Source organism: Bacteroides sp. GM023 (assembly GCF_014750685.1).
GTDB lineage: Bacteria > Bacteroidota > Bacteroidia > Bacteroidales > Bacteroidaceae > Bacteroides.
On the sequence record NZ_JAAXGE010000005.1, the window covers coordinates 346030 to 403700 of the forward strand.

Below are 57671 nucleotides of genomic sequence, written 5' to 3' on the forward strand. Positions count from 1 at the left end.
CATGTAGTCATGTTTGTCACCGCTGGATGCTACCATGCTCTTGTCCATTACGGAAGGTGGAGTCAGGTTCATTGCCTTGTCAGCGTCTTTCATTAAAGTTTTGATAGCCGGGGCATATGTAGGGGTATCGGCTTTTGCCTTCACTTTAGCCAGCTTTTCTGCCGGGTAGATGCGGGTGTTGACGGTCTGTGCATTCATCGGAAGCAGGCAAACCAGTGCGAAAGCACTCAATAATAAGTTTCTCATAATGATTCTATTTTAAGCGAATTAGTTTAACCATAATAAAGGGTGACGGATAGGAAGATTACGTATCACTTCCTCGTTGGTGGGGAAATGTTCCAGCTTCTTCCACGTCTGAAAATAATCTTTCCGGTAGTGGTGCATACTGCCGAATAGCAGGAACGGGTGTGCCACAGGCCATTCTTCCCAAAACATGATATCCGGTTGGCGTTTCCACGCGCTTTTGTCTTTTACAAAGGGGAACAGCCAGGCAATTCCTTTTTCGATATTCCGCCCGTCGGTTGTTGTGTACTCCCACAGGTTTTCTTCGGGAGTGGTCAACAGGTGGCAAAGGGTGGTCATCGCGTCCAGATTGAAAAGAGAATAACCGTAAGGCTTGGTGCGTTCCAGTTCCAGAGGGAAACTGCCGTCGACGGCCATCTGATTGGGTAACAATACCGTCCGGTAACGTTCACGGCAGAAACGAATCATTTCTTCATTCTGTGTAAACAAGGCGAAAGCGGCGGCTTGCATAGCCCAACAAGTGCCATGATTATTCTTGGCTTCCATCTCGTTGATGCCGTAACGATGGGTAGACATCCAGGTCAGATAGTCGGAGAACCACAGACGGATGGTTTTCAGTTCCTTTTCTTCGATGATTCCCCGGGCCTCCATCAGCCGGAGTGACTGTATGACTTCAATCAGATGAATAGTGTCGATGATTCCGATTCCGCGTCCGGTAGCTATTCCTTTGATGGCTTGCGCATACAGCAGGTTCGGATTCATCATCGTTTTCTGGTCGACAAACCAGGCACGGATATGGCGCATGGCAGCATCGGCATATTTCTTGTCGCCTGTCAGTATCCAGGCAGAAGTCAGGTCACCGACCAACTGGCTGAATCGTATCATGGCGTGACGGTGGGCGGTGAAGTTGTCCGGGTTCGTTTCTCCGTCGCGGCGGATGAACGGGCCGTTCGGGTCTTGCGGGTTTGCCCACCAGTAATCGCCTTCGGAATAAAAGTCGTGCATACCCCCTGCGCTTCTTTCGGCACGGGTAGCGGTGACGGTCACAGGCACGGACTCCAGTGCAGCATCCGCCCTTTGCAGGGTTTCTGCTTGCAGGAGTTGACGTACCTGGTCGGTCACGTCTTCTTTAGCCGTCACCGTGGTGAGGCTGAAGAGTACTATTAATAATCCTAAATAATTGTTCATAATTAGTTTTTATAAATGGGAATTTGATTTAGACATAAGAACAAAAGAACATAAAGGCTGCGCTTGAAAAATTATTTCTGCTGGTCATTAAACTACTACTGTTTCATCTTTTGTTCTTATGTTCTTCTGTCTAAAAAGAAATTTATTAGTCTGTCTGCTAAAAAAATATCATTTAATTGAGTATAAAACGGTCTTTATTCCATCCGATTGAACGGATACGTAGCAAGCGTCGGTTACTTGGGCGCGTATTATCGCTTTTCCGTTGTAGGCTTGTACCTTGCGCGAGCCGGTCGAAGTTCCCAGGTTTTGAAGAAGCTTTCCGTCTCCGGCAATTTCAAATGAGATGAGGTTGGCTGCATCCAGGCAGGGAACTCCTTTTTCATCTGTCAATTGTGCTTCCACACGAATAATATTGTTTCCTTCGGGGTAACTTGCTATTTTCAACTGTTTCGGTTCTCCCCATTGTGCGGTTTGATAAGTAAAGGTGATTTCATCGGAAACGGCTTCCTTGCTCTTTACGGCTACCGCTTTCAAGTGATTCTCTCCTTCACGCAATACGCTTTTCCAGTGAAGTCCGGCTGCCGGGAAATCCTGGCTGTTGCGTTGTTTAACGCCCTGGCTCACACCGTTGACAAACAGTTCCACTGCCGGGCAGTTGGAGTAAACCAGTATTTCTTTGGGTTCGTTTTCTGCCCCCCAGCGTGTCGGCCATGTGTGACCGTAGATATGTATCATCGGTTTCTCTGTCCAATAAGACTGGAAGACATAGAATACTTCTTTCTTGGTGAAATCCCGTTCGATTACTCCCTTTTGGTTTACATAAGGAACGGGGTTCTCCGGGCGAAGGGGAGTGGAGAAGTCTTTGAAAGGCCAGTATGCAGTGCCTGTCAGCCAAGTCATGGTTTCCTGTTCTTTCAGGTGCCAGTCTACCAGTTTCACGATGTAGGATTCCGACCAGTCTCCGTCTCTTGATGCACGGGCGTCACCACCGACGAGAGAGAAATCTCCCGCACGTTCATCGGCACCGGCTCCGATAGGAATACCACCTAAGGATTTGAACGGATCTTCAGCATGGCGTCTTGCGTGGGAGTCGCCGCCCCATTCCACGTGAAGGAAGTGTTTTACACGCTTCATCTCTTTTTCAGAGGTGGATTTATAATCGGTGAATTGTCCGCGATACCAACCCGCCCAAATGGAAGGGGAATATACATCGACAATATCTTTGCAGAAGTCGCACCGGCGGATGGAAGTGACGCGTGACGGGTCGAGGCGGTGTGCCAGGTCGTTCAGCTCTTTCATAAAGGCACGTATCTGTGATTGCTCGAAAGTCGGGAAATCATTCGGCCAGTCATTCTCATTACCCAGTCCCCAAAGAATCACGGAAGGGTGGTTGTGGTGCTGGTTAATCATGTTGGTAAGCATCCGGCGGGCTTGTGCCTTGTAGGTTTCGCCACCCAAGCCACCGCGGCACCAGGGGATTTCTTCCCAAACGAGAATACCCAGTTCGTCACACAGACGGAGAATGATATCCGATTGTTGGTAATGTCCCAGGCGGATGAAGTTGATGCCCATTTCTTTCATCATCTTTATTTCTGTCACCATCTGTTCTTCGGTCATGGCAGCAGCTACGCCGGCATGGTCTTCGTGGCGGTGAGTGCCTTTCAGTAACAGGCGTTTGCCGTTCAGCTTGAAAGGTCCGTAGTCTACAAACTCAAAATGACGGAAGCCGATTTGTTCTGTTACGGTCTGTTCGCCTTCAGCAGTTTTGAGGGTGAACTCGCAGGTATAAAGTTGAGGCTGTTCAGGGCTCCAAAGCATCGGGTTCTTGATAGCGATGTCGAATAGTTGCACTTCTCCCAGGGGAAGAATATCCGTGGCTGTCTGTTCGGCTATTTTCTTGCCGTTCGGGTCTTTCAGTGTGAAGTGCACTGTAGCCTTGCGGGCATCGTTCGGGTTGTAGAAGTTGGCCTGTACTTTCAGGGCTGCGTTCTTCAGGTCTTTCTGTACCGGAGTCTCCAGTTTGAAGCTGCTGAAAGAAAGGGCAGGCTGATAAATCAGGTTGACATATCGGTAGAGTCCGCCGTAAACGTTGAAGTCCGATAAGTCTGAGGGAATCATTTCCGTATCTCTCGAATTGTCGCAACGGATGGACAAAGGAACTTTACCGTTGAAACGTTTCCGGCAGTCGGGGTTGGACAATGCTTGTTGGATGGCGTCTGTAATGTCAACGCTCCATTCGTCGTAACCACCTACGTGGCTACCGACTTTCTGTGTATAGATATATACTTCCGTTTTCTGTCCGGCTCCTTCAAATTCGAGAAGGATGCGGCCGTTGGCTGTCGGATTCTGAATATCGAGCAGGGTGCGATACCATCCGGGACCCTGGTAATAGTTGACATCCGGGTCTACGGCATCTTCCGCATTGAAGCAGTGGGGAAGGGTGACGGGTTGCCAAATGGGTACAGCTTCCGAAGAGCCGGGCGCTGCTGCGCGTACAGCTTCCCATATGCTTCCGAGGTCACCTTTGAGGTATTCCCATTGGTCGGTCAGGCGGATTCTTTGGCTGGCGGGAATCCTGGCACTTGCCGGAAGGGCGAGTGTTATAAGGGCTGTCAGTATATAGATAATTGGTCTTTTCATGGTCTGTATGAGTTGTGATGATTAAAGTTTTTCTCCTTTTTCCAGTTTGTTTTTACGAAGCAGGGCTTCGAGGAAGTAATAGTCGGCGTATACGATGGGCACATCTATCTCGCTGTCGTGAGGTTTGGAACCGGTGCTGTGGAGAAGCAGGAATCCGTTGTCGCCGTTCTGCTGAGCACGGTAGTTGGCGGTGAGATTCTCTAATATCCGGTCGGCTTCCTGCTTGTAGAGGTCTTTCTGTTCCGGCACGTAAGTGCTTAGTTCATAGAGTGCGGAAGCGATGCAGGTGGCGGCGGATGCGTCACGTGGCTCGTTGGGTATTTCGGGAGCGTTGAAGTCCCAGTAGGGAATCAGGTCTTCCGGAAGGTTGGGATGGGTGAAGATATATCTTTCGATATGCTTCGCTTGTTCCAGAAATTCAGGGAGTCCGGTTTCACGGTAACACATAGTATATCCGTAGAGCGCCCATGCTTGTCCGCGTGCCCATGCGGAATCGTCGGAATATCCCTGGTGGGTGACTTTGCAAATCGGGCTGCCGGTGATGGTGTCGTAGTTAACAACGTGGTACGTGCTGAAGTCGTCACGGAAATGATTCTTCATTGTCGTACGTGCGTGGCTGACTGCTATATTATAAAAGGTGGAGTCGTTCGTTTCGCGTGAAGCCCAAAACAATAATTCCAGGTTCAGCATATTGTCGATGATAACGGGACATTCCCATTGGTCGGCGTGGTGGTCCCAGGAACGGATACAACCAACGTTCGGTTTGAAACGGGTAATCAGTGTGCGGGCGGATTCGATAAGTATATCTTTATAGGTAGGATTACCGGTCAGACGGTAACCGTTACCATAGCTGCAATACATTTTGAATCCCATGTCGTGTGTGGTGCCATTCTTCTTTTCACGTTCCAGCATTTCGGTGTGCTTTTCGGCTTTCTCTTTCCAAAAAGGTTCGTGCGTGTATTCATATACATACCAAAGTTCTCCGGGGAAGAATCCGCTCGTCCAGTCTTTGGAAGGTACAAGGCGTAAAGAACCGTCCGGTTCCGTGTTGCGTGGGTTGGTGAGCTCGCCCCACTGCCTGGCGATTCTTTTGTCTCTGCTTTCTTGTGACTCGTTTGCGCGTGCTTCATCTATTTTAGGGAACGCGTACTTGAGCTGTTGTTCAGCAAAAGTGAAATTAGAAGCAACCAGGTTTTGCTCTTTGGGAGATTGGCAGCCGATTAAAGTTGCTGCTCCGATACTAAGGGCTAAAAGATAATGTTTCATATTTGTTTCCATATTATTAATTCTAAGTCGGATGTTGCAAATGTATGGAAACTGAATGAAATTGGTTTGTCTGGTAGTGCCGTAAGTTTGCAAAATCATCCCAATTTGATTGGGATAATCGTTGCTGTATCGTTTCTGAAACGATATTTATAACTTGGGATGATTTTGCAAACTTATCTCATTCCCGGGAAGGGGCGGTTGTCTCTTCCTCGTTTTCTTCCCGTTCTTCCGGTTGCCCTTTGATATATTCGGTGGGCGAAACTCCATAGTCAGACTTGAAACATTTGGTGAAATAGGCAAGCGTACTGAACCCGGTGGCGATTGAAACTTCCGTTACGTTCATGTCCGCTTCTTTCAGTAACTGCGCGGCTACTTCAAGACGTTTGTGGCGAATGAGGTCGTTCAGGGATAAGTCTGTCACTGCCTTGAGTTTGCGATAGAAGTTACTCCGGCTGAATCCCATCTCATCGCATATCATGTCAACTTTCAAGTCCGGATTGGCAAGATGGTTCTGTATTATCTCGAATAGCTTCTGCATGAATTTATCATCGGCGGAACTGGCCTCAATACCCATCGACTGGAGCGAGAAGTTCTTTCCGTACATTGATTTCAGTTTCTCCCGTTGAACCAGCAGGTTGTAGATTCGTACCAGCAACACATCTACATTGAATGGTTTCACTACATAATCATCGGCGCCCGAAAGGAAACCTTCTTTGACGTGCATCACCATCGTGCGGGCTGTGAGCAGAATCACCGGAATATGTCCCGTCTGCAAATCATTCTTTATCATAGAGCAGAGTTCCAACCCGTCTACTCCCGGCATCATAATATCCGTTACGACTAAATCGGGAAATTCTTTCAGTACGATATTGAAGGCTTCAGCGCCATTATCTGCTTCGAGTACGCGGTAATGACGTTCAAGATGTTCTTTCACATAACTGCGTATGTCTTCGTTATCTTCCACTAGCAGAATGGTTTTACCTTCCAGGAAAGGAAGTTCTTCTTCGGATTCAAGAACTTGTCCGACAACTGCCTGTTCTTCCCGTTCATCCTCGGATAGATTGTTCTTCACACTTTCCTCTGCCGGTTGAGCCTGCTCGTTATTCGGCAGTACGATAGTGAATATACTTCCTTTCGGCTGATTAGAGCCCACACTGATAGCTCCGTGATGCAGGTGGACGATAGACTGTGTCAGGCTTAGCCCAATACCCGTTCCGTTGACATTGTCATTAGCCGCCTGCGGAGTACTGACCTGATAGAACGGGTCGAAAATATGGGTGCGGGCAGCTTCGGGAATTCCTTTCCCGGTATCTGCCACCTGGATGATAAAGTAATTGTCCGAATCAGTACGGATGGCGAAAGTCGGGTCGGCTGACAGTATCTTGCCGAACTCCCGCTGAAGTTTCTCATTATCGGGAACGGCTGTCAGCCTTAAAGAAATCGTTTCTCCCGGAGAAGTGAACTTGAAAGCATTTGATAGCAGATTGAATACGGCTTTTTCCAACAGACTTTGGTCGAAATAAGCCGGGATTTCCCCTTCGGGAGCTTCGTATTGGAACGTTATCTGTTTGCTTTCCGCTATCTGCTTGAAGGTATAATAGATTTCAAGAAGGAAAGCATTCAAGTCCGAATGGGTTAACCTCAATGTGAGACTGCCGCTTTGGTTCTTTTGCAAATCCATTAATTGATTGACAAGTAACAGCAGACGGCGGGCATTCTTCAAAACTAAGTCTAGTTTTGTTTTGATAAACAGGGGAACTTCTGCCTGACGCACCAGTTCATCAATAGGACTGATAATAAGCGTCAACGGCGTGCGCAGTTCGTGCGAGAAGTTGGTGAAAAGCCGGATTTTGGTTTGATGAAATTCTTCCATCCGTTGCTTTTCCATTTGTCGCATCCGAAGGTTTAGTTCCAGCTTGTGCTTGCTGTACATATAATACCCGATGGTGTAGGTGATTCCTATAAACAACAATGCGTAGATAATATAAGCCCACGTTGTTTTCCACCAGGGAGAAAGGATAACTATTTCCAGTGTTTTCCCTTGGGAATTCCACACGCCGTCATTGTTGGAAGCAATCACGTGGAATGTATATTTGCCGGGCGCAATATTGGTATAGAAGGCTTCTTTACGGGTTCCTACATAGTTCCAGTCTTCATCATGACCTATTAATTTATAAGCATATTGGTTCTGCTCGTGCAGGATATAGTTCAGGGCACAGTATGCAATAGAGAAATTATTCTGATTGTAAGCGAGGGTAACTGTTGCCGCATCATCGGGATTAGCTTCCAATAAGCGGCTCTTGTCGCCCGGTTGTATCACTTTGTTGTTGACAGTCAACTGGGTAAGTACTACTGGCGGCATCATATTGTTCTTTATCAATGAGCGGGGAGTGAAGGACAGAAATCCGTTGCTTCCGCTGAAATAGACTTCTCCATTGGGCAGGCAGATACCGCCCTGTGGTGTAAACTCCAGTGTTTCGAGTCCGGCAAAGCAATCATAGGCATATACCTGCCCCGTTTTTGTATTTATTTCGGCAATGCCATTATCTATACTCGCCCATATATTCTGATTATATTCTACCAGGGTATATACTTCTTCATTAGTTAATCCTTCTTCCGTACCGATATGGCGGACGATTCCCTTGCCTTCCTGATACTGGTAAATCCCTGCACCAAAAGTGCCTACCCATATCTCACCGTTCTTTTTTCTCAGAATACTGGTGATGTAATTGTTTTCCAGTTTACGGGACGGTTCTTTCTCTTCTGTTGAATACTGTATCAGAGTTCTTTTTTCTACATCGTATTCGTAAAGTCCGAACGAGCGTGTCCCAATCAGATATACATTCTCACGAAGCGGCAGAAATGCCCGGATGCTGGAGAAGCTAAATTTTTCTTCTTTTTCTCCGACAGGGAATTTGCGGGTTACTTTCTTATCTTTGGTGATTCTAACGAGTCCCTGGCGGGAAGTAGTTCCTAACCAAATATCTCCCTTGGCATCACGATAAATTGTATAAATACCTAAGTTTTTCTCATTGAACTGGTGGATAAGCGAGAAACGTTTTGTAGGAATGTGGAAGCAATACAGTCCGCCGTTATTGGTACCACACCATATGTTTTCTCCTTCCATCATCAGGGATTTGATAATGTTCTTGTTGTGCATCCCGACAGGACGTTCTTCCAACAAATAATTGGCGTATTCTTTGCTCACCGGATTGAATTGCAATAACCCGCCGCCTTCTGTCGCTATCCAAAGGGAGTTTGCGCTATATACCATCGGGCCGAAAATGTTGTATAGCTTTTGTTCGCTGTTTCCTAAAGGATGATAGAATACAAAACGGTTATTGAGCGGATTGTAATAATTGACTCCGCCGGAATAAGTTCCTACCCATAAGGTTCCGGCACGGTCTACACACAGGCTGCGAACGGAGAAGTGACTAAGATTATTACGGTTGGCTTCGAACGTATTGTATTTGGTGATGGCATCATCCGTCAGGTCGAGAACACTCAAACCGTCGAATGTTCCGATAATCAGTCGTTGGTTTTGTTCCTGTATACAACGGATGTAATTGTCGGTCAGTCCGCTGTTGTGTTCCAGGAAGGTGGAGATTGTCTGTTGGTTCGGGTTCCACTTATTCAGCCCTTTCATATCCGTACCTATCCATATCTGTTGATGTGAATCTTCAAAAATACAACTGATGGCATTGTCGGAAAGGGAAGGGGTACTCTCTTTATTCAGTTTTTGCAGGATGTTCAAGTTCTTGTCGCATATCAACAGACCTTTGTTATGTGTACCTATGTAGAGCCGTTCCTCTTTGTCCATATATAAAGAGGTTATTGATTCCCGCTCCAATTGTCCGTCAAAGGTTATTGTTTTGAATGTATTGCTCTCCGGCATCCAGCGGCAGAGTCCCAGGCGGGTTCCTATCCATAGATTTCCCGATTTGTCCAGGCAGAGTGAAAGTATGCTATTGCTGGGAAGTGACGGATAGTCCGCTATCTGATAGTTGGTGATAAGATTTGTCTTTTGATTCAGATAATTCAGTCCGTTGTTGGTACCAATCCAAAGTCCGCCATGAATATCGTCCGGCAGTAATTTGGTGATATGATTGTCCGTTAGGGAATTGGCGTCCTGGTTACTGTGTTTATAGACGGTGAAGGTGGCTCCGTCATATTTATTCAATCCGTTACGAGTAGCAAACCATATATATCCTTTGGCATCCTGACAGATGTCAAGTACCGATAACTGGGATAATCCGTTATTCAGATTAATTGTTGAAAAGTTGAATGCCCGGTTTTCTTCCGCGTATGAATGGGAGTTACCAAAAGACAATAGAGAGATAAAGATAAATAGGTAAATGGTATATTGTTGTTTTCTTTTAGTAAATAGGGCGATAAGGTTATTTTTTATCATAGTATTTCTTGTAAATCTTTTGATATTCCTCTTCCTTTTGGAATGCATCCAGCCATGTATTCAAACTATCGAGTAAGGCGGGTGATTGTTTGCTGACTGCCCATGAGTAGAACTGCGTAAAGCTGATTGCCGTATTAATATCAATTTGCGGCAAAGAATCTGCAACCGCCTGTGCGATGCTTTCGTCACAAACGGCGTAGTCGATGTCTCCATGAGCTACCATCGAAATCAATTGCTCGGGGCCGTATTTCTCTATCTCCTTTATATAGATAGTGTCTCCGATTTCATTTCCCAGGTTTTGGATGCGCAGAATGGAAGGAGAGCCTTTCACTACATGAAGGGTTCGTTGCGCTAAATCCAACTGGCTATGAATATAAAGTGAATCGTCTTCTCCGACTTCTTTCCGTTGTACCAACACTTGTTTGTTGAGTACGATGGGAGAGGTGAGGAGCAGGGAGTCTTTTAATGCACTGGTGGCTAATATACCGAAAGCGATGACATCATAACGTCCTTCGCTTAGTCCTTTCAGCCGTTCATCGAAACTCATAATGGGAGTTATCCTGGCTTCCAGTCCCTTGTCACGGGCAAATGCTTCAATCAGTTCATAATGAAAACCGGAAACGGTGTCACCATCTACATAGAAACTGATGGAGTTGTATTCGGTTGCTACACGCAATATCCCTTCTTTGGCAATGGCGGCGTAGTCACGCGGGTGTCCCGATGGTTTTTCCTCTTTACCGCATTGGCGGACAGAAAAAAGGATTGCCAGTACAATGATTACAGGTATTAAATATCTGAACAGTCTCAATTTGGGGCGTGTCTCCATAAGCCATAAAGGTTTAGTTAATCATAGAAATTCCATGAAAGACCGAATTTAAGTACACTGGGGTTGATGGGGTAGTGAGGAGACAGGAAGTAATTCGGTCTGCCCATACCCTGGTTCACGTGATACATCATCACATAGAAACGTGTACGCTTTAAATGCAGGTTTGCGTAAACATTCACAATCGGATAACCGCCAATCTCTACTTGGTCATCTGTCGGTTGCAGATGGAAGTTCTGAATGGCAGGCATATACGCAGGGGCATTATATTTGCTAAAGTATCGTACATCGGCACCCAACTGTACACTAAGTACTTTTTTCGCCAGCTTGAACTGCATATAGAAATTGTGATACAAAGAAAGATCGGGCAAAGGAAGCACCGTTTGGTCACTGGACTTTTGCCAGGTTACTTCATTGTCCAAATGGAATATTCCTACCTTGAAGTCTTGCGTTAAACTGGCGGATAATACTTGCAGGCTTCCGCTTTTCTGTTCGGGTGTTGCCTGTTGGTTAAAGTAAGTGTAGTTCTTTATGTTCTCTACTCCTGCTTTCAAGCGTGTTCTCCAACGGGCGATACTTAATTCACCCTCGATACGGGTACGGAACTCTTTATCCATATCATTGTCCCACAAGAAATGTTTGGAGTGATAATGGCGCATATAGAAAGGCGCAAGTTTATTGCTGACCTCACCACGGGCTATAAAACTGACCGTATCTTTCCACAAAGGGAAGTTGAAGTCAATATCTCCTTTCACGTTGAACTGTCCGATAGCTTTTCCTGCCAGTCCCACTTCACCGATGGCATGATAATGTAGGAAGTTTCCTTCACGTTTGGATAATTCACCGCCCACGAATATTTCGTTCTCGTTATATTTGTCGGGAGAGGGACTACCATTCATATTCATAAGTGTGTACTTACTGGCTTTGTAGGAAGCAAATGCGGTCAGTCCGGCTTTGGCATATTTGTTGAATCCTTCCAATAAAGCGATACCTATGGTATTCTTGATTCCTATATACGTGGTACTGTCTCTGACAGCCGGATTCTCCAGGTCTAAATATGTATTCTGATAATAGTCTTTATCTACTTGGTCATTCGAATTGAAACCGTGCCGCGCACGCTCTACCTGAATGGTATGTATGAAACTGGTAACTGGTACGAATTCCTGTTTGGCGGGAGTGGTATCATTTTCAGCCTGCACAATATCGCGTTTGAATCCTAAATTGTAGCGTTGGGTCAGGAATACATAAAAATCGTGATTACGATTGGTCGTTGCGTTTAGTTTGGTCGGGATATTGGTTGATTCATATTCCCTTTGCCCCTCTGCCATTTCTTCAGGAGCTGTGATATATCTGTCATCAGTAATACCACCGTTTTCGTTTGTCTTCAGGTAGTTGTTACTGTATATGGCTTGCATCTGATATTTGTCGCCAATGTAACTACCGAAAAAAGCAGCATTGAAGTATGAAGTATTCTGATTATTGTAATATCCCCGTCCGTACAGATAGTCTATATTAAAACCGAAAGCCAGTTTCTTATTGACATTGACAGAGAAGTATGATTTGAAACGTTCTTCACCGTTCACCTTATTACCCGCTTTGTGATAAGTCAGATTAGTGAAAGGTACATTACTGTTTGTAAAATTGAATTCCGTAGGACGGATAAAGAAACTGGAGAAAGGCTCCATAAAAATAGTCGGTTCCGGGTCGCGGCGGTCAAAGAAGATACGCGACATACGGGGAGAACCCATATTACCCAAATAATTATAATGTCCGGTCAGTCCGTCTGTAAGGTTCGTGTTTTGAAAATGATGGTAGGCAGTATCTGCCGGAATGATAGTCCGGTCGCCCAACTGATTTTTGATACGCCACATATATAATGTAGGCGGCAACCCCTGTACTTCGACATTTGCACTATCCAGTCTGTCCGGAATCATGGCAGGGTCTACCTGATTACCATATTGGTCGTATCCGTTCTCGTCCACTCTTTGTCGACCATTATCGAACTGTGCATGGACAGTTGTCAAACCTATAACGGAAAGCAGTATATATAATAGTAAGATTCGTCTCATAATTGGGGACAAAGATACTTACTTTAATTGAGAATTGAGAATTGAGAATTGAAAAATATGTTGCATCCTTTACTTACGGAGCAATTATTTCTTAATTCTCAATTCTCAATTTTTAATTTATCAAACCTCACGGATTAACTCCATACCTTTCTTGATAGCTTCCTCATTCATAGGTATCAAGTGGTGGTGGCGTTCAGGGAGGGTTTTCTTCAATCCTTTGATGACACTTTCCAACGTTACAATCGAACGGAGTTTCAATAAACCGCCAAGCACAATCATGTTGAATGCCTTTGCATTATTCATTTCGTTGGCTGCGTCCATTGCGTCGATGCGATATACTTTGATGTCCTTGCGGGTAGGCGGGTTGATAATTCCGTAACCGTCATAGATAAGGATACCACCGGGCTTCACTTTGCTTTCAAACTTCTCGAGTGAAGGCTGGTTCAGAATGATGGCACTGTCATACTTACTAAGAATCGGTGAGGATATTTTGTCATCGCTTACAATGACCGTAACGTTGGCTGTTCCACCACGTTGCTCGGGACCGTAAGCCGGCATCCAGCTAACTTCCTTGCCTTCCATCAAACCGGAATAAGCCAGAATCTTACCCATAGACAATACGCCTTGTCCACCGAATCCTGCTATAATTATTTCTTCTTTCATTGTTCTGTTGACTTTTAGCGTTATTCTTTATCTTTTAAATCACCCAGCGGATAGAACGGGAACATATGTTCTTCCATCCATTTGTTCGATTTCTCAGGAGTCATTTTCCAACCTGAACTACAAGTTGAAACGATTTCTACCAAATTGGAACCTTTACCGCTCATGGAGTTCTCAAAAGCCTTGCGGATTGCTTTCTTTGCCTTGCGGATAGCCGGTACGGATTGTACGGACTGACGGGTTACGTAAGCCGTTCCTTCCAGTTGGGCAGCGATTTCAGTCATCTTCAACGGATAACCGTGAAGTTCTACGTCACGTCCGTAAGGACAAGTGGAACTCTTCATGCCTACCAAGGTAGTCGGAGCCATCTGACCGCCGGTCATACCATAGATAGCATTATTGATAAAGATTATCGTGATATTTTCGCCACGGTTCAAAGCGTGAATCGTTTCGGCTGTACCGATACAAGCCAAGTCACCATCACCCTGGTAAGTAAATACAAGGCGGTCCGGCCACAGGCGTTTCACGGCAGTTGCCACAGCGGGAGCACGTCCGTGTGCTGCTTCCTGCCAGTCAATATCCAAATAATTGTAGGCGAAAACTGCGCATCCTACCGGAGAGATTCCCACCGTCTTATCTTCCATGCCCATCTCCTCTATTACTTCGGCAATGAGCTTGTGTACCACGCCGTGACTGCAACCCGGGCAGTAGTGCATGGCGTTATCGTTCATCAGAGTCGGTTTTTTGTAAACCAGGTTCTCGGGTTTGATTATTTCTTCTTTAGTCATAACTTCATCTCCTTATCTGTTGGTGAACCGTATAAAAAACTCCATCAGCTTGACAAAGATTGCCGCGCCGCATACGTAGATAAACATTTTGAAATCATCTCTCGCTACGAAGTAGGTGATGATGGCTGCCACAGCCAATATTATAAAGAGTATGTTCAGTACGTTTCTTATTTTATCGGGATTCATCGTTTCGTTATTTGATTATTTTTTCTTCCAAAGCAGTTACAATCTCATCCGGGTCGGGGACAATACCGCCGAGACGTCCGAAATGTTCTACCTTAATTTTACCGTTCACAGCCAGGCGGACATCTTCAATCATCTGTCCCGCGTTCAGCTCTGTGACAAGCATACCTTTCACCTTTTCAGCGTAAGCGGCAATCGCTTTTGTTGGGAACGGCCACAGTGTAATCGGACGAAGGATACCTACTTTGATACCTTTCTCACGAGCGAGTTCCATTGCTTTCTGACCGATACGCGCCATTGAACCAAAGGCAATAATCAGATATTCTGCGTCTTCGCAGTTTATTTCTTCGAAGCGTACTTCTTTTTCTTCAATTTCGCGATACTTGGCCTGGAAACGCAGATTGTTGATTTCCATCGCTTCCGGTTTCAATTCAAGAGAAGTGATAATATTCGGTTTGCAACCTTTCGCTTTTCCGGTAGCAGCCCACGGGCATTGCTCGATAACTTCCTCTTCTGTGCGACGTGGCTTTTGAGCAGGAAGAACGACTTTTTCCATCATCTGTCCGATGACACCATCGGAAAGGATGATAGCCGGGTTACGGTATTTGAAAGCCAGTTCGAATCCGAGTGCTACGAAATCCGCCATTTCCTGTACGGATGCCGGAGCGAGGGCAATCAGTCGGTAGTCACCGTGACCGCCACCTTTCACTGTCTGGAAGTAGTCGGCCTGGCTCGGTTGGATAGTTCCCAGTCCGGGACCGCCACGCATCACGTTCACAATCAGACAAGGAAGTTCGGCACCGGCGATGTAAGAGATACCTTCCTGTTTCAGGCTTACACCGGGGCTTGAAGATGATGTCAGTACCATCTTTCCGCTACCTGCACCACCATATACCATATTGATAGCTGCCACTTCACTTTCTGCCTGTAATACTACCATGCCGGTTGTTTCCCAGGGTTTCAGTTCGGCAAGCGTTTCCAACACTTCCGATTGGGGAGTAATAGGATAACCGAAGTATCCGTCCGCACCGCAACGGATAGCTGCGTGGGCGATGGCTTCGTTTCCTTTCATTAATACAACTTCTTCTGCCATATTCTTTTCTTTTATTCTACTTTTACTTTATACACTGAGATACATCCGTCGGGACAAACCGTTGCGCACGAGCTGCATCCGTTGCAGGTATCTTCTTTTACTTGCCAGGCATAGTTATAGCCTTTCATATTTACCTCTTTATTGAGGGCGATTACATCGAGCGGACACGCCACTACACACAGGTTGCATCCTTTGCAACGCTCCGTGTCGACTACGATTGCTCCTTTGATTTTTGCCATAATCTTTATTTTATTACGTTATCTTTGAGTACGGTTATTGATTATACATCTCTTTTATTGGTTGAACATATCCTTGTTGTAGAAGTTAAGGATATCTATCACCATCTTCCTGGCCTGAACGGCAGGACTGTCGGGATTGATTTCGATAGCGTACTGGTAGTTGTCCAGCGCCCGTTTCCAATCTCCTTTTTTTCGGTAGGCATTTCCCCGTAAATAGTAAAGAGCATCTTTCTCTTTCTCGACAGAATTGTCTTGGAGAAGCTGGTCCAATTGCTTAATCGCTGTGTCCACATCCCCCTGATTGATAAGCTCTTTTAGGTTGTCTATTTGCTCCATTTCTTTCGTCTTTCGGGATTCTGAAACGCAAAGATAGTTTTTATTTATGTAAACAGGGCAAACGTGGACGGAAATTTGCAACGTTTTGTTTTTATTGCATATTGGGTGAATATTAATCAATAGTCCCTTTTTCTATTTCCTGTTTTAAAAAGCTATAAACATATATTGCTCCTTGATAATATAGACCGGTACGCTCGTCTTCTAGTTTGGCGAATGTTTCGGAGGAATATAATACATCCATGGATTTTTGCAAATCCCATCCATACTCATTCATGAGCATTTCTATAAGTTCTTTTCCTAAAGATTCAACTAAAAATTGTTTGTCCTTATTCATAGCCTTTTTAGTAAGTTAATTGCATCGGGAGTTCCAAAGAAATATTGTATGGTAGGGCGGATATATGATAATTCATTAACCAATTGTGATATGTCTATATATCCTTGAATAAACCGCCTTAGTTGAAGTCCGACAGTATCGTCGGCAATGGGACCTATGACTATATCATAATTATGAGCTTGATTGTTGGTATTGTTATTTCTATTTAGTAGAATAAATTCAGCCCATTCTATAGTATATCCATCAAATTGCTTGATTTTAATATCGCTATTACCGTTTAAAACAGATTTGTCAAACATAAACTCCGAAACAATAGGGTTTCCTTTTCCTTGCCTGAAAGTTGTTAAACTTGCCATTTTTTGAGCTTGTTCAATGTCTGCACTCAAATAAAACCCTTTTCCGAAGTCTTTGCCTTTTCTTCCTTTATCAATATCTATTTGGGATATTTCTATATTTGAACCGTGGTAAAGAATCATGCTAAAGCTCCTCCATTCCGTTGACAGATTTTCGTTAAATCATCTATAGCTTCCTCTATAGAGAAAGTATGTTCGATATCATAGAATTTATCTAAGAAATCCAGGCCGGCAAAACGTTTAAGATATTTGTATGCCTGACAGTTACTTAAGGAATGTTTTTCTGCGAAAGCTCCTATACATCCCACAAAGTATTCAATTCGGTTGGATAGTTCTTTGTTATTCATAATTTTTCTATTACTTGTGACGAATAAACTTGTTGGCTTTTCGATATGACTATTTATTCAATCTCTAAAGCAAAGAAACAAATTAATAGGAGAATTTGCAAGTGTATGGATAGATTTTAACTATAAGAGTTTATTCAGCTTTACTTTTTCTCTTCATATTCCTCATAAAGAGCTACCGGACCATAATGCCATAACTTGGTTTTCTCCTGTTCCAATTCTTTATAGGTATTCGACCGATAAAAGTGACGGAGTGCTTCCAACGGAGTGCTCCGTTGTTTTTCTGCATAAATCTTGGTAAAAAGACTGACCTTTCCGGGTATCAGTAAATGCAGATTTTTATTAGTTATTTCTCTATTCATAAGCAATTTCCTTTGATTCAATATATTTTAGATGCTGCAATGACTTATCGGTATGAAATAACATTTGGTCTACTAGCTTGTAAGTTTTCAATTCCTTGATAAGCCCTTCTTTGTCTAAAAGGTCACTTTCGTATAGTGCGAATGCCGCATAAACTCTGTCATTGGCTACCGGACCATATACAAGATCATGATTATGTGTAAAATCTATTAGAGTACGGTTAGACATGACAAAATCTACCCATTCTTCTGTTGGATCATCGAACCATAGTACATTTATTTCAGATATAGAATTTTCGTTCAGTTCGTAAATGTTGATATACCCTGTTTTTACCTGAGAGGATAGTATACGTCTTTTTACCCACAATTCAGCCTGTTCATACGAAGTGGTTGTATAGAATCCTGCTCCATAATCGAGTGTTCTTGTTGGCTTGATGATTCTTGGATTTTCTATAACTTCTAAACTTCCGTGATACAATTTCATTGTTCGTTCTCCTTTCTTCTTTGGCGGATAAACTCATCAATTTCTTCTATCAACCACTGATGACTTTCCGTATGCAGTACCTCAAAATTCTCAAATAAGTATTCCGTTACTCCATACTTGTCGAATAAGTCCATAACCTCGGCACCTGAAGCAGAGATATGTACTTTATATTGTTCTATGCAGAATGAAATAAAATAGACAATATCCAATTCTTTCTTTGTTATTTCCTTATTCATCGTTTTACAAATATATACTATTTATTGAAATTATCAGCTAAATATCTTTATGAAGATACACCCTTCACCTCTTCAACATCTTCTAGATCGCTTTGTTCATCGGTGATAGCGGGTGAAGGACTAAGCTTCACCTGTCTCTTCAACGGGACTTCTTTTGCTTTCAACTAGTTCCATTCTTTGTTTCATATATTGAAACTAATAGTTTCCCGGTGTGAAACACTTTGTTTCTCGGTGTGAAACGATTCGTTTCAAAGCGTGAAACTTTTAGTTTCTAGTGCTTGAAACAAAAAGTTTCAGCACGCTAGAAACTGGTTAGAACGCAGCTTTACCAATTATACTCATCTGTGTAGCTGTCAAAGACCGGTTCTTCGGTGATACCCTTCCGGCGAAAAAGCTGGCGGATATAGTTTTGGTCCGCAGGACTGAGGAAACGTTCTTCACGATAAAAGCGATAGTAGAGCGTTTTTCCGAAATGTCCAATCAGTTGTTGTTTCATGTTGGTTCCATCCTTATAAGGTACTTTGTCCAGCAGATGGCTGATACCCCATGCAACATGTATCTTCTCTGCGGGTTGGAAATAGGTACAGTCAGTGACGGTTGTCGGGATACACATTGGGTTTACAATGCTGATGTAGGAGGTGTCAGCGGTAGTAAGAAGCGCAGCCACCCGACGCAGACAGTTACAGGCTTTCGGACATTGCTCGTTGTAGCAACGGGCGTAGTTGAAAGGTACTGGTTTGTTTTTTAATTTGTTGTCGTTCATTTTATATTGTATGTTATATACATAATAGACAAAGGTAACTGTTTTTAGATTAGAAAGGTACGGTTTGGAAAAGAAAAAACGGTGAAGGGATGAGTGAAGGGGAGAGCCTTCACCATAAACTGTTTAGAGACAGGATGATATATGAAAAGTGAAAGGTGAAGGGGTGGAAATAATTCTTGATGTTAGCTTGTATTTACTGAAAGATACTGTATTTTTGTGCAGAAATTAAAATGTATAGACTATGCTGGACATTATTTTGATTGTAATAAGTGCCCTTTGTTTGATAGTCGGGTTGGCCGGTTGTGTGCTTCCTATGGTGCCCGGCCCGCCTGTTGCTTATTTAGGATTATTCATTCTCCATTTCACGGATAAGGTGGAATATACTACGACGCAATTAATTGTGTGGTTATTGATTGTGGCTGTTTTGCAAGTCTTGGATTATTTTACGCCGATGCTGGGCAGTAAGTATAGTGGTGGCAGCAAATGGGGAAATTGGGGATGCATCATCGGAACTTTGGTCGGACTTCTTTTCTTGCCTTGGGGAATTATTCTCGGACCTTTCCTCGGAGCTGTGATTGGTGAGTTACTGGGGAATAAGGAGTTTTCCCAGGCACTCAAATCCGGATTCGGCTCATTGATTGGGTTCATATTGGGAACTTTGCTTAAGTTCGTTGTCTGCGGTTATTTCTGTTATCAGTTTATTATAGGTTTTATCCGATAATAAAAAGAACGCTCCCGGTCAGTAATGAGTAGGAGCGTTGTCTTTATTGTCTTTTGAGATTATCACTTAAATAGCTAATTCATTTTCCAACTCTTTTGATACGGCTCTATTGATAAATTCATTGATGGTCGTACCTGCATTGGCTGCTGCCATTGCCACCATTCCATGAAGGTCGGAAGGCATACGGACAATGAGTTTTCCGCTATAAGGTTTAGCAGGTTCCACTCCACGATCCTTGCAACTTGCCAAATAATCATCAATAGCACCTTCAAAGTCACTTTTTAATTCACTAATGGTTTCACCCTCGTAGGTGATGCAATCCTTTCTAAGACCAAGAACCTTGCCGAATAAGCAATTATCTTCTTCGCTATATTCCACGCTACCTGAGTAGCCTTTGTACTTCAACTGTCCCATAACTACTTTGTTTTTTGTTCTTTACTCAGTTCATATTTCTCAATCAACTTATTATCACGAATATAGGTAAGTAGTTGTTTCATTACATACCCTTTTATTACATTTGATGGATGAGGCTTGTGCATAATGTATGAAGCTGTCCCATCTGAACTAATAAACTCAACACGTGAACCGGACGTACTGCCTTTGCTACCTTCGCTATAATTAAATAAACTGAACAGGCGTTTTACTTCATCATAAGTAAAGTCCTTTGGTAACGTAAGGAAACGTTCTACCAGCTTTTCTTTTGTACCCATATTCTATATTGGTTTATGCAAAGATACTAAATATAGTATCAGGTGCTAACTGTTATCATGCTTTTTATTCATCAATATCGATATTTAACAATCACACTAAATCTGCACAGACTCTTTTTAATCATTGTATCCTTTCTCTCTTCAGATATAGTTTGTCCCAATAATATTTCAATCCGGGCAGAGTACTAAATTGAAGTGTGTTCGTCCTAATTAAAAGCACATTGAGACAGTACCATGAAAAAGACCTTTGCAGTTCTTCTATTTATGGCTTCTTTTGGGACATTATCTTTACTTTCTGCCGGAGAAATATATGTTTCTCCGTATGGCAATGATAGGAATATAGGTACAAGAGAGGCTCCGTTTTATACATTGAGTCAGGCTCTAAAACAGGCTCGTGAATGGCGAAGATTGAATCGACCGGAAGTGACCGGTGGAATTTATATTTGTTTGGAAGATGGCGTTTATATCCAACGCAGTTCCTTGTTTATTCGTCCGGAAGATAGTGGCACACCTGATTCTCCGACAGTTATCTGTGCGGCTGAGAATGCGCATCCTGTAATTAGTGGCGGAATTGCTGTCACAGGTTGGAAGCGTGGCTGTGAGAATCCTGAAATACCTGAAGGATTGAGGCAAAAGATATGGTCGGCTAAAGCTCCGGTAATAGGAAACAGGAGAGTGGAAACCCGTCAAATGTGGGTAAACGGTGATAAAGTGCAAAGAGCGTCACAATTTCCCGACGGAGTGATGGAACGCATGATTGATTTTAACCCGGAGAAACAGATCATTACTATTCCTACTCCTCAAATCACCGGACTGCAAAATGCCGGGCAACTGGAAATGATTATTCATCAGCGGTGGGCGATTGCTATCTTACGGGTGAAAAGTATAGATACGGAAGGCGGACAATCCGTCATTCGTTTTCATGAGCCCGAAAGTCAGTTGGAATTTGCACACCCATGGCCGCAACCGATTATCGGCGGCGAAAAAGGAAACTCTTCATTCTGCCTTACCAATGCGCTCGAGTTACTGGATGAACCCGGTGAATGGTTTCAGGAATATCCTTCCGGTACGATTTACTATTATCCACGGACGGAAGATAATATGAAAACGGCAGAAGTCATTATCCCTGCTCTCGAAACTTTAATGATAGTTGATGGTACATTGGAGCGTCCTGTGAAGCATATACGCTTTGATGGAATCACTTTTGCACATACTTCCTGGATGCGTCCCTCTTATCAGGGGCATGTTACTTTGCAGGGTGGCTTCCCTTTGCTGGATGCTTACAAACTACATGAACCGGGACTGCCGGAAAAGGCGGAACTGGAGAATCAGGCATGGATTGCCCGTCCCGAAACAGCCATACGTGTAAGAAGAGCCGGGCAGATTGATTTCCATCATTGTACGTTTCGGAATTTAGCTTCTACCGGACTGGATTATGAATGGGCGGTAACAGCTTCTGTTGTTGAAGATTGTCTATTTACAGATATTGGTGGTACAGCTCTGCTGATTGGCGCCTTTCCTGATGGTGCGTTTGAGACGCATGTTCCCTTTATGCCTTCGGATGAACGGGTATTGTGCGCAAATATCTCCGTTAGAAATAATCTCATAAGTAATGTGACGAATGAAGATTGGGGATGTGTTGGCATTGGTGCCGGATATGTCAGGGATATTGATATTTCCCATAATGAAGTCTGTCACTTGAATTATTCAGGAATCTGTGTCGGCTGGGGATGGACATCTTTGGAAAGCGGAATGCGGAATAACCGGATAGAAGCGAACTATGTACATCATTTTGCCCGTCGGCTTTATGATGCGGGCGGGCTTTATACGCTTTCCAACCAACCGGGTTCCGTCATGCAGAATAATCGGATAGAACATTTGATTGAAGCACCTTATGCTACCAATGACAGGGCTTTTTATATCTATTTGGATGAGGCGACAGACGGATATACGATGGAAAATAATTGGTGTCCGGAGGAACGCTTCGACTCCAATCGTCCCGGAAAAAATAATGTGTGGAAGAATAACGGGCCACAAGTGGCAGACAGCATTAAGTACAAAGCGGGAAGAATAAAGCAATAGTAGAAATAGAGCAATAAAACTAATATAGTAATCAATAAAGCTAATGCAGTAATCAATAAACGAACTATAATCAATAAAAGATATGAAACCCACGAATTACCACTTATTTGATTTCCTTGATTTCGATACCGAACTATCGAGGGATGAGTCACTTTGGAAAGCGTACAGCCCGACGGTTGTTTACGAAAAGGATGGAGATGTATATGTAACAGTTCCTTTTCAGAAACAGCAGTTGGCTAATGATATGATGGCGGATACCGCTGTTCCCCAGGAAGAATATACATTAATCATACGGCAGTATAATATAGGTATTACCCGTTTGTTTATAGGATTTGGCGACTATGAGTTGACAGACCGGTCGGAGATGCTGCAATTCAGTAGCCGGATTCGGAAAATACCTTTGTCCGTGCAGGAACAGAAAGGCAAATGGATTCTTTCAACGGAAGACGGAACGAAACGCGCCGTTATCAATGTGAAAGAACCTGTATTAGACCGGTGGAGTGAATTGCTTCCCGACCCGCAGGAGACACTGGATATAACGTTGTATCCTGATGGAAAACGTGAAGTGCGCCTGGCGGGGTATGACCATTTCTCACCCCCTCGTTACGATGCACTGCCTGTGGCTTTTTGTAAGCGTGGCGGCCAGAAAGAACGGGCAACACTTTCTTTCGAGTGCAAACCGGATGAATGTTTTGCCGGAACAGGCGAACGTTTCTTCAAGATGGACTTAAGCGGGCAGACTTTCTTCCTGAAGAATCAGGACGGGCAGGGAGTAAACAATCGGCGTACTTATAAGAATATACCTTTCTACTTGTCCAGTCGGATGTACGGAACGTTTTATCATACATGTGCCCATAGCAAACTTTCACTGGCCGGACATTCTACCCGTTCTGTCCAATTTTTGAGTGACCAGGCTTTGCTGGATGCATTTGTGATAGCCGGAGATACGATGGAAGATATTCTTCGCGGTTATCGTGACCTGACCGGGTATCCGTCTATGCCGCCTCTTTGGAGTTTTGGCGTATGGATGAGCCGTATGACTTATTTCAGTGCCGATGAAGTGGATGAAATATGCGACCGTATGCGTGCCGAACATTATCCTTGTGATGTCATTCACTTGGATACGGGATGGTTCCGAACCGACTGGCTTTGCGAATGGAAATTCAATGAAGAGCGTTTCCCTGACCCGAAAGGATTTATTCAACGAATAAAAAAGAATGGCTATCGTGTCTCTTTATGGCAACTCCCTTACGTAGCGGAAAATGCGGAACAGATTGATGAAGCTAAAGCGAATGACTACATCGCCCCTTTGACAAAGCAGCAGGATACGGACGGTTCCAACTTCTCCGCTTTGGATTATGCCGGAACGATTGACTTTACTTACCCCAAAGCAACCGAATGGTATAAAGGACTACTGAAACAACTTTTGGATATGGGAGTGACCTGCATCAAAACCGATTTCGGTGAAAATATCCACATGGATGCCCTTTACAAAGGTATGAAACCGGAATTGTTGAATAACCTGTACGCTTTACTTTATCAAAAGGCTGCTTATGAAATAACGAAAGAAGTGACCGGTGACGGTATCGTATGGGCACGTGCCGCATGGGCAGGATGCCAGCGATATCCTTTGCATTGGGGCGGTGATTCGTGCAGTTCATGGGACGGAATGGCAGGTTCTCTGAAAGGCGGGCTGCATTTCGGTTTGTCGGGCTTCGCTTTTTGGAGCCATGATGTTCCCGGATTCCATACGTTACCCAACTTTATGAATTCAGTCGTAGCAGATGATGTATATATGCGTTGGACCCAATTCGGCGTATTTACATCACATATCCGCTATCACGGAACCAACAAGCGTGAACCCTGGCATTATCCGGCAATAGCTCCGTTAGTGAAGAAATGGTGGAAGCTGCGTTATTCGCTGATTCCATATATCATTGAGCAAAGCAAACTTGCCATAGAAAGTGGTTATCCATTGTTGCAGGCACTTATCCTGCACCACCCGGAAGATAAGCTCTGTTGGCATATTGATGATGAATATTACTTTGGTAATGACTTCCTGGTCGCTCCGGTGATGAATAGTGAAAACCGGAGGGATATTTGTCTTCCCGAAGGCAAATGGGTGAATTTCTTTACAGGAGAACATTTGGAAGGGGCACGTTGGTTGAAAGATGTATATGTCCCATTGGAAGAAATGCCGGTATATGTACGTGAAAATGCCGTGATACCGATATATCCGGAAGATGTGGAATGCACCGACGAAATGGACTTAAACAAGAGTATAACTCTACACATAGACAACGATTACAAAGGATTTTGGAATAGATAAAACTGAATAAATAAAAAATGGCAGAGTATGAAAACATGGAAGAGTAATTTGGAAGAAACAAAAGAGCGTTATATAAATTGGTGGAATCATAAAGGAATCATTCTCAATATGTGGGAGCACTTTCAGGAAGGAGTGCAACCACATGCTGATATCATGCCGCCTGCACCTGCGAAGGACTTGTCACAGAAATGGTTCGACCCTCAATGGAGAGCGGAATATTTGGATTGGTATGTGGCACACAGCAGTCTGATGGCAGATATTCTTCCCGTTGCAAATACCCAGCTTGGTCCCGGCTCTTTGGCGGCTATCCTGGGGGGAGTTTTTGAAGGTGGGGAAGATACCATCTGGATTCATCCTGACCCGGACTTTAGTGATGAAATCATCTTTAACCCCGAACATCCGAACTGGATTCTCCATAAAGAGCTACTGAAAGCCTGTAAGGCGAAAGCCAATGGGCACTATTACGTCGGTATGCCCGACCTGATGGAAGGACTGGATGTACTAGCGGCATTGAAGGGTACGGACAGGGTATTGTTGGATACGGTGATGCAACCGGAGATACTCGAACAGCAAATGCAGCAAATCAACGACATCTACTTTAAAGTATTTGATGAACTGTACGACATCATTCGTGAAGGGGACGAGATGGCTTTCTGTTATTTCTCATCATGGGCACCCGGAAAGATGAGCAAACTGCAAAGTGATATTTCGACGATGATTAGTCAGGATGACTATCGTAGGTTTGTACAACCATTCATTCGTGAACAATGTCAGAAGATTGACTATACTCTTTATCACTTAGACGGAGTAGGGGCTATGCATCATCTCCCTGCCTTGCTTGAAATAGAAGAACTGAATGCCATCCAATGGACTCCCGGTGTCGGTGAACCGCAAGGGGGCTCTCCGAAATGGTACGATTTGTATAAGAAGATATTGGCAGGCGGAAAGAGTGTAATGGCCTGCTGGGTGACGTTGGATGAGTTGAAACCTTTATTGGATAATATCGGAGCGGATGGAGTCCATTTAGAGATGGATTTCCATAATGAAAAGGAAGTGGAACAGGCCATGAGGATTGTAGAAGAATATACCGGCTCTTCCACATCGACTACCATAAATGAATCTCAACAGGATGTTGCATCGGCTATCGGACAGGAGTGTATCTGTATAAAAGAAGAGCAGCATCAGGAAGAGGATAAACTGAAACTTCTGTATGAAGCTATTGTTGCCGGTAAGTTGGAACCTGCGGTGGAAGTCACCAAACAGGCCATTGCCGATGGAGCAGTTCCCCAGGAAATTATCAATAACTATATGATTAAGGCGATGGGCGAAGTAGGGCAGCGTTTTCAGGATGGAAAGGCTTTTGTTCCTCAGCTACTAATGGCAGGACGTGCCATGAAGGGAGCTTTGGAACTGTTGAAACCTTTGTTGGCTGGCAGCGCTTCAACCACAATCGGCAAAATAGTGATTGGTACGGTGAAGGGGGATTTACATGATATCGGTAAGAATCTTGTGGCTTCCATGCTGGAAGGTTGTGGATTTGAAGTAATCAATATCGGTATTGACGTGACTTGTGACAAGTTTGTGGAAGCTGTGAAAGAAAACCATGCTGATATTTTGTGCATGAGTGCTTTGCTGACTACTACCATGACTTATATGAAAGATGTCATTCAGGCATTGGAAGAGGCCGGAATTCGTGAGCAAGTAAAAGTAATGATTGGCGGGGCACCCGTAAGTCAGGGATTTGCTGATGAAATAGGGGCGGACGGATATAGCGACAATGCTAATACAGCCGTAGCAGTTGCCAAGGAACTGATAGGAAAAAAATAGAATGAAAAGGCACGGATTCACGGATGAACACGGCTCTTAATTGCCTAGTCTCTTAAAACCGTGAAATCCGTGTAATCCGCGCCTAAAAGAAAATTAGATTTAAACTTACATTACTTATTTAATACTTGAATTATGCACGTGAAATTCTTAGAGACATTAGACTGGAGTATCCTAATAGCTTATTTCCTGATTTTGATTGCCATCGGTATATGGGCAAGTTCTAAACGAAAAAAAGGGAGTAGCCTTTTCCTTGCGGAAAATTCATTGAGATGGTATCATATCGGATTCTCCATGTGGGGGACAAATGTAGGACCTTCTATGTTGATAGCATCCGCAAGTGCCGGATTTACTACCGGTATTGTTTCGGGAAATTATGCTTGGTATGCGTTTGTCTTCATTTGTATGCTTGCCTTTGTTTTTGCTCCCCGATATTTGGGTAGCCGTGTGACGACATTGCCCGAGTTTATGGGGAAACGTTTCGGGCAGTCTACCCGTAATATCCTTGCTTGGTACACGATAGTCACGATTCTGATATCGTGGTTGGCATTGACATTGTTTGCCGGTGGAGTCCTGATTCGTCAGGTATTCGACATTCCTATGTGGCAGTCGGCATTGCTGTTACTTATTATCTCTGCTTTCTTTACGATGCTTGGCGGACTGAAAGCGGTAGCCTATACGAATGTGTACCAAATGATATTATTGATTGTAGTGTCGGCAACATTGGCTATTATGGGAATCTATAAAGTGGGCGGTATAGGAGCATTGGTGGATGCCGTTCCGACAGACTACTGGAATCTTTTCCGTCCGAATGATGACCCGGCTTTCCCTTGGTTGCCGATTATCTTAGGTTATCCAGTGATGGGAGTTTGGTTTTGGTGTACAGACCAGTCAATGGTACAACCTGTCCTGGCTGCCAAAAACCTGAAAGAAGGGCAGATAGGAACGAATTTTACCGGATGGCTCAAAATATTAGATGTGCCCCTTTACATTCTTCCTGGTATTATCTGTCTCGCTTTATTTCCACAACTAGAGAATCCGGACGAAGCCTATATGACGATGGTCACTCATCTATTCCCTGTGGGAATGGTCGGTTTGGTATTGGCGGTATTGACTGCGGCATTAGTCAGCACTGTCGGTTCTGCTCTGAATGCATTAAGTACAGTATTCACTATGGATATTTATGCGAAGAAAATCAGACCGCAGGCCAAACAGAAAGAGATTATTAGAGTAGGACAGGTTGTTACGGTAGTGGGCGCATTGGCATCCGTGATAATAACAATGGCTATTGATAGCATCAAAGGATTGAACCTATTCAATGTTTTTCAATCCGTCTTAGGATTTATAGCTCCACCAATGGCGGCAGTGTTCCTTTTCGGGGTATTTTGGAAGCGCACTACTACTTTGGCTGCCAATATGGCTCTGACGTTGGGAACTGTTTTCAGCATCGGAGTAGGAATCTTGTATTTATGGGTATTTCCGGCGGAAGAGTATACAGCATGGCCGCATTTTATGTTGTTGTCTTTCTATCTGTTTGTTATCATCGGTATTGTAATGATAGTGGTCAGCCTATTGGATAAGTCTCCGCAACTGGGAATATTAAATATAGAAAAGATAGAAGACAAGCCTGCACGGATAGTCCTTGTGATGTGGGGATTACTAATTGTGACCATGATTGGACTTTATATCTTCTTCAATGGGCACTAATCCGTCTTTTTTAGATATAACTATTGGAATTGTTTTCTGTATTTGGATGGAGATACTCCTATGGTATTTGTGAAAACCCTAATAAAATGAGGTAAATCATTGAATCCTACCATAAAACAGATTTCAGAAACTTGTTTCTGTGAATGTTTCAGGAGTTCACAGGCTGTATTTAAGCGATATTGGGTTACGAACTGCGAAAAAGTGAAACCTTTACAGCGTTTAAAGTAAATACAAAAAGCAGAACGATTCATGCCCACTTCGGCAGCAATGTCATCCAAAGAGATAGGATGGACATAGTGAGCCATTACATAGGTACAGATTTGCTGCATACGCCTTACATCACGTTCGATGCTCATAGGTTTTCCTGCAAGAACATGGCCGGAAGATGTGAAAATGACAGGTAACAGTCGAAACATCTCGCACAAGCGGCCAAGTTCATCCATGTCGTTCATTCGCAATAATATTTTGCGAATGACTCGACTACTTTCTTGTCCGTACTTTAACGCATTGACAGGAAATGTAAGGCTTGCCAACCTATTTCGCAATTCGGGAAATACTTTCATGCACTGTGTCACAAAAGAATGACTGAAAGCGACCATCAGGTAACGAATACATCCGTCACTGTCTGCTGACGAGTGTTCATATTCCCAGCGGTGAATCATAGATGGGGGCATTAATACCACATCCCCTGCTGAGAAAGGCTGTAACGTATCTCCTGCCATTCGATTTCCATATCCATGAATTACATAATATAACTCCCATGCATCATGCTGATGCAATTTGGCTTCTACGTGGGAATCTATCCGTTGGTCTATAAAAAAGAATGAGTGATTCTCTGTTTCTGGTAATTCGTAAGGGACGATTGTTTCTTCCGTCATAGCGTCTTAAAATCTTGTCTATGCAAATGTACGACAAATGTTTAATATAAAAACACAAATATTCGACAAGGTAGCGGTGTATCTTTGCAAAAGATTTATTCAACTAAAAATAGAAAGGTTTTTTATTATGATGGATTTTTATCAGGTTTTAGAGAAAAGAAGAACCATCCGTGACTTTTCCGATAGGGAAGTTACGGATGAGGTATTGGAAAAGGTATTGGGTGCGGCTTTTAAGGCACCGACCAACGATCATTTGCGCCAATTTGAACTTGTAGTCGTAAGGGGGCAAGAGAACATTGCCCGACTTATTTCTCCTGTTTTAAAGAATACTAAGGAGATTCAGGAAACCGGGCTTAATGCTGGTGCAAGCACCATGGATAAGGACGAATATGCTATGTTTTCCGATGCTCTTCCTAAGCAGCAGCGTATGCTCATACAGAGTAATTGCCTTGTTTTGCCATTCTTTCGGCAAAAAGGCTATCCATTGTGTAAGCCAGCTGACCAAAGCTCTCTCAACTATTTCGCGTCCGCATGGGCAGCCGTTGAGAATATTCTATTGGCTGCAACAGCAGAAGGATGTGCTTGTGCATTCCGTATTCCCATAGGTAATGAATCAGAATATGTAAAGCAGGCAGTAGGTGCTCCCGACGAGTATGAATTTACTTGTTTTCTTGCTATTGGTTATGCCGCAGAGAATGCCCATATCTGTAAACAGAAGGATATTCAGGTAAAAGACCGGATTCATAAAAACAACTGGTAAAAAGAATTAAAGGCAGAACGGAAGGAGAACAACGGAGGGATATCTTTGATAACAATCATGAAATGGATGTTCTTACTTTCATTACAGTGAGTAGCTAATGAGGTATTCTGGAGAGGGGATATACGTGTTTATGTAATCCTCTCTTTTTTAATCACACAACAAGCTTTGAAGAACTATTTTCTGCGAAAGCAATTTTCATAGGTACACAGTCCGCAAGTATATTCCAGTTTGCGGACACTGGAACCTACTCCGATAACACCGCTAACCGACTTGATAGGAATCATCAGACTGGAATCAGTCAACTGAATGCCACAGGGAGAAGCAACTGGAAATAAAGAGAAGAGTTTCTGCTGTTCCGACACGTGCCATCCGCAATAGCCGGGACTGTATCGATTGGTATGTTTCCAACCTTTCTCTTTAATAAATGTAGACAATTCCTTTTCCATATAATCTGCTGCTTTCTCCGCAATAATGCTTCCCAATGAGTCCGCTATATATACTTTAACCATATCGTTTTCCTGCTGAAGGAGGTGTTGAAACTCTTCAAATTCTACTCCGGCAGTTGCAGTAAAAAAGGCAAAGGCTTCCGAACCACGTAATTGACGGGCGATGGTTTTACCGATTGAGAGAACTGTGTCTTTTACGGTCAGTGTCGCCTTTTCTGTGTCAAGTAGCCCATCGGTGATGAAAAAGAAAATACGGGGACGAAGAAGGGGAGTGATACGGTCTAGTAGTGTATTTACTTCTTCTATAACCATTTCGTCAGGCATAGAATCTTTATATCCCATCGCCTCGTAGATTTCGGACGATGGGATTACTAAGTTCTGATAAATGATTTCTTGTTCAAACATAATGAAGTGGCACTGACCATTGCCATACAGATAGATTTGTTAAACTTGCGCTTTATTGAATTCCTCCAATGCGGTATAAAAAGCCTCTATATTAGCTAAAGGTGTGTATGGTGGTATATCGCAACCACTCGATAATACGAAATTCGGATATGCACGGGTAGCTTCCAATAATTGCAGTGTCGCTTCTTTCATTGTTCCCGGACCGGCCATCTTGAAAAGACTTACCGGGTCCAGGTTTCCCATAGCAAGCGCATCGGAAGGAACTTCTTTCAAGGCTTCTTCCATATTTATTTTATTTCCGAAGTGATAAGCGGCAGCACCGGTATATATCATTGCCTGCGTACAATTACCTGTGTTTCCGCAATTATGAAGTACCACGGTGAAGTTGTCATCTTGTACTTTATCTATTATTTCCTTAACGAATAGGGAAGAGTATTGCAGGCAATCTTCGTTGGATAACAATCCGGCAGCAGGTTCTGCCATCACTACTCCGTTTACACCGGTTGCTTTTAGAGCCATGCAGTAACGGGTAATGAAGTCGCTGCATTTTCTCAATAATGTATTGGCAGCTTCGGGATTGATATAAATCAGCATCATGATTTCAGACATATCATATAAGCGTCCTGCCAACGAATAAGGACCGATGCAGCCTGCAAATACAGGACGGTCTGTTATGTTCTTGGCTGTCAGCATATTTGCTTTGAGATATTCCGGGATTCTTCCTTTGTTCAATGCCGGTATTTCTAATTTTCCGATAGCGTCTTCGTCTGCCAGCAAACGACCGGATACACTGGGTACTTCATTTTCAGGAAAGATGATTTCCGCTCCGAAAGCTTCCGCTTCTACGGTCAAATCCATGATAACGGTTGCCGCTGCGGTAGGGTATTTATCACAAAGAGCTTTTATCGCTTCATAATGAACTTGTCCGTTCGTCACAGCGTCATGAACCGTTTTTTCGATAAGCTCGATGCCCGGATGCGTCATGATAGGAATCGCAATCGTTTCCTTACTTTGAATGGTTTGGCTAATCCATTCTTTCATATTCAGTTTACCCATAATTTCAGTTTTTAATATCGTCCTATATAAAGACGATAGAACTGCTCTTTTGTAATCTTGAAATCGGCACAAAAATAAAGCTGCCCTTCAAAAAGAAGAACAGCTTTACGCTTATTTGATTTATCTTCAGGCTTTATTTTACCGGAATCTTATCAATACGGTTCTGATGACGGCCACCGTCAAACTTTGTAGAGAAGAACTCTGTCAAAATCATGTCCGCTTCTTCAGTGCTGATAAAGCGTCCCGGCATAACCAGGATGTTGGCGTCATTGTGCTGACGGGCAAGATGTGCAATCTCTGCATTCCAGCAAAGAGCGGCACGAATACCCTGATGTTTGTTCAGCGTCATATTGATTCCGTTTCCGCTGCCGCAGATAGCGATACCGGGATAACATTCACCCGATTCCACTGCAAGGGCTAGCGGATGAGCATAGTCCGGATAGTCTACGCTTGCGGTAGAGTTAGTTCCGAAATCTTTGTAAGCCCAGCCTTTTACTTCCAGCCAGCCACGAACATATTCTTTTAGTTCAAAGCCGGCATGGTCGCATGCTAATCCGATTGTTTTCATTAGAGCATTGCTTTTACTTGGTTATATACGTTGTCGGCAGTAAATCCAAGTTTCTCATCCAATACAGTGTAAGGAGCAGAGAAACCGAAAGATTCCAGTCCCCAAACTTTACCGTGGCAACCTACCAAACCTTGCAAGGTAACAGGCAGACCGGCAGTCATACCGAAAATCTTGGCTTCTGAAGGAAGAATAGATTCCTGATATTCTTTGGACTGGCTGCGGAACAGACCTTCGGACGGAGCAGATACGATACGTACTTTTACACCGTCTTTACGAAGCAATTCCGTGCCGGCTACCAAAGTAGCAACTTCAGAACCGGAAGCAACCAGGATTACATCCGGGTTTTCGTCAGAACCTGCTACGATATAAGCACCTTTAGCTGCTTGTTCGTAATCTGTTCCTGAAGGCAAGCTAACGATATTCTGGCGGGAGAAAATCAAGCCTGTCGGAGTAGATGTATTTTCCATGGCAAGTTTCCATGCGATAGTTGTTTCTTCTGCGTCAGCCGGACGAAGTACCAACATAGAGTTGTGTCCCTTGTGGTTTTTCAGTTTTTCCATCAGGCGGATTTGTGCCTCCTGCTCTACCGGTTCGTGAGTAGGGCCATCTTCACCTACACGGAATGCATCGTGTGTCCAAATGAACTTCACGGGTTGTTCCATCAGGGCAGCCATACGTACGGCAGGTTTCATATAGTCAGAGAATACAAAGAAAGTACCGCAAGCTGCGATTACACCACCGTGAAGTGACATACCGATGCAGATACAAGCCATTGACAACTCAGATACGCCAGCCTGGAAGAATGCTCCGCTGAAATCACCTTTCTTGAAAGCGTGAGTTTTCTTCAGGAAACCGTCGGTCTTGTCAGAGTTGGAAAGGTCGGCAGAAGCTACAATCATGTTTTCTACTTGAGTAGCAAGTGCTCCCAATACAGTTGCAGATGCAGCACGAGTGGCACTACCAGCTTTCTGTTCAATAGCAGCCCAGTCTACTTTCGGAGCTTTGCCTGAGAAGAATACTTCCAGTTTAGCAGCCAATTCAGGGTTTGCTTTTGCCCATGCGGCTTTCACTGCATATCTTTCGGCTACGATTTTCTTCAGTTCTTCTGCACGCTTAGCATACAGTTCGGCTACTTCCGGGAATATAACGAACGGGTTGGTAGAGTCACCACCCAGGTTCTTAATTGTATTTACATAAGCGTCGCCGCCAAGAGGAGCACCGTGTGTAGCGCAGTTTGCTTCATAGCTGCTGCCGTCTGCCTTGCGTGCACCTTTACCCATTACGGTTTTACCGATAATCAGTGTCGGGCGTTCTTTTTCTGCCTGTGCTTCCTTGATTGCTGCACGGATTTCGTCTGCGTCGTTACCATTGATGGTAAGTACATTCCATCCCCATGCTTCATATTTCATGGCTGTGTCTTCAACGGTCACATCTTTCGTTTCTGTAGAAAGCTGGATGTCGTTGGAGTCATAGAACATAATCAGATTGTCCAGTCCCAGTGCGCCGGCAATACGTCCGGAACCTTGAGAGATTTCTTCCTGGATACCACCGTCCGAAATGTAAGCATAGATGGTTTGATTCATCACCTCATTGAAACGGGCTTTCAGAAATTTTGCGGCAATCGCAGCACCTACAGCGAAAGTATGTCCCTGTCCCAGCGGGCCGGAAGTATTTTCAATGCCACGCATGATGTCTACTTCAGGATGTCCCGGAGTAGGGCTTCCCCATTGACGGAATTCTTTCAATTCATCCAACGTGAATTTTCCTGTCAATGCCAGTGTGGAATAAAGCATCGGAGACATATGACCCGGGTCGAGGAAGAAACGGTCGCGTCCTTCCCAACGTGGATTTTCAGGGTCGTATACTAGAAACTCGGAGAAGAGTACATTAACAAAATCAGCACCACCCATGGCACCACCCGGGTGACCGGAATTGGCTTTTTCAACCATTGAAGCAGCAAGAATACGGATGTTATCCGCTGCACGATTCATAAGTTTGTTATCGTTCATATCTTTAAAATTTAATTGATTTCTGTCAGATTGTTGGCAAAGATAACTCTTTATGTGGATTTAACAATCCAAAAGTACTATCTTTTTTATTACCATTTTAACAGTGTTCTTGTTTGTGGTACAATAAGTAACAGCCCTTAAATTACTGTAACTCTAAAGTAACAATGGACTTAGCAGGAAGTTTTACCTTCATTGTACCTTTATTGATTTTTACCTCTTTGAAAGGTGCCGGTTTTACAATATTAGGATTTTCAAAAGAATTGTAATCGGTCAGTTTTGCAGAGGTCAGGATTTCTCCGATAGCTTTTTTCGCTTTTGTATCTCCCAAATTGATAGTAATTTCCTGTGCTTCGTCAGCATCTACATTAGAGAGTGAAATATGAATGATACCGTTCTTGTCTTTCGAAGCGGTGGCGCTTACCATAGGTACGGTGCGATTATCACGTGCATTCACCTTTTCGCAGTTCAGGTCGATAGGAAGATAGGTGGCATCCTGGTGCACTTTGTACATCTTGAATACATAATAGGTGGGAGTAAGCACCATCTCTTTGTCCTTCGTCAGAATCATGGATTGAAGTACATTGACAATCTGCGCGATGTTTGCCATCTTCAGGCGGTCAGTGTATTTGTGGAATACATCAAGGCTCAAAGAAGCTACGAATGCGTCGCGCATTGTGTTTTGTTGATACAGGTGTCCTCTGATAGTTCCCGGTTCTTCGTCCCACCAGGTTCCCCATTCGTCCAATAAAAGAGCTATTTTCTTATCCTTGTCGTATTTGTCCATGATGGCGCAATGCTTCTTGAGTACGTCTTCCACTTCCAGACATTTGCCCATTGTCCAGTAATAATCGTCATTGTTGAATTGAGTTGCGGAAGTCTTGCTGCCACTCCATCCGGTTACGGTATAATAGTGAAGGGAAAGACCTTGCATACGATGTCCTACACGGTTCATCAATACATCTGTCCAGTTGTAGTCGTAATCGCTCGCACCACTGGCAATCTTATACAGGCGGTTACCGTCATAATTACGGCAATAAGTGGAATAACGGCGGTACAGGTCTGCGTAGTATTCCGGACGCATGTTACCACCGCATCCCCAGCTTTCGTTTCCTACACCGAGGTATTTAACTTTCCATGCTTTGTCACGCCCGTTTTTGCGACGAAGATTTGCCATAGGTGAGTCCCCGTCTGATGTCATGTATTCCACCCATTTGGCAAGTTCCTCTACCGTACCGCTGCCTACATTCCCACTCACGTAAGGTTCGCAATCCAGCATTTCGCAAAGGTTCAGAAATTCATGTGTACCGAAACTATTATCCTCAATCGTTCCGCCCCAGTTATTATTAACCATCTTCGGACGGTCTGCTTTCGGACCGATACCGTCCATCCAGTGATATTCGTCGGCGAAGCAACCGCCCGGCCAACGGAGAACAGGAACAGCCAAATCTTTTAATGCGTTAAATACATCCGTACGATAGCCTTTGATATTAGGTATATCCGAATTTTCGCCTACCCAAAGCCCTCCATAAATACATGAACCCAGGTGTTCGGCAAACTGACCGTAGATTTCTTTCGGGATGATTTCTTTGCCTTGGTCGGCATGTACGGTGATGGTGGCACTCTTTTGTGCGGAAAGAGACATTGAAGCCGCCATAAGGGCCGTACTGACTAATAGTTTTGCTTTCATAAAATGGTATTGTTTAAATGATTATATAGATATTTGATGATGTCTTTCTTTTTGCTTTTATTTGAGTAAGCGTACCTCGTAAATGGCGGGTGTCCACTCTGTGCCGTCAGGACTGAAACGTATCGGATAACTGTCGGCTTTCAATTTCTGTGGCAGAAGATAGGAGAGGGTAATGAAACCGTCTTTATCTGCTTCGCTGATAGTCGGATTGACTGCCAGTTTCTCATTATTCAGGAGAATGGCTACTTTATTACGCTCATCTTTGTGTACCGTAATCATAATCCGGCTTGCTTCTTCCTTTACTTTCAGATTATAACTGAACCAACCTTTGGCACGACGGAAGTGACGGTCTTTGTTCGTTCCCGTTTCTGCCTGTTCGTATTGGATACCGTGGTCGGATTCCGGTTGTTGCTCACCGGGGAAAATCAAGTCGATAGTTTGATTGGCCAGTTCTGTTGCTTTTCTTTCGGCTATTGCCATTTCTTCCTGAATAGCTTTGAATTGTTCTTCACTTGCCTGACGGAAGTAAACGGCATAGCGGGAATTGTGCAGGCGGAAGAAGGGTACAAGTTCCAGAGACTTATTCTGTGCAGGATAAACGTTTCCATTAAAACTGAATGTCAACTGGTTTTCACTCTTCTTGTGGAGAGAGTTGCGAATTGAATTGGGATTTCCAATCAACATCGGTACTTCCTGCAAAGGTATTTGTTTGCCATGAGCGATATGTCCGCCACGGCTGTCGTCTGCATATAAACCATCGAGGTGCTCAGTGCCCGTGGATGCAGCAAGGACGATAGGACCGTATAAGAAGGCATAATAATCTTTCTTGTCGGGTATCTGCTCAAGACTGACTTCCATTGGCAGATTGAATGTAATGACATCTCCTTTTTTCCATTTGCGATGAATGGGCAGATAAACACTCTCTCCCGGACGTATGACAAACTGACTTTTCTTTCCATTGATTGTTACTGCATAATCTTTGGAATTTTTAGCCCATTCCGGAATACGTATCATCAAAGTGAGTTTCTTTTTGGGTGCTTCATCCACTCGTAATGTTACTTTTCCGTCATCAGGAAAACGAGTCTCTTGTGTCAGAGTGACTCCCTGCTCTTTCCAAGTCAGTTGTGAAGGGATGAAAAGGTTGATGTAAAGTGTATCTTTCTGATGCGCATAAATGAATTCGCCGTATTTCGTATGATTTTCCAAACCTGAACCGACACAGCACCACATGGATGTTTCCGGTTGTGAATAAACACGATAATGTCCGGGACGCATAGGAGTGAAGTAAACAAATCCGCCCTTATCCGGCTCTTGTGATGCCAAGATATGATTGTAAAGTGCGCGTTCGTAATAATTCACATAAGTTGGGTCCGGTTCATTGGCATGATATGGATTTTGGGAATTCTGATAAAGCATTTTGGTAAGCCGGAGCATATTATAGGTATTACAAGTCTCCGGTCCTTGAACATCGTTCAGCATGGAAGTGAAATTATCTGCCGGATGGAAATGTTCGCGTACGCTATTTCCGCCGATACATACAGAACGGTGATTGACTACCGTATTCCAAAAGAAGCGGGCGGCGTGATCCCATTCAGCGGCATGATTCCAGTTCTTATCATCTTGTGACAGTTCGGCAACCCGTTTGTATCCGATTACTTTCGGTATCTGTGTGTTGGCGTGCATACCTGTCAATCGGTCTTCATCTTTAATAAGCGGGTCAAGGATTACTTCATGGGAGAATCGGCGTGCCAGTTCCAGATATTTCTTGTCTCCTGTGATTTCGGCTACATCGGCGAATGTTTCATTCAATCCACCATGTTCGCTGCGCAGCATATCCTGCATTTGTTTATCGCTTAGGCCGGAAGTGATGTCAATCATCCAGTCTGTCAGGGAAATAAGCATTTGACGTGCCAAATCACTGTTGGCGTAGATATATGCGTCCCGCAATCCGGCATAAGTCTTGTGTATATTGTAGAGAGGTACCCATTTGCCGTTAAGGTCGAAACCACCGGCACGGATATTTCCTGCTTTAATTTCTTTCCAAAGTTGGAGACTTCCCGGAGTTCCTCCGATAAATCCTGTACCTACTGCTTGTTGTGCACGATAAAGCTCATCCAGCATATAGTTGAGGCGATTGTAAATAGCGGTGTCTCCCGTAGCAGCATACATCATGGAGAGTGCGGATAAATAATGTCCGCCGATATGTCCGTCCAATCCGGTATTCTCCCAGTTGGTATAACTTGGAGCTTTCGGTGTCAGTCCCGCTTCACGAAGAAAAGGGGCGAGCAGACGGTCGGGGTCGAGAGCTAGTATGTAATGTAAATCAGTCTGTTGGGCTTGTAAAAAAGGACTATCCAATAACTTTACATCCTGTAACGGGAAGTAAGACACTTGTGGAGCATTTTGCGCTTTAGCTAGTGAAGCGGATAGGATGAGTGCAAGTATGAACGAGGTGGTTTTCATAATAATAGTCTCCCCTTATCCCTCTCCGGAAGGAGAGGGGATGAGGATAGTTTATGTGAATACTTAAATATAGTTGAGAAAGGAGCAGAGAAGGCTTCCTGCGATGCAGCTTATTTAAATTTGACTGCTGCTTCTTCAATGGGCAATCCTGCCTTGTAGCTTTCGATGTATGTATTGAAACCGGCTACATCTTCGGGTGTAGGGGATACCTCGACACCGGCGTCGCCGACAAATACACTTTCATCCAGGAAATCAGCCAGAGATTGTTTCTTTTCATTGTTCACGAGGTAAGAACCTAGCAGGGCAATACCCCAGGCACCACCTTCACCGGCTGTTTCCATTACAGAAATAGGCGAATTGATAGCGGCTGCAAGTACTCTTTGACCTACTCCCTTTGTTCTGAATAATCCTCCGTGGCCTGTAATTCTGTCGACTTTGACTTTTTCTTCGTTGAACAGAATGTCGTTACCAATCTTGAGAACTCCTACTGAAGCGTATAAGTGAGTCCGCATGAAGTTTGCCAGGTTGAACTTGTCATTTGCCGAACGTACAAATAACGGTCTTCCTTCAGCAAGTCCTGTTACGGGTTCACCTGAGATGTAGTTGTACGAGAGAAGACCTCCGCAATCGGCATCACCTGTGAGCGCAATGTTATAGAGCTTGCTATAGATTTCATCCATATTTACAGGTATGCCCAGAAGCTCCTGATATTCTTTGAACAGATTGACCCATGCATTGAGGTCGGAAGTACAGTTATTGCAATGTACCATGGCTACGAGACTTCCGTCGGGAGTGGTAACCATGTCAATCATCTCGTATGGTTGTGACAACTCTTTTTCCAATACAATCATGGAGAATGAAGAAGTACCTGCCGATACGTTTCCGGTACGCTGTTTCACCGCATTGGTTGCAACCATGCCGGTTCCTGCGTCTCCTTCCGGCGGACAAACCGGTATTCCTGCCTTCAAATGACCTGATACGTCGAGCTTTTTGCTTCCTTCCGGTGTGAGGACACCCGCATTTTCACCTGCTGATAATACTTTAGGCAGAATATCCTGCAATTTCCAGTTATATTCCTTCGACGCAATCAGATTGTCGAATTTCGCCACCATTTCAGCAGAATAGTTGTTGGTAGTCGGATCTATGGGAATCATACCCGATGCGTCGCCTATGCCTAATACCTTTTCACCTGTTATCTGCCAATGTACATAACCTGCAAGAGTTGTCAGGAAATCAATGTCCTTGACGTGAGCTTCGTTGTTCAGAATAGCCTGATACAAGTGTGAAATGCTCCATCTTAGAGGGATGTTGTAGACAAATAGTTCAGATAAAGCTGCTGCTGCCTGACCTGTATTGGTGTTTCTCCAAGTGCGGAAGGGCACAAGGATTTCTTCTTTTTCGTTGAATGGCATATAACCATGCATCATGGCACTGACACCGATGGCTGCCAGGTTTTCGATTTCTATGCCATATAAGTTCTTTACGTTAGAGCGAAGGTCGGCATAGCAATCTTGCATTCCGTTCCATATGGCTTCAATGCTATACGTCCAAAGCCCGTCGACTAACTGGTTTTCCCAAGTGTGGCTTCCTTGAGCAATGGGCTTGTTTTCCTGGTCAATCAAGACAGCTTTTATTCGTGTCGAACCGAGTTCTATACCAAGAATGGCTTTACCTGCCTCGATGGTTGATTTTGCATCTAATTTCATGTTGATTAGTGTTTAGTGATTAGTGATTAGTGATTAATAGCTACGCAATGTGCTGCATAGTATTCATCACTAATCACTACCCCGTTAATCGTTAGCAAAGCGCTTTATTCAGCATATAATAAACTTCGTTCATACGGAGTTCTTTCTTAAAGCAACTGATAGTCGTATCCTTGTTGATATGTACCATTTCGATACCAGCGATTTCAGCGTAATCTTCCCAGTATTCGGCTGTCAGGTCGTAAGAGAAGCAAGAGTGGTGAGTACCACCTGCCAAAATCCATGCACCTGCACCTACTTCAAGGTTAGGCATCGGAATCCAAAGAGCGGAAGCAACCGGCAATTTAGGAAGCGGCTTCGGTTCGATACATTCTACATCGTTCACAATCAGACGGAAACGGTTACCCATATCTACCACAGTAGCAGTACAGCCTGTTCCTGTTTTTGAAGTGAATACAAGACGTGCAGTCTGGCTCTTGCGAATACCTATACCGAGGAAGTGTACTTCCAGGCGAGGTTTGTTGGCTGCGATAAGCGGGCAGATTTCCAACATATGTGATTGAAGGATAGAGCTTCTTGCACCATCAAAGTTCAATGTATAGTCTTCCAGGAAGGAACAACCTTTAGGAAGTCCCTGGTTCATTACCCATACAGTGCGGTAAAGAGCAGCCGATTTCCAGTCGCCTTCAGCACCGAATCCGTAACCTTCTGCCATCAGGCGTTGAGAAGCCAATCCCGGAATCTGGTCGAAACCATTATATTCTATGTCACCCAAATCGTCGAAGTTGGTTGTGAAACCTTTAGCACCTTTCACTTTCAGGATAGCACGCATAGCAAGTTCAGCTTTCGCTGCGTTCCATACTTTTTGGTAAGCTTCAGTCGACTTGTCTTCCAAAGAAGCATCATGGTCGTATTCCTTGAAATAAGTAGCTACCAATGCATCTACGTCAGCATCTTTAATATCTTTGTGATATTCCATCAATTCACTTACCGGGCAGTAGTCTACGTGGTAACCCATGCGTTGTTCAGCTTCTACTTTATCACCGTCAGTTACAGCTACATTATTCATCTGGTCGCCGAAACGAATGATAAGCATATCCTGTGAATCTGCCCAACCTGCGCAAACACGCATCCAAACGGAAATTTTATGCAGTGTTTCTTCTTCTTTCCAGTAACCTACTACCACTTTGCGACGGATACGCATACGAGTACAGATGTGTCCGAATTCACGGTCGCCATGGGCTGACTGATTCAGGTTCATGAAATCCATATCCATTGTATCCCAAGGAATTTCCTTATTGAACTGAGTGTGCAGGTGCAGCAACGGTTTCTTCAACTGTTGCAAACCATGAATCCACATTTTAGCAGGAGAGAAAGTATGCATCCAAGTGATAACACCGATACATTTTTCATCGTTATTGGCTGCTTTAAAAACTGTTTCCACTTCTTTGGAAGAATTGGCAGTTCCCTTATATACTACTTTAACAGGAAGTTTACCGGATTCATTCAGTCCGTTAACCATTTCATTAGAGTGTGCGTCTACTGCGATTACTGCGTCACCTCCGTACAAAAGCTGTGCTCCTGTTACGAACCATACTTCATATTGATCAAATGCGTTCATATCTTTACTTGTTTTACTATTATTAATCGTATAAATTGAATTACTTAATTATTGTCCGTAGTAAGCGTTCGGACCATGCTTGCGGCTGAAATGTTTCTCTATCAGCAGCGGATTCATTGTTAAATTCGGATTAACGGCATAAGCGATGCTTGCCATTTTTGCCACCTGCTCCATTACTACAGCATTGTGTACTGCATCATGCGCATCCTTTCCCCAAGAGAAAGGGCCATGATTCTTCACCAGGACTCCCGGCGTATGTACAGGATTCAATCCTTCGAAACGTTTTACAATCACGTTTCCGGTTTCCAGTTCGTAGGCACCTTTCACTTCCGCTTCCGTCATGTCTGCCGTGCAGGGAATGGCATCATGGAAATAATCCGCATGAGTGGTTCCGATATTCGGAATATCACATCCGGCTTGCGCCCAGGCTGTCGCATAGGTAGAATGAGTGTGTACCACTCCACCGATTTCCGGGAATGCCTTGTAGAGTACTACATGAGTAGGAGTATCTGAGGATGGCTTCAGCCGTCCTTCGACGACATTGCCATCCAGATCCACTACTACCATATCTTCTGCTTTCATATCATCATAGCTTACACCACTGGGTTTTATCACTACCAAGCCGCTTTCACGGTCGATGGCAGATACATTTCCCCAAGTAAAGATGACTAAACCATGCTTTACCAATTCGAGATTGGCATGAAATACTTTTTCTTTCAGTTCTTCCAGCATACTGGTTATAATTTAAATTTCGGGTCTTTGCGATAAACCTTGCTGTTATATTTGTACAAGGCTGCACCGCGTTTAGAACATAACTTATCTATTTTGTCCGTCTTTTCTATATAATCCATTCCGGCGACGCGCTTACGGAAATTCCGTTTGTCCATTTCCTCACCGTAAATGGCTTCATACAGACTTTGCAATTTAGACAAAGTGAAGAGCTTCGGCAATAAGTTGAAACCGATGGGTTCGGAAGATGCTTTCTGTTTCATTAACTCCCGTGCTTTTGTCACCATCTCGGGATGGTCGAAAATCAATGGGGGGAGTTCGTTGATATTTACCCAGTAAGCATTATGTTTCTTTACCAGTTTCCGGTCATATTCATTGATGTTGATTAATGCGTAGTATGCAACAGAGATTACCCGTTCTCCCGGGTCACGATTAACCGCCCCGAAGGTTCCCACTTGTTCCATATATACATTTTCCAGTCCGGTAAGCTCCGCTAATACTCGCTTGGCAGCATCGTCCACGCTTTCATCGTTTTGCACGAATCCGCCCATCAGTGACCATTCGCCCATTGCCGGCTCGAAGTTTCTTTTCAGTAGTAACAGGTTTAATTCCCCTTCGTTAAAACCGAAGATGATACAGTCGATACCAAGATAAAAGGTAGGGTTCGAACTATAATAGTTGTTCATTGTTTTGTTAATATGAGTTTTTATTTAATTACCAGAAATACCAATAGAAGGCAGCAGTGATAGCCAGGATAATTACTGTATGGATAATATCCCAGTGATTCCAGCTGGCACGTGTAGCTGCTTTTTGTTCTTTAGTAGCCGTACCGAAAACCAATCCCTGGATTTTTTCAGCTGTCGGGGCTTCTGTTGCCAGGCTGACTACGATTACTACGATAATACAGAACAGGAACATCCATCCGCAGAAGAACAACCAGTTCATATCATAGAACAGATACTTGAATGTAGAATCTGCCACTTCACCTGCATTACTGTAATATACTTTAGCACCCAGGCGAGTCAAACCGATAACCATACCGGAAATCAACCCCCACATACCACCTTGGGCAGAAGTGCGTTTCCAGCAGATACCCAGTAAGAATGCAGCGGCAATACCCGGAGCCAATACAGACTGAACATCTTGCAAATAGGTATAAAGCACGTCACCTACACTACGCATGATAGGAATCCAAAGAATACCTAAGATTACGATAACGATGGTTGCAATCTGACCAATACCTACCAGTTTCTTTTCCGGAGTTTCCGGTTTGAAACGTTTGTAGAAGTCGATAGTAAACAACATGGCGGATGAATTGAACAAAGAAGCCAAAGAGCTCATCAAAGCAGCAAGAATACCACATACTACCAAGCCTTTTACACCGGCCGGAAGCAATTTAGCAACTAATGTCGGGAAAGCGGCATCAGCGTTTGCAGTACCGTTAGCCAGCATCGGAAGGAAACCTTCGCCACCTGCGCCGATATATTTCTGATGCAAAGCAAATGCAATCATACCCGGAATCAAGAATAAGAATACAGGCAATAGTTTCAGGTATGCGCCGAAGATAGTACCACGGCGTGCTTCTTTCTCATTCTTACCGGAAAGTACACGCTGTACGATGAACTGGTCAGTACACCAGTACCAGAATCCGATGATGGCAGAACCAATCAAAGCACCCAGCCAAGGGAAGTTCGGATCATCATTGCTACGAATCAGGTTTGTCATTGTATCTCCGTGATCATTGACAGTTACCGCACCACAAATTCTCATCATTTCGTCCCATCCACCCAATTCTTTGAAACCAAGTACAAGGATAATCAATGAACCTAGCAGAAGAATAGGAGTCTGAAGTACGGAAGTGTACAATACAGATTTCATACCACCGAAAATTGTATAAAGTGCAGTCAGTAGAACTAGACCGATTGCTGCAATCCAGAAGAAGTCGATTCCCCAAAGTTCTTTGATACCGAATACCTGTTGGAATACCAACCCACCGGCATATACAGTAACAGCTACTTTTGTCAATACATAACTTACCAAAGAGATGACTGACAGTATTGTGCGTGATTGAGGATTATAACGGCGTTCAAGGAATTCCGGCATTGTATATACCATGCTTCGTGTGTAGAATGGCACGAATACCCATCCGAGAATCAAAATCATCCATCCCTGAATTTCCCAGTGTGCCATAGCCATACCACTGGAAGCTCCGGCTCCTGCGAGTCCGATCAAGTGTTCCGAACCGATGTTCGATGCGAAGATAGAGGCACCGATTGCAAGCCATGTTGCGTCACGTCCACCTAAGAAATAATCTGCCGAGTCATTTTGTTTTTGTCTGACTACCCAAACAATAATACCGATTAGAGCCAAAAAGAAGACTCCAATTACTAGCCAATCTAATGCTTCCACAATAAATATGATTTATAAGTTTATATTATTTCTCTACTGAGAATTTGAAAATACATTCGCTGTTGTATGTTTGTCCCGGTTCTAAAACCACTGAAGGCCAGTCTGCCTTGTTTGGGCTGTCAGGATAGTGCTGTGTTTCCAGGCAAACGGAAGCACGTTGGTTGTAAACGATACCTTTCTTGCCGGTTACGGTTCCATCGAGGAAGTTACCTGTGTAAACCTGGATACCCGGTTCGTTGGTATATACTTCCAGGGTAATGCCACTTTCAGGAGAAGTCAGTTTGGCTGCTACCTGCGAAATGTCGCCCTTTGTGTTCAATACCCAGTTGTGGTCGTATCCGTTTCCGTTCTTCAACTGAACGAAATCGTAGTTGTTGATTTCCTGTCCTACTGCTTTCGGAGTAGTGAAGTCCATCGGAGTGTCTTTTACCGAAGCAATTTCACCTGTTGTCATAAAGGTGCTGTCTACCGGAGTATAGTAGTCTGCATTTACATACATAATATTATCGGTTGAAGCTTTCGACGGATCACCGGCCAGGTTGAAGTAAGAATGGTTGGTCATGTTGATAATCGTCTTTTTATCAGTAGTAGCGCTATACTTGATGTCGATAGCGTTGTCTTCAGTCAGTTGGTAAGTCACTTTTGCAGTCACGTTGCCCGGGAAGTTTTCGTCACCGTCCGGTGAGATGCGAGTCAGCTCCAGTGTCATCGGGTCAACGAGATTTGCTTCGTAAACCTGATATTGCCAGCCTTTCGGACCGCCGTGCAGACAGTGACCGAAGTTATTCTGCGGCAATTGGATTGTATCGCCATCCAGAACAAAGCGTCCCTGGTTGATACGGTTCGCATAGCGTCCGATAGAAGCACCAAAGTCGCTCGGCACATTGATATAGTCAGCAATGCTGTCAAAACCTAAAACGACATCCTGCATCTTTCCGTTTTTGTCCGGCACCATGATAGACACGATACGTCCTCCGAAGTTAGTGATGCATACTTCCATGCCTGCCTTATTCTTTAATGTATAAAGATTCGTTTGGGCATTATTCACTTCTGTTTGAAAATTTACCGGGTCAAGACCGGATAAAGTCAGCTCGGAAGCCGGCTTGTTATTGCACGCAGCTAGCATCAGTGCGGCAATTCCTGCAAGTAGAAAATGTTTTTTCATGGTTTTATTTTTAATGTAAATGAGATGCTTATCTTATTTCGGGTGTAAAAGTAACACTTTAGTTTGGTGTATCAAATACACTCTTATGTGTTATGCAACATAAAAGAGAAAAAAATACTTCTGAATATCAAAAATCTTTCTTTTCATGAGAGTCTTTCGTCAACTTCCTCCACCTCTGGAAAGCCCTCATCAAACTATCCTCCTCCACCGTTCCCTCCATATTATAATGTTCCACAAAAGCTTCCATTGAGCGTTTGAACATAATTCCATTTTTGAACTTGTTTTCTAGAAGAAATCCGTAGAGTTCCGCTTTCATCTCCATTTCAATTTCCTTTTCTATGATCAATGCGCTGTCTTGCCCGATATAATTATATACTTCCGGATTTTTACCGTAGTTTTGATTGGGTAGGACAAACGTGATATTTCCTGTTTCTTTCCAGGAGACTTTAGGTGGATGTGGAACGGATAGTTGATGGAGGAAATGATAGATAGGAGTGATATGGGAGAGATGGATGGGAACCGGTTTGCTTGAAGAGCTGGGCGAAGAAGGCGAAGAGCGGCTTTCGGATTCGGGTTCTAAACTTTGTACGTAACGCGCGTACATATACCTTGCCAGATATGGCTTGATGGTAATCGTAACTGTAACCATGGGATTTTAATTTTCAATTGTAAATAAATATTATATGCATCAGACCGCTTCGGGTCATGAATTCCGTTTTGTTTGTTGAGAAAAATCCCATGGTTACGGGGACGGAATTCTGCTTTTATAAGAAATTGAAAATCAAATAGTTACAAATGCCTTTTTTGGTTTTAAACCAACGGGCCGTTCCTTTAAAACCAACGACCTGTTTCTTTAAAACCAAGAGGGTGTTCCTCGGTGAGAAACGAGTGGTTGGTTAAAACCGAAGTGCAAAACTAGGGTGAATATTCGTATTTTTCAAAATGAAGACAATTCTGATTGATATTAGTATGTAATGAAATGAGATTTATTTGTTCCCAATTAAAATTGCGCGCATATACGCGGGGAGCAATGTTGATAAATAGTACAGTTTTTGCGTATTGAACGTTTAACAAAGTTTATTACAAACAGGCATTTTGCCTTTGCCTCTCTTTTTTTGCGTGTCTGCCATGTTTTATCGGGTATCTGTTTCGTTGTTATCACCCTTCTTGAATTAGATAAAATTAAGACTTGCTGACAGGCGGGGATGGGATTTTCAAATTTTCGCCCTATACTTGTATATAAAATAACCAGTGATATAAAATGATGAGTAAGAATGGATTTAGCCGATGTGGGGAACTATACATCGGTCGTTTACAGAAAGAAGGACGCTTTTCTACAGCGCATGTCTACAAGAATGCCCTTTTGTCTTTCAGTAAGTTTTGCGGTACGCAGAACGTGTCTTTCAGGCAAGTTACCCGTGAGAGTTTGCGTCGTTATGGACAGCATCTTAGCGAGAGTGGTTTGAAACCCAATACGGTTTCTACTTATATGCGTATGCTGCGCAGTGTTTACAATCGTGGGGTAGAAGCTGGGAATGCTCCGTATGTTCCCCGTTTGTTTCGTGATGTGTATACCGGAGTCGATATCCGGCAAAAACGGGCATTGCCTGTGCCTGAATTACATAAGCTTCTATATGAAGATCCTAAATCAGACCGTTTACGACGGACGCAGGCTATTGCAGCACTGATGTTCCAGTTTTGTGGGATGTCTTTTGCCGATCTGGCACATATGGAAAAGTCTGCTTTGGATCAGAATATCCTTCGATATAGTCGGGTCAAGACCAAAACTCCAATGAGTGTGGAAGTGTTGGATACTGCCAAAGAGATGATTGACCAACTTCGGAATCATCAGCCTTCCCGTCCGGACTATCCCGACTACCTGTTTGATATTCTTTTGGGTGACAAGAAGCGTAAGGATGAGCGTGCTTATCGTGAATACCAGTCTGCTCTCCGTCGGTTTAACAACCATCTGAAGGGATTGGCAAAAGCCCTACGACTGACATCTCCGGTCACTTCCTATACTCTTCGACACTCTTGGGCTACAACTGCCAAGTACCGCGGAGTTTCTATTGAAATGATTAGTGAATCTTTGGGGCACAAGTCAATCAAGACGACGCAGATTTATTTGAAGGGATTTGAATTACGAGAACGTACAGAGGTGAACAAGATGAATTTATCTTACGTTAAGAACTGTCAATTAGGACGGTTGTAGATATCTAAAATATTAATAATCAGTATTAAAATATGTATGTTACTTCTTAGGTAACAGATTTAAATTCGATACAAAGATAGACAAAAACACAAATAGAAAACAAATAAAAACTCACTTTTTTTAGTTTTATCTGAAATATAAGGCAAAAAAGACTCTGAACATGAAAAAACATTATCTTCATGTCCTGCTACCGATATACCATATTTCCATATGAATATACCCCTCTCCCAGAGTGCAAAATCCTTCTACCACGTATTTGTCGATGTTTTTCACTGCTCTCATTTAGTTTGAATTTGAATGTGTGCTTTTCCGTTACCTAAGAAGTAACGGACAAACATGGGGTAAAAAAGTATGATTCTAAGAAAAGAAGGAACTTTAAGTGCTGGGCCTAAAATTGGGACAGGGGAAGGCGTAGCACACTCTAAACGCTGGTATGTTGCTATGACCAGAATGCATCATGAGAAGAAAGTGCAGGAGCATTTGGAGAAAATGGGGATTGAAAGTTTTATACCTGTTCAACAGGAGATTCATCAGTGGAGCGACCGCCGTAAATTGGTCGAGACAGTATTACTGCCAATGATGGTCTTTGTGTATGTCGATCCGAAAGAACGCAAGGAAGTCCTGTCACTATCTACAGTCAGCCGATACATGGTAATACGAGGTGAGAGTAGCCCGACTGTAATTCCAAATGATCAAATGGCTCGTTTCCGTTTTATGCTTGACTATTCTGAAGATGTCATTTCTATGAATAGTGCTCCATTGGCACGTGGTGAAAAAGTTCGTGTCATCAAAGGTCCTTTAACAGGACTTGTAGGGGAGTTTGTTACAGTAAATGGTAAAAGCAAGATAGCTGTCCGGTTGAATATGCTGGGATGCGCTTGTGCGGATATACCTGTAGGGTATGTGGAACCGATAAATCATTGAGAAAACAAATGGAAAAGACATTGAAGGGTATAATACAATATGCCCGTAAGAATTATTTCAGTTACTGGATAATTTTAGGCATTGACACGGCAATATCTGTATTATGTTCATTGGTAGCTTATGCCGTCATTCATTATATGGCACATGTTCCAATGAGCGATTGGTTGCTTTGTCAGTTTATTTGCGTCTCTTTAGTGGCAAGTATTGCGGGAGCTCTGTTATTTCATACCTATCGTAACACCATTCGTTTTTCTCAGGCACGTGAACTTTGGCGCATTATGTGTGCTGTACTATTCAAAGTCGGATGTTTATTAGTAATTTCTTTTTGGATTATATCCGAATCCCAATTACAATATAATTATAAAACCGCCTATCTTCTATTTGACGGCTTGATGACATTGGCAGCATTAACCACTTTTCGTGTCTCACTCATTATTGTTTATGACCTTCTGCTGGATTGGATGAATAAAAAGAATACCCGTATTCTTATCTATGGTATTGATGAAAAGAGTGTAGCCTTGAAACTTCGTCTCCGGGATAGTGCACACTATAAGGTTGTAGGTTTCTGTATATATGGAAGGAATAATAGTAGACGTCGCCTGACAGATCTTCCTATTTATTACTTTGAAAAAGAAGAAGATATTGACTGTATCATGCGAAAACGTGGTATTCGTGGCATTTTATTTGCCCGTTACGAAGATACCCGTTTAGAGGAAAATCGTCTTCTGGAATATTGCAAAAGTAATGCGCTTAAAACTCTGATTGCTCCTACTATTAGTGAAGCGGACGCTGATGGCAACTTTCATCAATGGATACGTCCTATTAAAATTGAAGATTTGTTAGGACGTGCTGAAATCAACATAAATCTTCGGCAAGTTGCTGAAGAATTTAGAGACAAAGTCGTATTGGTGACTGGTGCTGCGGGTAGTATTGGCAGTGAACTTTGCCGTCAGTTAGTGCAGATGGGTATCCAAAAACTCATCATGTTCGATTCCGCAGAGACTCCTTTACATAATGTCCGTCTTGAATTCGAGAAAAATTATCCTACTATAAATTTTGTTCCTGTGATTGGTGATGTACGTGTGAAAGAACGTGTACGCATGGCATTCGAGCTTTATCATCCTCAGGTTGTGTTTCATGCCGCTGCATATAAACATGTACCATTGATGGAAGAAAATCCTTGCGAAGCTGTGCTTGTCAATGTAACCGGCTCTCGCCAGGTAGCAGACATGGCGGTAGAATATGGTGCGGAGAAAATGATAATGGTTTCTACGGATAAGGCTGTGAATCCTACGAATGTGATGGGATGTTCCAAGCGTCTGGCTGAAATCTATGTGCAGAGTTTAGGCTGTGCTATCCGTGAAGGAAAACTGAAAGGACATACCAAATTTATCACTACCCGTTTTGGTAATGTGCTGGGTAGTAATGGTTCGGTGATCCCTCGTTTTAAGGAACAGATCGAAAACGGTGGTCCTGTCACAGTCACCCATCCTGATATCATTCGCTTTTTCATGACCATACCGGAGGCTTGCCGTTTGGTAATGGAGGCTGCTACGATGGGCGAAGGTAATGAAATCTTTGTCTTTGAAATGGGAAAAGCAGTGAAGATTGTCGATCTGGCGACTCGTATGATTGAATTGGCGGGTTATCGTCCGGGTGAAGATATAAAGATTGAGTTTACAGGCTTACGTCCCGGTGAGAAACTTTATGAAGAGGTATTGGGTGACAAGGAAAATACGATTCCGACGAAGAATGAGAAAATCATGATAGCGAAGGTGCGTCGCTATGAGTATTCCGAACTGTTGGATACTTATGCGGAGTTTGAGAGATTATCCCGTTCGGTAAAGATTATGGATACTGTGCAGTTGATGAAGAAAGTTGTACCTGAGTTTAAGTCGAAGAATTCGCCGAAGTTTGAGGTGTTGGATAAGTGATTAGATGCGCTCTAGGAAGTTTGTAAAATGGTATACAAAAACATGTTCAATCTCGAAAAATCATAGCTGACTGTATAACATGTCGTGCGGTCAGCATGTTTGCCAATGATATTGAGGCAAACAAGGAAAAACTTACTTAGGTGCTTGTTGTCCGATAACCTTTCCCAATTAAAAAATCCACGATATATTAAATTATATCTGCTTGAAAATAAAATAAACAGTGAAGATATTGAACTTTTACAATTAAAAAAAATCGATAAATACTATGAAAGGAATAGTTTTAGCCGGTGGTTCAGGCACTCGTCTGTATCCTATCATCAAAGGAGTGAGTAAGCAGTTGCTTCCTATCTTTGACAAACCAATGATTTATTATCCGATTTCAGTCCTTATGTTGGCCGGAATCCGTGAGATCCTGAACATTTCCACTCCTTACGATCTTCTGGGCTTCAAGCGTCTTTTGGGCGATGGCTCCGATTATGGAGTACGGTTTGAATATGCAGAACAACCCTCTCTGGACGGTCTGGCACAAGCCTTTATTAAATGAACTGGGATTGGAATAATGCCATATTCCTTTCCGGTAATTTAAATAACTAATAAATACTAATCACAGTGGAAATAATCCAAACTGCTATAGAAGGCGTTGTCATCATTGAACCCCGCCTTTTTAAAGATTCTGCGTGGATTTGCCCATGGCTTTGTTGTCCTGACGGAAGAGGTTATTTTTCAATATAAATGTGACAACTTCTATGCTCCTCAATGCGAAGGTGCCCTGGCTTGGGATAATCCCGCATTGAAAATCGACTGGAAGGTTCCTGCTGATCAAATAATCCTTTCCGAGAAAGATAAAACACCACGAACGCCTGGAAGAAGCAAGTTGGTTATTCGATTATAACGAAAATCTGTATTAAGTTCAATGAATATCCTGAATATCATATTGTCAATCTGGATAAACTGACTTATGCGGGAAGTTCGGCAAATCTGAAAGATATTGAGAAACAGTCTAATGGGACTTGTGTAAAAGCTGATATCTGTAACTTTGATAAAATAGCGGGATATACTATTGATTGGTTTTATAAAAACTGGCGGTTGCTTAGTGATATTGATAGGAGGCTTAAGAAAATATTATAACAATTTTAAAATATGAACGCACCAAAAATTATTGCAGAAATCGGTTGCAATCACAAGGGTGATATGGCAATTGCAAAAGAGCTGATAATGACAGCCGCAACCTATTGCAAGGCTGATGTAGTGAAATTCCAGAAGCGTTGCAATAAGGAGTTACTGGCTCCTGAGGAGTATAATGCTCCCCATCCTCACCCAGAAAACTCATACGGTCCGACCTACGGAATGCATCGTGAGTTTCTGGAATTCACTCTCGACCAGCACCGCCAGCTTCAGGAGTGGTGTAATGAGTTTGGCATCGAGTATTCAACCTCTGTCTGGGATGTAACCTCTGCAAAGGAAATATGCACCTTGCATCCAAAACTAATAAAAGTTCCTTCTGCTTGTAACCTCAACAAGCCTATGCTCCAGTATCTTTGTGGCAATTTTGAAGGTAAAATACATCTGTCTTTCGGAATGACAACAAGAGAAGAGGAAGAACAGATTATCCAGTTCTTTGAAAGCAACGGAAGGAACAAGGATTTGGTTATTTACAATTGTACCTCTGGTTATCCTGTGCCTTTTGAAGATATTTGTCTGCTCGAGTTGAATCGTCTTTGTGAACTTTATGCAGACAGAGTGAATGCAATAGGCTTCTCCGGTCACCATCTTGGAATAGCTGTTGATGCAGCTGCCGTAGCTTTAGGTGCGGAATGGATAGAGCGTCACTATACTCTCGACCGTACATGGAAAGGTACCGATCATGCTGCCAGTCTTGAACCTGATGGTGTTCGCAAACTTGCCCGTGACTGCCGTGCAGTTGCCAAGGCTCTTACATATAAGAAAGAAGATATTCTTGACATTGAGAAAGTGCAGCGTAATAAACTGAAGAAGAATCAAGTAAAGTGGTAGTATGAAGACCATTGCATTTATACCAGTGAGGGGTGGGAGCAAGTCCATCCCTCTTAAAAATATAAAATCATTCTGCGGCAAGCCTCTTGTCTGTTGGAACATTGAGGCATTGGAGTCATGCCCAGAGGTTGATGAGGTGATTGTTGCAACCGATTCTGATGATATTTGGAATACGGTCGAGAAACAACATTATCATAAGACAAAGTTGTACAGACGTTCTGCTGAAAATGCTTGCGACACAGCATCTACGGAAAGTGTTATGCTGGAGTATATAAATTATGCCGAACTTCCAAAGGATAACATCTTCATGTTAGTTCAGGCAACGTCCCCGTTGACAGAGACCAAGCATTTCTCAGAAGCGTTACAGATGTACACAAAGAATGAATATGACAGTATCATCACCTGTGTCCGTAATTATCGTTTTTTCTGGAATGAAGACGGTACATCTATGAACTACGACTACATGAACCGACCTCGTCGTCAAAACTTCAGCGGTATGTTGATGGAGAATGGCGCATTCTATATAAATATGGTTGGCAATATCCTCTCAAACGGTAATCGCCTTGGTAGCAAGATTGGTATTTATGAGATGCCGGAATACACAGCCATGGAAATTGACGAACCTGACGACTGGATTATCCTTGAAAACCTTATGCGCAAGCATGTACTGGCTCATCCTACCATTTCAAAGCCACAGATAAAACTCTTTATTTCTGATATCGATGGTACTCTGACAGATGGTGGAATGTATTACAGTGAAAACGGAGACGAGCTGAAGAAGTTCAACACCCGTGATGGTATGGGCTTCGGACTGCTCCGCAAAGCAGGTGTCAAGACTGCTATCATTACAAGTGAAGACCGTCAACTGAATCAGCGTCGCGCAGACAAACTCCAGCTTGATTATCTCGTTCAAGGTAAACGAGAGGGAGGAAAGCTAGCAGCAGCCCAATATATATGCGATAAACTTGGTATAACACTGAATGAAGTAGCCTATATCGGGGATGACATCAACTGTATTGACCTGCTATCGTTTGTGGGGGTCGCTGGCTGTCCTGCCGATGCCCATCAGAAAGTTAAGGATATCATAGGTATCAAAGTGATGACTAAAAAAGGCGGTGAAGGGTGTGTGCGTGAATTCATTGAGGAAGTTCTCTGAATAAAGGTTGAGTCCACTTTAAAAAGTAGACGATTTAAAATTGTTAATACTGTTTATTCGCTCAAAATGGAAAATCAAAATAGAAATCCTAAATTAATAGCAAAGAATGCGATGCTCTTAATCGTGCGTTTATTCTTGGCTATGGTTCTATCATTTTATGCGACGAGACTTACATTGCAGGTTCTTGGTGAAATAGACTATGGGATCAACAATATTATAGGTGGCCTTATCTCAATGTTCGCTGTAGTATCGATGCCCTTAACCAATTCCTTACAACGCTATTTTAACGTTGAACTTGCTAAGAATGAACTTGATTTCAGGATTGTTTTTAATACTGCAATTAGAATCATATTCTATATGGTTCTTTTTCTGATTGTATTATATGAAACTTTAGGTCTGTATGTTGTACGCACTATATTGGAATACCCAGAGAACCGAAGTTTTGCTGTAGATATTACATATCAAATTACAGCATTTATAACAATAGTCTCATTCATAACCATACCTTTTTCGGCACTGTTGTATTCCAAAGAAAAAATGGGATTCCCTGCATCAGTCGAACTTTTGATCAATGTACTTAGACTCTTTTTTTTATTAGGATTACCTTATGTGGAAGGCGATATGCTGATTATTTATACTGCAATGTTGCTGTTAGTTGGCTGCATCCAAATCGCAACTCTTTTTATATATTGCAGAATAAGTCTAAATATCAGATTATCTGGTATCTACGAAAGGAAACTTCTTAAAAAAATGCTAAAGTTCTCTGGGTGGAACTCAATTGAGTCTGCTGCCGGAATTTCGCTTACATATTTATCGAACATTTTTATCAATGTATTCGGTGGTGTGCTATATAATACAGCTAATGGTTTATCTAAAAGTATTACAAGTGCAGTACTATCTTTTACTACCAATGTTATTAAAGCAGTAGAACCCCAAATAACAAGTGCTACAGTATTGAATGATACTATTTACCGAGACAGGCTGTTACTGACTGCGATAAAGATTTCTGCAATTTCCACTGCATTTGTAGCAATTTATTTCTCTATAAATGGAGAATGGTTCTTGCAACTATGGTTGGGACAGGTTCCACAATATGCATATGATTTTTGTAGGATACTTTTGATATCAAGTGTGTTCTCAACTATTATTTTGCCTCTAAGGTCATTGATAATTGCAAATGGTGACATAAAAAGTTATTTTCTAGTCTATGGTGTCATGTCTGCTTTGGTTTTGACAATTATGTTTATTGTATTGAGGATGGGACTGAACGTAATGATTGTGCCGATTATTTATGTTGTGGCATCATTTTGTAACCTTTTGTCTGCAATACTTCATGCATATTTAAAGTGCAACCTCTCGACAGAAGTTTTCATCCCAAATATGTTTAGGATAATTGTGGTGATTGCTATTATTGCTACGATTGGGTATTTTTCACATGCACTTTTAGTAGAAAATAAATGGGTTTGTTTTCATGACTTTCTAATATGTTTAGGAACTATGCTATTGGCTTCTTTTTATATCGGGCTATCAAAGAAAGAGAGATTCTTTGTTGTAAGTAAGATTAAATTTTTAATCAAATAATTAAATTATATGAAGAATATAATATTGGATGCTGGTCTTGCGTTTACCTATCAAGATTTCGAAACTTTATTCAACTCAAGCATATACAAAATACAGTATATTGGTGAAAAAAAATTTTGTAACAAACTACATGAGAACGTTCATTCGGACAATGTTGAATATACTGTGTATGAAGATCTGTATTCGTTCAATGATTATGAATTCAGTAGAGAGGAGTTGTTAAAACTTACTAATATTATAGATTTTGTTACAAGAGATAAACTCACTGAGGAGTTATGGGATAGAACAATGGCGGGCTTCTTTTTTAACTACTCAACCAAGAACGAAGTTGCAATTACAAAGATGACTATTGCTGCATATAAGTTTGTTGCCAAGCTTAAGCCAGCATTTATGCTGTTATATGAGTGCAGTCATAATATTCGTACATGGGTTGTTGGTAGAGTATGTGAGGCACTAGGCATACCGGTCCGTTATGGTCGTAATGGCATATTTCATTGGAGAAATGTTTTCTTGGAGGGGATAAATAAATTTCCAAAACTTGTTGAATCTTGCCACCGTGTTGATGGATTTTCTGAATGGGAGTATCGAATGTTTAAGGAAGTCGCAAGTAGATATGAAAAGGGTACTGAAGCTATCAAACCAGAATACCTCCAAGTCATGAAGGACAAGAAGATGAAAAAACTCTATTCTCTAAATAAAGATCTTAAGGATGATTGGAAACGATTAGATAGGGTTGCTTATAAATATTATTGCTATAAAAAATATGAGAAATTTTGTTCTGCAGAGATTCCTGAGAAATTTCTCGTATTCTATCTCCACCTACAACCTGAGAGAACGACATTGCCTGAGGGATATGGTTTTACACAGCAATACAAAGCAATAGCACTATTGAATGAAATAATCCCAAGTGATTGGAAGGTTGTTGTGAAAGAGCATCCTGCTACATTTTACCGTTATTGTACGCCTAATGGGAGATGGGCGCAACTTTATAAAGATCTTGCAGCTTTGGACAAGGTGATACTTGTCCCTCTTGAAACAGATACATACATGCTCATGGATAAGTGTAAGTGTGTGGTTTCAATCGCAGGAACGGTTTGTCGTGAGGCATTGATGATGGGTAAGCCTGCACTTCAGTTCGGAATTGATGCATTTTTCGGAAATAAACCTCTTGGACTCTACAACTATGAGTCGATGTCAGGATTATTGAATTTTATCAATACGCTCGACTCTTTCTCAAAGGATGAAATCAAGACCAGTTTTGATGAATATATTCAGAAATCTTTCCTTGATGAAGGTGCTGTTGGAATAACAGCAGAAACAGAGTGGAAGAATAATTCTCAATGCGTTATAAAATCAAATGAAATCAGTAGATTGAAGTTGATGAAGATAATATTAGAATCTGATGAATAAAGTATTTATTACATATGGAGATTCAGCTTTTGAAGAATGTAAAAAACGTATCTGCAGAGAAGCTATGCAAACTAGCGTTTTTGATAGTATAATACTTTACGGTCCGCAGGATATTACCAAAGAATTACAAGAATCAAAAGTCTTTAGTGTCAAAAGAGGAGGAGGTTTGTGGAGTTGGAAGCCTGATATTATTCTTAAAACAATGAATAAACTTAATGATGGAGACCTTTTGTTTTATTGTGATGCTGGATGTACTTTACAAAAGTCAAAAGAATGGACAGACGTATACTTTAGAGATTTACAACAATTTGATATACGCGCAATAAAAATTTACCAAAGGAATAAAAAATGGATTCG

At 42.9% G+C, this 57671-nt stretch carries 50 protein-coding genes and 3 pseudogenes (2 of these 53 only partly in view); 17 read left to right on the top strand and 36 right to left on the bottom strand.

Annotated elements, in window-relative coordinates; all coding sequences use genetic code 11:
- The 20 genes from HC965_RS12340 to HC965_RS12435 all read right to left on the bottom strand — a co-directional run.
- On the bottom strand, window positions 1-246 hold the start of the coding sequence (locus tag HC965_RS12340) for an alginate lyase family protein (protein WP_191031738.1). The gene continues 957 nt to the left of window position 1, outside the view; the window shows 246 of its 1203 coding nt (coding positions 1-246); it begins with the start codon at window positions 244-246; its stop codon lies beyond the left edge, outside the window.
- Window positions 247-267: 21 nt separating this feature from the next.
- Window positions 268-1431 (bottom strand): alginate lyase family protein, encoded by a 1164-nt coding sequence (locus HC965_RS12345; RefSeq protein WP_191031739.1) that lies wholly within the window; start codon window positions 1429-1431, stop codon window positions 268-270.
- 168 nt (window positions 1432-1599) lie between these two features.
- On the bottom strand, window positions 1600-4071 hold the full coding sequence (locus HC965_RS12350) for a glycoside hydrolase family 2 TIM barrel-domain containing protein (RefSeq protein ID WP_191031740.1): 2472 nt from the start codon (window positions 4069-4071) through the stop codon (window positions 1600-1602).
- Window positions 4072-4092: 21 nt separating this feature from the next.
- Window positions 4093-5349, bottom strand: coding sequence for a glycoside hydrolase family 88 protein (locus HC965_RS12355; RefSeq protein WP_191031741.1), 1257 nt, complete (start codon window positions 5347-5349; stop codon window positions 4093-4095).
- A 166-nt stretch (window positions 5350-5515) separates the two neighbouring features.
- Window positions 5516-9748, bottom strand: coding sequence for a hybrid sensor histidine kinase/response regulator transcription factor (locus HC965_RS12360; RefSeq protein ID WP_191031742.1), 4233 nt, complete (start codon window positions 9746-9748; stop codon window positions 5516-5518).
- Window positions 9735-10574, bottom strand: coding sequence for a transporter substrate-binding domain-containing protein (locus tag HC965_RS12365; protein WP_191031743.1), 840 nt, complete (start codon window positions 10572-10574; stop codon window positions 9735-9737). Before HC965_RS12365 ends, HC965_RS12360 begins: the two co-directional genes overlap by 14 nt.
- A gap of 17 nt (window positions 10575-10591) precedes the next feature.
- Window positions 10592-12640: a putative porin gene (locus HC965_RS12370; RefSeq protein WP_191031744.1), complete on the bottom strand. Its 2049-nt coding sequence runs from the start codon at window positions 12638-12640 to the stop codon at window positions 10592-10594.
- 120 nt (window positions 12641-12760) lie between these two features.
- The gene (locus tag HC965_RS12375; RefSeq protein WP_191031745.1) at window positions 12761-13303 is read right to left on the bottom strand and encodes a 2-oxoacid:acceptor oxidoreductase family protein; all 543 of its coding nucleotides are present in this window, start codon (window positions 13301-13303) and stop codon (window positions 12761-12763) included.
- A 20-nt stretch (window positions 13304-13323) separates the two neighbouring features.
- Window positions 13324-14088: a thiamine pyrophosphate-dependent enzyme gene (locus tag HC965_RS12380; RefSeq protein ID WP_044653655.1), complete on the bottom strand. Its 765-nt coding sequence runs from the start codon at window positions 14086-14088 to the stop codon at window positions 13324-13326.
- A gap of 12 nt (window positions 14089-14100) precedes the next feature.
- Window positions 14101-14274 carry a hypothetical protein gene (locus HC965_RS12385; protein ID WP_097677857.1) on the bottom strand — a complete coding sequence of 58 codons (174 nt, stop codon included), beginning with the start codon at window positions 14272-14274 and terminating at the stop codon, window positions 14101-14103.
- A 7-nt stretch (window positions 14275-14281) separates the two neighbouring features.
- The gene (locus HC965_RS12390) at window positions 14282-15364 is read right to left on the bottom strand and encodes a 3-methyl-2-oxobutanoate dehydrogenase subunit VorB (RefSeq protein WP_191031746.1); all 1083 of its coding nucleotides are present in this window, start codon (window positions 15362-15364) and stop codon (window positions 14282-14284) included.
- An 11-nt stretch (window positions 15365-15375) separates the two neighbouring features.
- Window positions 15376-15603 carry a ferredoxin family protein gene (locus HC965_RS12395; protein ID WP_004297419.1) on the bottom strand — a complete coding sequence of 76 codons (228 nt, stop codon included), beginning with the start codon at window positions 15601-15603 and terminating at the stop codon, window positions 15376-15378.
- 54 nt (window positions 15604-15657) lie between these two features.
- Window positions 15658-15939 carry a tol-pal system YbgF family protein gene (locus tag HC965_RS12400; protein WP_191031747.1) on the bottom strand — a complete coding sequence of 94 codons (282 nt, stop codon included), beginning with the start codon at window positions 15937-15939 and terminating at the stop codon, window positions 15658-15660.
- A 112-nt stretch (window positions 15940-16051) separates the two neighbouring features.
- Entirely contained in the window at window positions 16052-16273 is a 222-nt protein-coding gene (locus tag HC965_RS12405; RefSeq protein ID WP_191031748.1) for a hypothetical protein, read from the bottom strand.
- Complete coding sequence (locus HC965_RS12410; RefSeq protein ID WP_191031749.1) at window positions 16270-16749, bottom strand: DUF3990 domain-containing protein; 480 nt, start codon at window positions 16747-16749, stop codon at window positions 16270-16272. The genes HC965_RS12405 and HC965_RS12410 overlap by 4 nt, the downstream gene beginning before the upstream one ends.
- Window positions 16746-16973, bottom strand: coding sequence for a DUF3791 domain-containing protein (locus HC965_RS12415; RefSeq protein ID WP_191031750.1), 228 nt, complete (start codon window positions 16971-16973; stop codon window positions 16746-16748). Before HC965_RS12415 ends, HC965_RS12410 begins: the two co-directional genes overlap by 4 nt.
- Before the next feature lie 140 nt (window positions 16974-17113).
- Window positions 17114-17332 carry a hypothetical protein gene (locus HC965_RS12420; RefSeq protein WP_191031751.1) on the bottom strand — a complete coding sequence of 73 codons (219 nt, stop codon included), beginning with the start codon at window positions 17330-17332 and terminating at the stop codon, window positions 17114-17116.
- Window positions 17325-17813: a DUF3990 domain-containing protein gene (locus HC965_RS12425; RefSeq protein WP_191031752.1), complete on the bottom strand. Its 489-nt coding sequence runs from the start codon at window positions 17811-17813 to the stop codon at window positions 17325-17327. The genes HC965_RS12420 and HC965_RS12425 overlap by 8 nt, the downstream gene beginning before the upstream one ends.
- Entirely contained in the window at window positions 17810-18049 is a 240-nt protein-coding gene (locus HC965_RS12430; protein ID WP_223854849.1) for a DUF3791 domain-containing protein, read from the bottom strand. Before HC965_RS12430 ends, HC965_RS12425 begins: the two co-directional genes overlap by 4 nt.
- Before the next feature lie 325 nt (window positions 18050-18374).
- The gene (locus tag HC965_RS12435) at window positions 18375-18812 is read right to left on the bottom strand and encodes a DUF6078 family protein (protein ID WP_191031753.1); all 438 of its coding nucleotides are present in this window, start codon (window positions 18810-18812) and stop codon (window positions 18375-18377) included.
- Window positions 18813-19053: 241 nt separating this feature from the next.
- Here HC965_RS12435 and HC965_RS12440 point away from each other — a divergent pair, with 241 nt between their 5' ends.
- Window positions 19054-19533, top strand: a complete 480-nt coding sequence (locus tag HC965_RS12440; RefSeq protein WP_191031754.1) for a DUF456 domain-containing protein — start codon at window positions 19054-19056, stop codon at window positions 19531-19533.
- Between the two features lie 66 nt (window positions 19534-19599).
- Here the strand turns inward: HC965_RS12440 and HC965_RS12445 are convergent, their stop codons facing one another.
- Window positions 19600-19947: a type II toxin-antitoxin system HicB family antitoxin gene (locus HC965_RS12445; protein WP_191031755.1), complete on the bottom strand. Its 348-nt coding sequence runs from the start codon at window positions 19945-19947 to the stop codon at window positions 19600-19602.
- A 2-nt stretch (window positions 19948-19949) separates the two neighbouring features.
- A complete protein-coding gene (locus tag HC965_RS12450; protein ID WP_191031756.1) occupies window positions 19950-20243 on the bottom strand; it encodes a type II toxin-antitoxin system HicA family toxin in 294 nt (97 codons plus the stop codon).
- A gap of 234 nt (window positions 20244-20477) precedes the next feature.
- Between HC965_RS12450 and HC965_RS12455 the strand changes: the two genes are divergently transcribed.
- The 4 genes from HC965_RS12455 (at window position 20478) to HC965_RS12470 (ending at window position 28185) form a co-directional block, all read left to right on the top strand.
- Window positions 20478-22325 (top strand): right-handed parallel beta-helix repeat-containing protein, encoded by a 1848-nt coding sequence (locus tag HC965_RS12455; RefSeq protein WP_191031757.1) that lies wholly within the window; start codon window positions 20478-20480, stop codon window positions 22323-22325.
- Between the two features lie 82 nt (window positions 22326-22407).
- Window positions 22408-24654, top strand: a complete 2247-nt coding sequence (locus HC965_RS12460) for an alpha-xylosidase (protein WP_191031758.1) — start codon at window positions 22408-22410, stop codon at window positions 24652-24654.
- 27 nt (window positions 24655-24681) lie between these two features.
- Window positions 24682-26481, top strand: coding sequence for a corrinoid protein (locus HC965_RS12465; RefSeq protein WP_191031759.1), 1800 nt, complete (start codon window positions 24682-24684; stop codon window positions 26479-26481).
- Window positions 26482-26613: 132 nt separating this feature from the next.
- Window positions 26614-28185, top strand: coding sequence for a sodium:solute symporter (locus tag HC965_RS12470; protein ID WP_191031760.1), 1572 nt, complete (start codon window positions 26614-26616; stop codon window positions 28183-28185).
- Between the two features lie 20 nt (window positions 28186-28205).
- Here HC965_RS12470 and HC965_RS12475 read toward each other — a convergent pair whose 3' ends face one another.
- On the bottom strand, window positions 28206-29063 hold the full coding sequence (locus tag HC965_RS12475) for an AraC family transcriptional regulator (protein ID WP_191031761.1): 858 nt from the start codon (window positions 29061-29063) through the stop codon (window positions 28206-28208).
- 130 nt (window positions 29064-29193) lie between these two features.
- Between HC965_RS12475 and HC965_RS12480 the strand changes: the two genes are divergently transcribed.
- On the top strand, window positions 29194-29823 hold the full coding sequence (locus HC965_RS12480) for a nitroreductase family protein (protein ID WP_191032015.1): 630 nt from the start codon (window positions 29194-29196) through the stop codon (window positions 29821-29823).
- Between the two features lie 173 nt (window positions 29824-29996).
- Here the strand turns inward: HC965_RS12480 and HC965_RS12485 are convergent, their stop codons facing one another.
- From HC965_RS12485 to HC965_RS12545, 13 genes are all read right to left on the bottom strand, one after another.
- Window positions 29997-30674 carry a vitamin B12 dependent-methionine synthase activation domain-containing protein gene (locus HC965_RS12485; protein ID WP_191031762.1) on the bottom strand — a complete coding sequence of 226 codons (678 nt, stop codon included), beginning with the start codon at window positions 30672-30674 and terminating at the stop codon, window positions 29997-29999.
- Between the two features lie 39 nt (window positions 30675-30713).
- The gene (locus tag HC965_RS12490; RefSeq protein WP_191031763.1) at window positions 30714-31730 is read right to left on the bottom strand and encodes a uroporphyrinogen decarboxylase family protein; all 1017 of its coding nucleotides are present in this window, start codon (window positions 31728-31730) and stop codon (window positions 30714-30716) included.
- A gap of 133 nt (window positions 31731-31863) precedes the next feature.
- A complete protein-coding gene (gene rpiB, locus HC965_RS12495; RefSeq protein ID WP_044656153.1) occupies window positions 31864-32298 on the bottom strand; it encodes a ribose 5-phosphate isomerase B in 435 nt (144 codons plus the stop codon).
- Window positions 32298-34307, bottom strand: coding sequence for a transketolase (locus HC965_RS12500; protein WP_191031764.1), 2010 nt, complete (start codon window positions 34305-34307; stop codon window positions 32298-32300). The genes rpiB and HC965_RS12500 overlap by 1 nt, the downstream gene beginning before the upstream one ends.
- 142 nt (window positions 34308-34449) lie before the next feature.
- Window positions 34450-35994: an alpha-N-arabinofuranosidase gene (locus tag HC965_RS12505; protein ID WP_191031765.1), complete on the bottom strand. Its 1545-nt coding sequence runs from the start codon at window positions 35992-35994 to the stop codon at window positions 34450-34452.
- Between the two features lie 57 nt (window positions 35995-36051).
- The gene (locus HC965_RS12510; RefSeq protein ID WP_191031766.1) at window positions 36052-38457 is read right to left on the bottom strand and encodes a glycoside hydrolase family 127 protein; all 2406 of its coding nucleotides are present in this window, start codon (window positions 38455-38457) and stop codon (window positions 36052-36054) included.
- A gap of 110 nt (window positions 38458-38567) precedes the next feature.
- Window positions 38568-40163 (bottom strand): xylulokinase, encoded by a 1596-nt coding sequence (locus tag HC965_RS12515; RefSeq protein WP_191031767.1) that lies wholly within the window; start codon window positions 40161-40163, stop codon window positions 38568-38570.
- A gap of 91 nt (window positions 40164-40254) precedes the next feature.
- Window positions 40255-41781, bottom strand: coding sequence for an L-arabinose isomerase (araA, locus tag HC965_RS12520; protein ID WP_191031768.1), 1527 nt, complete (start codon window positions 41779-41781; stop codon window positions 40255-40257).
- Between the two features lie 48 nt (window positions 41782-41829).
- On the bottom strand, window positions 41830-42513 hold the full coding sequence (locus tag HC965_RS12525) for an L-ribulose-5-phosphate 4-epimerase (protein ID WP_191031769.1): 684 nt from the start codon (window positions 42511-42513) through the stop codon (window positions 41830-41832).
- Between the two features lie 5 nt (window positions 42514-42518).
- Entirely contained in the window at window positions 42519-43196 is a 678-nt protein-coding gene (locus HC965_RS12530) for an NUDIX domain-containing protein (protein ID WP_191031770.1), read from the bottom strand.
- A 28-nt stretch (window positions 43197-43224) separates the two neighbouring features.
- Window positions 43225-44919 carry a sodium:solute symporter gene (locus tag HC965_RS12535; protein ID WP_191031771.1) on the bottom strand — a complete coding sequence of 565 codons (1695 nt, stop codon included), beginning with the start codon at window positions 44917-44919 and terminating at the stop codon, window positions 43225-43227.
- 25 nt (window positions 44920-44944) lie between these two features.
- Window positions 44945-46084: an aldose epimerase family protein gene (locus tag HC965_RS12540; RefSeq protein WP_191031772.1), complete on the bottom strand. Its 1140-nt coding sequence runs from the start codon at window positions 46082-46084 to the stop codon at window positions 44945-44947.
- A 127-nt stretch (window positions 46085-46211) separates the two neighbouring features.
- Window positions 46212-46733, bottom strand: a complete 522-nt coding sequence (locus tag HC965_RS12545; RefSeq protein WP_191031773.1) for a hypothetical protein — start codon at window positions 46731-46733, stop codon at window positions 46212-46214.
- A gap of 612 nt (window positions 46734-47345) precedes the next feature.
- On the opposite strand from HC965_RS12545, the gene HC965_RS12550 reads away from it, so the two are divergent.
- The 11 genes and pseudogenes from HC965_RS12550 to HC965_RS12595 form a co-directional block, all read left to right on the top strand.
- Window positions 47346-48296, top strand: coding sequence for a tyrosine-type DNA invertase cluster 3b (locus tag HC965_RS12550; protein WP_191031774.1), 951 nt, complete (start codon window positions 47346-47348; stop codon window positions 48294-48296).
- Between the two features lie 351 nt (window positions 48297-48647).
- Window positions 48648-49220 carry a UpxY family transcription antiterminator gene (locus HC965_RS12555; RefSeq protein WP_191031775.1) on the top strand — a complete coding sequence of 191 codons (573 nt, stop codon included), beginning with the start codon at window positions 48648-48650 and terminating at the stop codon, window positions 49218-49220.
- Between the two features lie 8 nt (window positions 49221-49228).
- Window positions 49229-51154, top strand: a complete 1926-nt coding sequence (locus HC965_RS12560) for a nucleoside-diphosphate sugar epimerase/dehydratase (protein WP_191031776.1) — start codon at window positions 49229-49231, stop codon at window positions 51152-51154.
- A 265-nt stretch (window positions 51155-51419) separates the two neighbouring features.
- A pseudogene (locus tag HC965_RS12565) lies at window positions 51420-51692 on the top strand (sugar phosphate nucleotidyltransferase); the annotation flags it as partial.
- A gap of 132 nt (window positions 51693-51824) precedes the next feature.
- Window positions 51825-52062: pseudogene (locus tag HC965_RS12570) on the top strand (dTDP-4-dehydrorhamnose 3,5-epimerase family protein); the annotation flags it as partial.
- Between the two features lie 4 nt (window positions 52063-52066).
- Window positions 52067-52201: pseudogene (locus HC965_RS26685) on the top strand (dTDP-glucose 4,6-dehydratase); the annotation flags it as partial.
- A gap of 93 nt (window positions 52202-52294) precedes the next feature.
- Window positions 52295-53167 carry an N-acetylneuraminate synthase family protein gene (locus HC965_RS12575; protein WP_191031777.1) on the top strand — a complete coding sequence of 291 codons (873 nt, stop codon included), beginning with the start codon at window positions 52295-52297 and terminating at the stop codon, window positions 53165-53167.
- Window position 53168: 1 nt separating this feature from the next.
- The gene (locus HC965_RS12580; RefSeq protein WP_191031778.1) at window positions 53169-54323 is read left to right on the top strand and encodes an N-acylneuraminate cytidylyltransferase; all 1155 of its coding nucleotides are present in this window, start codon (window positions 53169-53171) and stop codon (window positions 54321-54323) included.
- A gap of 66 nt (window positions 54324-54389) precedes the next feature.
- Window positions 54390-55904: a hypothetical protein gene (locus tag HC965_RS12585; RefSeq protein ID WP_191031779.1), complete on the top strand. Its 1515-nt coding sequence runs from the start codon at window positions 54390-54392 to the stop codon at window positions 55902-55904.
- A 9-nt stretch (window positions 55905-55913) separates the two neighbouring features.
- The gene (locus HC965_RS12590; RefSeq protein WP_191031780.1) at window positions 55914-57314 is read left to right on the top strand and encodes a hypothetical protein; all 1401 of its coding nucleotides are present in this window, start codon (window positions 55914-55916) and stop codon (window positions 57312-57314) included.
- On the top strand, window positions 57307-57671 hold the 5' portion of the coding sequence (locus tag HC965_RS12595) for a hypothetical protein (protein WP_191031781.1). It continues 430 nt past the right edge of the window; the window shows 365 of its 795 coding nt (coding positions 1-365); it begins with the start codon at window positions 57307-57309; its stop codon lies off the right edge, out of view. The genes HC965_RS12590 and HC965_RS12595 overlap by 8 nt, the downstream gene beginning before the upstream one ends.

Excerpts from the sequence above, each read along its gene's own strand:
- HC965_RS12460 (WP_191031758.1), top strand. The coding sequence starts at position 22,408 with ATGAAACCCACGAATTACCACTTATTTGATTTCCTTGATTTCGATACC.
- HC965_RS12480 (WP_191032015.1), top strand. The coding sequence starts at position 29,194 with ATGGATTTTTATCAGGTTTTAGAGAAAAGAAGAACCATCCGTGACTTT.
- HC965_RS12395 (WP_004297419.1), bottom strand. The coding sequence starts at position 15,603 with ATGGCAAAAATCAAAGGAGCAATCGTAGTCGACACGGAGCGTTGCAAA.
- HC965_RS12485 (WP_191031762.1), bottom strand. The coding sequence starts at position 30,674 with ATGTTTGAACAAGAAATCATTTATCAGAACTTAGTAATCCCATCGTCC.
- HC965_RS12545 (WP_191031773.1), bottom strand. The coding sequence starts at position 46,733 with ATGGTTACAGTTACGATTACCATCAAGCCATATCTGGCAAGGTATATG.
- HC965_RS12360 (WP_191031742.1), bottom strand. The coding sequence starts at position 9,748 with ATGATAAAAAATAACCTTATCGCCCTATTTACTAAAAGAAAACAACAA.
- araA (WP_191031768.1), bottom strand. The coding sequence starts at position 41,781 with ATGAACGCATTTGATCAATATGAAGTATGGTTCGTAACAGGAGCACAG.
- HC965_RS12555 (WP_191031775.1), top strand. The coding sequence starts at position 48,648 with ATGATTCTAAGAAAAGAAGGAACTTTAAGTGCTGGGCCTAAAATTGGG.
- HC965_RS12455 (WP_191031757.1), top strand. The coding sequence starts at position 20,478 with ATGAAAAAGACCTTTGCAGTTCTTCTATTTATGGCTTCTTTTGGGACA.
- HC965_RS12375 (WP_191031745.1), bottom strand. The coding sequence starts at position 13,303 with ATGAAAGAAGAAATAATTATAGCAGGATTCGGTGGACAAGGCGTATTG.
- HC965_RS12515 (WP_191031767.1), bottom strand. The coding sequence starts at position 40,163 with ATGAAATTAGATGCAAAATCAACCATCGAGGCAGGTAAAGCCATTCTT.
- HC965_RS12365 (WP_191031743.1), bottom strand. The coding sequence starts at position 10,574 with ATGGAGACACGCCCCAAATTGAGACTGTTCAGATATTTAATACCTGTA.
- HC965_RS12430 (WP_223854849.1), bottom strand. The coding sequence starts at position 18,049 with ATGAATAAGGAAATAACAAAGAAAGAATTGGATATTGTCTATTTTATT.
- HC965_RS12380 (WP_044653655.1), bottom strand. The coding sequence starts at position 14,088 with ATGACTAAAGAAGAAATAATCAAACCCGAGAACCTGGTTTACAAAAAA.
- HC965_RS12560 (WP_191031776.1), top strand. The coding sequence starts at position 49,229 with ATGGAAAAGACATTGAAGGGTATAATACAATATGCCCGTAAGAATTAT.
- HC965_RS12510 (WP_191031766.1), bottom strand. The coding sequence starts at position 38,457 with ATGAAAACCACCTCGTTCATACTTGCACTCATCCTATCCGCTTCACTA.
- HC965_RS12440 (WP_191031754.1), top strand. The coding sequence starts at position 19,054 with ATGCTGGACATTATTTTGATTGTAATAAGTGCCCTTTGTTTGATAGTC.
- HC965_RS12385 (WP_097677857.1), bottom strand. The coding sequence starts at position 14,274 with ATGAATCCCGATAAAATAAGAAACGTACTGAACATACTCTTTATAATA.
- HC965_RS12345 (WP_191031739.1), bottom strand. The coding sequence starts at position 1,431 with ATGAACAATTATTTAGGATTATTAATAGTACTCTTCAGCCTCACCACG.
- HC965_RS12505 (WP_191031765.1), bottom strand. The coding sequence starts at position 35,994 with ATGAAAGCAAAACTATTAGTCAGTACGGCCCTTATGGCGGCTTCAATG.
- HC965_RS12475 (WP_191031761.1), bottom strand. The coding sequence starts at position 29,063 with ATGACGGAAGAAACAATCGTCCCTTACGAATTACCAGAAACAGAGAAT.
- HC965_RS12390 (WP_191031746.1), bottom strand. The coding sequence starts at position 15,364 with ATGGCAGAAGAAGTTGTATTAATGAAAGGAAACGAAGCCATCGCCCAC.
- HC965_RS12450 (WP_191031756.1), bottom strand. The coding sequence starts at position 20,243 with ATGGGTACAAAAGAAAAGCTGGTAGAACGTTTCCTTACGTTACCAAAG.
- HC965_RS12355 (WP_191031741.1), bottom strand. The coding sequence starts at position 5,349 with ATGGAAACAAATATGAAACATTATCTTTTAGCCCTTAGTATCGGAGCA.
- HC965_RS12350 (WP_191031740.1), bottom strand. The coding sequence starts at position 4,071 with ATGAAAAGACCAATTATCTATATACTGACAGCCCTTATAACACTCGCC.
- HC965_RS12400 (WP_191031747.1), bottom strand. The coding sequence starts at position 15,939 with ATGGAGCAAATAGACAACCTAAAAGAGCTTATCAATCAGGGGGATGTG.
- HC965_RS12470 (WP_191031760.1), top strand. The coding sequence starts at position 26,614 with ATGCACGTGAAATTCTTAGAGACATTAGACTGGAGTATCCTAATAGCT.
- HC965_RS12405 (WP_191031748.1), bottom strand. The coding sequence starts at position 16,273 with ATGAATAAGGACAAACAATTTTTAGTTGAATCTTTAGGAAAAGAACTT.
- HC965_RS12580 (WP_191031778.1), top strand. The coding sequence starts at position 53,169 with ATGAAGACCATTGCATTTATACCAGTGAGGGGTGGGAGCAAGTCCATC.
- HC965_RS12435 (WP_191031753.1), bottom strand. The coding sequence starts at position 18,812 with ATGAACGACAACAAATTAAAAAACAAACCAGTACCTTTCAACTACGCC.
- HC965_RS12530 (WP_191031770.1), bottom strand. The coding sequence starts at position 43,196 with ATGAACAACTATTATAGTTCGAACCCTACCTTTTATCTTGGTATCGAC.
- HC965_RS12420 (WP_191031751.1), bottom strand. The coding sequence starts at position 17,332 with ATGAATAGAGAAATAACTAATAAAAATCTGCATTTACTGATACCCGGA.
- HC965_RS12590 (WP_191031780.1), top strand. The coding sequence starts at position 55,914 with ATGAAGAATATAATATTGGATGCTGGTCTTGCGTTTACCTATCAAGAT.
- HC965_RS12500 (WP_191031764.1), bottom strand. The coding sequence starts at position 34,307 with ATGAACGATAACAAACTTATGAATCGTGCAGCGGATAACATCCGTATT.
- HC965_RS12410 (WP_191031749.1), bottom strand. The coding sequence starts at position 16,749 with ATGATTCTTTACCACGGTTCAAATATAGAAATATCCCAAATAGATATT.
- HC965_RS12445 (WP_191031755.1), bottom strand. The coding sequence starts at position 19,947 with ATGGGACAGTTGAAGTACAAAGGCTACTCAGGTAGCGTGGAATATAGC.
- HC965_RS12575 (WP_191031777.1), top strand. The coding sequence starts at position 52,295 with ATGAACGCACCAAAAATTATTGCAGAAATCGGTTGCAATCACAAGGGT.
- HC965_RS12490 (WP_191031763.1), bottom strand. The coding sequence starts at position 31,730 with ATGGGTAAACTGAATATGAAAGAATGGATTAGCCAAACCATTCAAAGT.
- HC965_RS12585 (WP_191031779.1), top strand. The coding sequence starts at position 54,390 with ATGGAAAATCAAAATAGAAATCCTAAATTAATAGCAAAGAATGCGATG.
- rpiB (WP_044656153.1), bottom strand. The coding sequence starts at position 32,298 with ATGAAAACAATCGGATTAGCATGCGACCATGCCGGCTTTGAACTAAAA.
- HC965_RS12465 (WP_191031759.1), top strand. The coding sequence starts at position 24,682 with ATGAAAACATGGAAGAGTAATTTGGAAGAAACAAAAGAGCGTTATATA.
- HC965_RS12525 (WP_191031769.1), bottom strand. The coding sequence starts at position 42,513 with ATGCTGGAAGAACTGAAAGAAAAAGTATTTCATGCCAATCTCGAATTG.
- HC965_RS12370 (WP_191031744.1), bottom strand. The coding sequence starts at position 12,640 with ATGAGACGAATCTTACTATTATATATACTGCTTTCCGTTATAGGTTTG.
- HC965_RS12550 (WP_191031774.1), top strand. The coding sequence starts at position 47,346 with ATGATGAGTAAGAATGGATTTAGCCGATGTGGGGAACTATACATCGGT.
- HC965_RS12425 (WP_191031752.1), bottom strand. The coding sequence starts at position 17,813 with ATGAAATTGTATCACGGAAGTTTAGAAGTTATAGAAAATCCAAGAATC.
- HC965_RS12540 (WP_191031772.1), bottom strand. The coding sequence starts at position 46,084 with ATGAAAAAACATTTTCTACTTGCAGGAATTGCCGCACTGATGCTAGCT.
- HC965_RS12415 (WP_191031750.1), bottom strand. The coding sequence starts at position 16,973 with ATGAATAACAAAGAACTATCCAACCGAATTGAATACTTTGTGGGATGT.